Source organism: Paraburkholderia ferrariae NBRC 106233 (assembly GCF_000685035.1).
In the GTDB taxonomy this organism is placed as follows: Bacteria; Pseudomonadota; Gammaproteobacteria; order Burkholderiales; family Burkholderiaceae; genus Paraburkholderia; species Paraburkholderia ferrariae.
Genome location: NZ_BAYB01000003.1, coordinates 1 through 55,904, shown reverse-complemented (window position 1 = coordinate 55,904; position 55,904 = coordinate 1). Strand labels below are relative to the sequence as shown.

The 55,904-nt window shown below is 66.3% G+C and carries 49 protein-coding genes, 4 pseudogenes and 1 riboswitch; of the genes and pseudogenes, 27 read left to right on the top strand and 26 right to left on the bottom strand.

The genetic code is table 11. The annotated features are described in order from the left end of the window. Positions 1 to 75: 75 nt before the first annotated feature. From BFE01S_RS42495 to BFE01S_RS45545, 3 pseudogenes are all read right to left on the bottom strand, one after another. Positions 76 to 404: pseudogene (locus BFE01S_RS42495) on the bottom strand (FAD-dependent monooxygenase); the annotation flags it as partial. A 2-nt stretch (positions 405 to 406) separates the two neighbouring features. Further along, positions 407 to 647 (bottom strand): annotated as a pseudogene (locus BFE01S_RS42490) (alcohol dehydrogenase catalytic domain-containing protein); the annotation flags it as partial. Positions 648 to 773: 126 nt separating this feature from the next. Further along, positions 774 to 1,067: pseudogene (locus tag BFE01S_RS45545) on the bottom strand (porin); the annotation flags it as partial. 567 nt (positions 1,068 to 1,634) lie between these two features. Here BFE01S_RS45545 and xth point away from each other — a divergent pair. Continuing rightward, positions 1,635 to 2,429: an exodeoxyribonuclease III gene (xth, locus tag BFE01S_RS03320; protein ID WP_028224380.1), complete on the top strand. Its 795-nt coding sequence runs from the start codon at positions 1,635 to 1,637 to the stop codon at positions 2,427 to 2,429. Positions 2,430 to 2,454: 25 nt separating this feature from the next. On the opposite strand, the gene BFE01S_RS03315 is transcribed toward xth, so the two are convergent. The 4 genes from BFE01S_RS03315 to glnA form a co-directional block, all read right to left on the bottom strand. Beyond that, complete coding sequence (locus BFE01S_RS03315) at positions 2,455 to 4,545, bottom strand: prolyl oligopeptidase family serine peptidase (RefSeq protein ID WP_042337149.1); 2,091 nt, start codon at positions 4,543 to 4,545, stop codon at positions 2,455 to 2,457. A gap of 137 nt (positions 4,546 to 4,682) precedes the next feature. Then, complete coding sequence (gene ntrC / locus BFE01S_RS03310) at positions 4,683 to 6,218, bottom strand: nitrogen regulation protein NR(I) (protein WP_028224378.1); 1,536 nt, start codon at positions 6,216 to 6,218, stop codon at positions 4,683 to 4,685. Positions 6,219 to 6,251: 33 nt separating this feature from the next. Beyond that, the gene (gene glnL, locus BFE01S_RS03305; protein WP_028224377.1) at positions 6,252 to 7,394 is read right to left on the bottom strand and encodes a nitrogen regulation protein NR(II); all 1,143 of its coding nucleotides are present in this window, start codon (positions 7,392 to 7,394) and stop codon (positions 6,252 to 6,254) included. Between the two features lie 216 nt (positions 7,395 to 7,610). Then, the gene (glnA, locus tag BFE01S_RS03300) at positions 7,611 to 9,026 is read right to left on the bottom strand and encodes a type I glutamate--ammonia ligase (RefSeq protein WP_028224376.1); all 1,416 of its coding nucleotides are present in this window, start codon (positions 9,024 to 9,026) and stop codon (positions 7,611 to 7,613) included. 482 nt (positions 9,027 to 9,508) lie between these two features. On the opposite strand from glnA, the gene BFE01S_RS03295 reads away from it, so the two are divergent. Then, positions 9,509 to 9,973 carry a rhodanese-like domain-containing protein gene (locus tag BFE01S_RS03295; protein WP_028224375.1) on the top strand — a complete coding sequence of 155 codons (465 nt, stop codon included), beginning with the start codon at positions 9,509 to 9,511 and terminating at the stop codon, positions 9,971 to 9,973. Positions 9,974 to 10,157: 184 nt separating this feature from the next. Here the strand turns inward: BFE01S_RS03295 and BFE01S_RS37190 are convergent, their stop codons facing one another. The 4 genes from BFE01S_RS37190 to hrpA all read right to left on the bottom strand — a co-directional run bounded on the left by BFE01S_RS37190 (position 10,158) and on the right by hrpA (position 17,985). Further along, entirely contained in the window at positions 10,158 to 11,015 is an 858-nt protein-coding gene (locus BFE01S_RS37190) for a competence/damage-inducible protein A (protein WP_042337147.1), read from the bottom strand. Positions 11,016 to 11,061: 46 nt separating this feature from the next. Beyond that, on the bottom strand, positions 11,062 to 11,886 hold the full coding sequence (locus BFE01S_RS03285; RefSeq protein ID WP_028224374.1) for an EI24 domain-containing protein: 825 nt from the start codon (positions 11,884 to 11,886) through the stop codon (positions 11,062 to 11,064). A gap of 230 nt (positions 11,887 to 12,116) precedes the next feature. After that, complete coding sequence (locus BFE01S_RS03280; protein WP_028224373.1) at positions 12,117 to 13,130, bottom strand: YVTN family beta-propeller repeat protein; 1,014 nt, start codon at positions 13,128 to 13,130, stop codon at positions 12,117 to 12,119. A 118-nt stretch (positions 13,131 to 13,248) separates the two neighbouring features. After that, the gene (gene hrpA, locus BFE01S_RS03275; protein WP_028224372.1) at positions 13,249 to 17,985 is read right to left on the bottom strand and encodes an ATP-dependent RNA helicase HrpA; all 4,737 of its coding nucleotides are present in this window, start codon (positions 17,983 to 17,985) and stop codon (positions 13,249 to 13,251) included. Between the two features lie 23 nt (positions 17,986 to 18,008). On the opposite strand from hrpA, the gene argA reads away from it, so the two are divergent. Both argA and BFE01S_RS03265 read left to right on the top strand, forming a co-directional pair. After that, a complete protein-coding gene (argA, locus tag BFE01S_RS03270; protein WP_028224371.1) occupies positions 18,009 to 19,400 on the top strand; it encodes an amino-acid N-acetyltransferase in 1,392 nt (463 codons plus the stop codon). A 131-nt stretch (positions 19,401 to 19,531) separates the two neighbouring features. After that, positions 19,532 to 19,807: an oxidative damage protection protein gene (locus BFE01S_RS03265; RefSeq protein ID WP_028224370.1), complete on the top strand. Its 276-nt coding sequence runs from the start codon at positions 19,532 to 19,534 to the stop codon at positions 19,805 to 19,807. Here BFE01S_RS03265 and BFE01S_RS43895 read toward each other — a convergent pair. Then, positions 19,783 to 20,046 carry a hypothetical protein gene (locus BFE01S_RS43895; protein ID WP_156966891.1) on the bottom strand — a complete coding sequence of 88 codons (264 nt, stop codon included), beginning with the start codon at positions 20,044 to 20,046 and terminating at the stop codon, positions 19,783 to 19,785. The genes BFE01S_RS03265 and BFE01S_RS43895 overlap by 25 nt on opposite strands. A 387-nt stretch (positions 20,047 to 20,433) precedes the next feature. Here BFE01S_RS43895 and proP point away from each other — a divergent pair, with 387 nt between their 5' ends. Next, on the top strand, positions 20,434 to 21,900 hold the full coding sequence (gene proP, locus BFE01S_RS03255) for a glycine betaine/L-proline transporter ProP (protein WP_156966890.1): 1,467 nt from the start codon (positions 20,434 to 20,436) through the stop codon (positions 21,898 to 21,900). Between the two features lie 91 nt (positions 21,901 to 21,991). Here the strand turns inward: proP and BFE01S_RS37185 are convergent, their stop codons facing one another. From BFE01S_RS37185 to BFE01S_RS03230, 5 genes are all read right to left on the bottom strand, one after another. After that, complete coding sequence (locus tag BFE01S_RS37185) at positions 21,992 to 22,468, bottom strand: metallophosphoesterase family protein (protein WP_156966889.1); 477 nt, start codon at positions 22,466 to 22,468, stop codon at positions 21,992 to 21,994. 48 nt (positions 22,469 to 22,516) lie between these two features. Continuing rightward, on the bottom strand, positions 22,517 to 22,945 hold the full coding sequence (locus BFE01S_RS37180; protein WP_042337142.1) for a cupin domain-containing protein: 429 nt from the start codon (positions 22,943 to 22,945) through the stop codon (positions 22,517 to 22,519). After that, positions 22,942 to 24,324, bottom strand: coding sequence for an FAD-containing oxidoreductase (locus BFE01S_RS03240; RefSeq protein WP_028224368.1), 1,383 nt, complete (start codon positions 24,322 to 24,324; stop codon positions 22,942 to 22,944). The genes BFE01S_RS37180 and BFE01S_RS03240 overlap by 4 nt, the downstream gene beginning before the upstream one ends. A 290-nt stretch (positions 24,325 to 24,614) precedes the next feature. Further along, positions 24,615 to 24,809, bottom strand: coding sequence for a hypothetical protein (locus BFE01S_RS03235; RefSeq protein WP_028224367.1), 195 nt, complete (start codon positions 24,807 to 24,809; stop codon positions 24,615 to 24,617). 221 nt (positions 24,810 to 25,030) lie between these two features. After that, positions 25,031 to 25,645: a glutathione S-transferase family protein gene (locus tag BFE01S_RS03230; protein WP_028224366.1), complete on the bottom strand. Its 615-nt coding sequence runs from the start codon at positions 25,643 to 25,645 to the stop codon at positions 25,031 to 25,033. On the opposite strand from BFE01S_RS03230, the gene BFE01S_RS43890 reads away from it, so the two are divergent. From BFE01S_RS43890 to BFE01S_RS03215, 4 genes are all read left to right on the top strand, one after another. Then, positions 25,629 to 25,952, top strand: a complete 324-nt coding sequence (locus BFE01S_RS43890; RefSeq protein WP_156966888.1) for a hypothetical protein — start codon at positions 25,629 to 25,631, stop codon at positions 25,950 to 25,952. The genes BFE01S_RS03230 and BFE01S_RS43890 overlap by 17 nt on opposite strands. Before the next feature lie 250 nt (positions 25,953 to 26,202). Continuing rightward, the gene (locus BFE01S_RS03225; RefSeq protein ID WP_028224365.1) at positions 26,203 to 26,451 is read left to right on the top strand and encodes a hypothetical protein; all 249 of its coding nucleotides are present in this window, start codon (positions 26,203 to 26,205) and stop codon (positions 26,449 to 26,451) included. Positions 26,452 to 26,656: 205 nt separating this feature from the next. Beyond that, positions 26,657 to 27,460 carry a class I SAM-dependent methyltransferase gene (locus tag BFE01S_RS03220; RefSeq protein ID WP_028224364.1) on the top strand — a complete coding sequence of 268 codons (804 nt, stop codon included), beginning with the start codon at positions 26,657 to 26,659 and terminating at the stop codon, positions 27,458 to 27,460. 123 nt (positions 27,461 to 27,583) lie between these two features. After that, the gene (locus BFE01S_RS03215; RefSeq protein ID WP_028224363.1) at positions 27,584 to 27,856 is read left to right on the top strand and encodes a hypothetical protein; all 273 of its coding nucleotides are present in this window, start codon (positions 27,584 to 27,586) and stop codon (positions 27,854 to 27,856) included. A 369-nt stretch (positions 27,857 to 28,225) separates the two neighbouring features. On the opposite strand, the gene BFE01S_RS45540 is transcribed toward BFE01S_RS03215, so the two are convergent. The 4 genes from BFE01S_RS45540 to BFE01S_RS03195 form a co-directional block, all read right to left on the bottom strand. Further along, positions 28,226 to 28,846 carry a hypothetical protein gene (locus BFE01S_RS45540; protein ID WP_245621017.1) on the bottom strand — a complete coding sequence of 207 codons (621 nt, stop codon included), beginning with the start codon at positions 28,844 to 28,846 and terminating at the stop codon, positions 28,226 to 28,228. Between the two features lie 144 nt (positions 28,847 to 28,990). Then, on the bottom strand, positions 28,991 to 29,068 hold the full coding sequence (locus BFE01S_RS42485; RefSeq protein WP_084169512.1) for a DUF1289 domain-containing protein: 78 nt from the start codon (positions 29,066 to 29,068) through the stop codon (positions 28,991 to 28,993). Between the two features lie 3 nt (positions 29,069 to 29,071). Continuing rightward, positions 29,072 to 30,355, bottom strand: coding sequence for a CDF family Co(II)/Ni(II) efflux transporter DmeF (dmeF, locus tag BFE01S_RS03200; protein ID WP_028224361.1), 1,284 nt, complete (start codon positions 30,353 to 30,355; stop codon positions 29,072 to 29,074). 7 nt (positions 30,356 to 30,362) lie between these two features. Beyond that, positions 30,363 to 30,635, bottom strand: coding sequence for a metal/formaldehyde-sensitive transcriptional repressor (locus BFE01S_RS03195; protein ID WP_028224360.1), 273 nt, complete (start codon positions 30,633 to 30,635; stop codon positions 30,363 to 30,365). A gap of 929 nt (positions 30,636 to 31,564) precedes the next feature. Here BFE01S_RS03195 and BFE01S_RS37170 point away from each other — a divergent pair. The 7 genes from BFE01S_RS37170 (at position 31,565) to BFE01S_RS03160 (ending at position 38,998) form a co-directional block, all read left to right on the top strand. Beyond that, the gene (locus BFE01S_RS37170; protein WP_042337140.1) at positions 31,565 to 32,638 is read left to right on the top strand and encodes a substrate-binding domain-containing protein; all 1,074 of its coding nucleotides are present in this window, start codon (positions 31,565 to 31,567) and stop codon (positions 32,636 to 32,638) included. A gap of 162 nt (positions 32,639 to 32,800) precedes the next feature. Next, on the top strand, positions 32,801 to 33,829 hold the full coding sequence (locus BFE01S_RS03185) for an ABC transporter substrate-binding protein (protein ID WP_042337167.1): 1,029 nt from the start codon (positions 32,801 to 32,803) through the stop codon (positions 33,827 to 33,829). A 58-nt stretch (positions 33,830 to 33,887) separates the two neighbouring features. Beyond that, positions 33,888 to 34,712, top strand: a complete 825-nt coding sequence (locus BFE01S_RS03180) for an ABC transporter permease (protein WP_028224358.1) — start codon at positions 33,888 to 33,890, stop codon at positions 34,710 to 34,712. A 46-nt stretch (positions 34,713 to 34,758) separates the two neighbouring features. Further along, the gene (locus tag BFE01S_RS37165) at positions 34,759 to 35,691 is read left to right on the top strand and encodes an ABC transporter permease (RefSeq protein ID WP_042337138.1); all 933 of its coding nucleotides are present in this window, start codon (positions 34,759 to 34,761) and stop codon (positions 35,689 to 35,691) included. Continuing rightward, positions 35,688 to 36,737 carry an ABC transporter ATP-binding protein gene (locus BFE01S_RS03170; protein ID WP_028224357.1) on the top strand — a complete coding sequence of 350 codons (1,050 nt, stop codon included), beginning with the start codon at positions 35,688 to 35,690 and terminating at the stop codon, positions 36,735 to 36,737. Before BFE01S_RS37165 ends, BFE01S_RS03170 begins: the two co-directional genes overlap by 4 nt. 43 nt (positions 36,738 to 36,780) lie before the next feature. Then, positions 36,781 to 37,608, top strand: a complete 828-nt coding sequence (locus BFE01S_RS03165; protein WP_028224356.1) for a phosphodiesterase — start codon at positions 36,781 to 36,783, stop codon at positions 37,606 to 37,608. A 178-nt stretch (positions 37,609 to 37,786) separates the two neighbouring features. Continuing rightward, a complete protein-coding gene (locus tag BFE01S_RS03160; protein WP_028224355.1) occupies positions 37,787 to 38,998 on the top strand; it encodes an MFS transporter in 1,212 nt (403 codons plus the stop codon). 25 nt (positions 38,999 to 39,023) lie between these two features. On the opposite strand, the gene BFE01S_RS42480 is transcribed toward BFE01S_RS03160, so the two are convergent. Next, entirely contained in the window at positions 39,024 to 39,185 is a 162-nt protein-coding gene (locus BFE01S_RS42480) for a DUF1328 family protein (RefSeq protein ID WP_028224354.1), read from the bottom strand. Between the two features lie 238 nt (positions 39,186 to 39,423). Here BFE01S_RS42480 and BFE01S_RS03150 point away from each other — a divergent pair, with 238 nt between their 5' ends. Further along, complete coding sequence (locus BFE01S_RS03150; RefSeq protein ID WP_028224353.1) at positions 39,424 to 39,561, top strand: entericidin A/B family lipoprotein; 138 nt, start codon at positions 39,424 to 39,426, stop codon at positions 39,559 to 39,561. A gap of 66 nt (positions 39,562 to 39,627) precedes the next feature. Here BFE01S_RS03150 and BFE01S_RS37160 read toward each other — a convergent pair whose 3' ends face one another. Further along, positions 39,628 to 40,605 (bottom strand): EamA family transporter, encoded by a 978-nt coding sequence (locus BFE01S_RS37160; protein WP_084169508.1) that lies wholly within the window; start codon positions 40,603 to 40,605, stop codon positions 39,628 to 39,630. A gap of 690 nt (positions 40,606 to 41,295) precedes the next feature. Between BFE01S_RS37160 and BFE01S_RS03140 the strand changes: the two genes are divergently transcribed. The 6 genes from BFE01S_RS03140 to BFE01S_RS03120 all read left to right on the top strand — a co-directional run bounded on the left by BFE01S_RS03140 (position 41,296) and on the right by BFE01S_RS03120 (position 47,026). Further along, the gene (locus tag BFE01S_RS03140) at positions 41,296 to 41,703 is read left to right on the top strand and encodes a GreA/GreB family elongation factor (protein ID WP_028224352.1); all 408 of its coding nucleotides are present in this window, start codon (positions 41,296 to 41,298) and stop codon (positions 41,701 to 41,703) included. A 95-nt stretch (positions 41,704 to 41,798) separates the two neighbouring features. Continuing rightward, positions 41,799 to 41,928, top strand: a riboswitch (TPP riboswitch). A gap of 138 nt (positions 41,929 to 42,066) precedes the next feature. After that, positions 42,067 to 44,013 (top strand): phosphomethylpyrimidine synthase ThiC, encoded by a 1,947-nt coding sequence (gene thiC, locus BFE01S_RS03135; protein WP_028224351.1) that lies wholly within the window; start codon positions 42,067 to 42,069, stop codon positions 44,011 to 44,013. A gap of 254 nt (positions 44,014 to 44,267) precedes the next feature. After that, positions 44,268 to 44,489: a glycine zipper 2TM domain-containing protein gene (locus BFE01S_RS03130; protein WP_042337136.1), complete on the top strand. Its 222-nt coding sequence runs from the start codon at positions 44,268 to 44,270 to the stop codon at positions 44,487 to 44,489. Between the two features lie 274 nt (positions 44,490 to 44,763). After that, positions 44,764 to 44,898, top strand: coding sequence for a hypothetical protein (locus BFE01S_RS46190; RefSeq protein ID WP_281177388.1), 135 nt, complete (start codon positions 44,764 to 44,766; stop codon positions 44,896 to 44,898). Between the two features lie 111 nt (positions 44,899 to 45,009). Next, entirely contained in the window at positions 45,010 to 45,171 is a 162-nt protein-coding gene (locus BFE01S_RS43885) for a hypothetical protein (RefSeq protein WP_156966887.1), read from the top strand. Between the two features lie 256 nt (positions 45,172 to 45,427). After that, positions 45,428 to 47,026: an L-lactate permease gene (locus BFE01S_RS03120; RefSeq protein ID WP_028224349.1), complete on the top strand. Its 1,599-nt coding sequence runs from the start codon at positions 45,428 to 45,430 to the stop codon at positions 47,024 to 47,026. Positions 47,027 to 47,128: 102 nt separating this feature from the next. On the opposite strand, the gene bamC is transcribed toward BFE01S_RS03120, so the two are convergent. Beyond that, positions 47,129 to 48,370 (bottom strand): outer membrane protein assembly factor BamC, encoded by a 1,242-nt coding sequence (gene bamC, locus BFE01S_RS03115; RefSeq protein ID WP_028224348.1) that lies wholly within the window; start codon positions 48,368 to 48,370, stop codon positions 47,129 to 47,131. Positions 48,371 to 48,747: 377 nt separating this feature from the next. Between bamC and BFE01S_RS03110 the strand changes: the two genes are divergently transcribed. Then, complete coding sequence (locus BFE01S_RS03110; RefSeq protein WP_028224347.1) at positions 48,748 to 49,221, top strand: DUF2844 domain-containing protein; 474 nt, start codon at positions 48,748 to 48,750, stop codon at positions 49,219 to 49,221. Continuing rightward, positions 49,218 to 50,507 (top strand): DUF3443 domain-containing protein, encoded by a 1,290-nt coding sequence (locus tag BFE01S_RS03105; RefSeq protein WP_042337134.1) that lies wholly within the window; start codon positions 49,218 to 49,220, stop codon positions 50,505 to 50,507. Before BFE01S_RS03110 ends, BFE01S_RS03105 begins: the two co-directional genes overlap by 4 nt. Before the next feature lie 123 nt (positions 50,508 to 50,630). Here the strand turns inward: BFE01S_RS03105 and BFE01S_RS03095 are convergent, their stop codons facing one another. Beyond that, entirely contained in the window at positions 50,631 to 51,242 is a 612-nt protein-coding gene (locus tag BFE01S_RS03095) for a hypothetical protein (protein ID WP_028224345.1), read from the bottom strand. A gap of 123 nt (positions 51,243 to 51,365) precedes the next feature. On the opposite strand from BFE01S_RS03095, the gene BFE01S_RS03090 reads away from it, so the two are divergent. Next, a complete protein-coding gene (locus BFE01S_RS03090) occupies positions 51,366 to 53,069 on the top strand; it encodes a VRR-NUC domain-containing protein (RefSeq protein ID WP_028224344.1) in 1,704 nt (567 codons plus the stop codon). Next, positions 53,066 to 55,348 (top strand): ATP-dependent DNA helicase, encoded by a 2,283-nt coding sequence (locus BFE01S_RS03085; protein WP_028224343.1) that lies wholly within the window; start codon positions 53,066 to 53,068, stop codon positions 55,346 to 55,348. The genes BFE01S_RS03090 and BFE01S_RS03085 overlap by 4 nt, the downstream gene beginning before the upstream one ends. A gap of 21 nt (positions 55,349 to 55,369) precedes the next feature. Here the strand turns inward: BFE01S_RS03085 and BFE01S_RS37155 are convergent. Then, positions 55,370 to 55,904 (bottom strand): annotated as a pseudogene (locus BFE01S_RS37155) (Clp protease ClpC); the annotation flags it as partial.

The following is a 55,904-nucleotide window of genomic DNA, read 5'->3' as shown; positions in this document are numbered from 1 at the left end:
AACTGGCCGACCGGATGAGACTCAGGAGGCGCAGGCATCACCGTACGACGGCGCTGGTTCCTCCGCCGCGCAAGCTTACTCGACAGGATCGTACGGCAGGCCAACGTCGTTCTCTGCTATGGTCTTAAGCCCTGCCCCTGAACTCGTGAAATAGTCGTAATCCGTGCGTTGCATGCGCCTGTCGAATGCGTCACGGTCTGGAAATTCGTGCAAAAGACTGGTCATGAACCAGGAGAATCGCTCCGCCTTCCAGACGCGCCTCAATGGACCTGCGAATATTTCTCCAGCAGATCAATCCGTCCATCCTGATAGACGCTCCGCAGGATCCGATAAAGCGTGCTCACATCACTGGCCGCCAGGTTCAGCCCCTTCGCGCCTGTTGGCGGCACGATATGCGCTGCATCCCTTCGCTTCCCACTTTAATCACTTCACCGGTAATTTCATGGCCAAGGACGAGCCCGACAGGTGCGGTGGCGCGACCTCGAACCATATGCGGGTCGGAAACCGCAAATGTTCGTTGCGACAACACACAAGATGACACCGTGATTTTCCTTCCTTCCGCTCGACTCGACCAATTGCGGGTCCGCAATCGTTCGAACTTCCACCTTACCAGGGCCCACATAAACGACGCCGCGATTGCCAGACATGAGTGGCTCTCCTATATGGGGTAAACGAGCTTTGCCACGATCCGATCTGTGGCGAAGGACATCACCAGCCGACGAAACGCACCGAAATGCGGGATGTGACCAAGCGTAGTTAGCCGGTGATGCGCATCAGAAAAGGTGTCTCATTCCAGCCATGACACCTGTCTGATCCGAGCCAGCCGCAGGTGTAGCTCCGGCGCCACCCGAGCTCACGCTATAGCGTGCATGCGCGCTGCTTGCGAGATATCCGACCTGTGCATATATAGCCGTAGACTTCGACAGCAGGTACGTCGTTCGAGCCGTACCGAGCGTAGCGCGAGTATCGTGTTGGGCGTTGATCACGCGGAAGACCGCTCCGTCGACGACAAAAGCGGGACTAATAAAATACTGTGCGCCAAGGTAATAGACGTCGGAACGTACGCTAGCCGAACTGCCTGCCTATCTCCGCGACGTTGCGCCGCCTGGTGATCGAACCTATGGAGCGGGCGTCGATCTCCAATTGATGTAAGGCGAGAGCTTTCGGTTTTCGAGCGAACCTGAGCCCGGTCCGAAATTGGTTGATATCGTCACCAATGCTTTGCGGCGCGGGCTGGTCGGGAGCTTGGGTGAGGCAGGATGCACCCGCTGCAGGGCCTCATGATCCACAGCAGCGACGTTTATGTAAGCCCGGTCGGGCTCATCTACAGTGACGATCGGAAGCTAGCGCGGTCTCTGCCCTCCGTGATGAACAAGTTCTGCACGGGCGGACGGATCATGGCCACCCGAGGGTTGCAATGGCCAGATGAGGAAGGCGCGGACGGAACTCGAACCCGCGCCCCCGGCGTGACGGGCCGGTATCATACACGCATTAGATACGGCAACCCCGCAGAACCAGACCGGCGTCGCATATGGGTACTGATTGGTTGCTCTGCGCAAAAGTGTATATCGATACGTATAACAACATCCTGTCAAAGAAAAGTTACCACTTAAAATCAATTTCTTAATAATTCTATGAAAATCGCCACCTGGAATGTGAATTCCCTCAAAGTCCGCCTGCAGCACGTCATGGACTGGCTCACCGCCAGCCAGACCGACGTGCTGTGCCTCCAGGAGCTGAAGCTCACCGACGACAAGTTCCCGCGTGCCGAACTCGAAGCGCACGGCTATCGCAGCTGGTTCGCCGGTCAGAAGACCTATAACGGCGTGGGCATTCTCGTGCGCGACGGTCTGTTCGTGGACGAAGCTACGGTCGTGCGCAACATCCCGGCATTCGAGGACCCGCAGCAGCGCGTGATCGCCACGACGATAGGCGATACGCGCGTGGTGAGCGCGTACTTCCCCAACGGCCAGGAACCCGGCACCGAGAAGTTTGCGTACAAGCTGCAATGGCTCAATGCGCTGCACGACTGGCTGGCCGACGAGATGACGCGCTACCCGAAGCTCGCGCTGCTCGGCGACTACAACATCGCTCCCGAAGACCGCGACGTGCACGACCCGAAGGCCTGGGAAGGGCAAAATCTCGTCTCGCCCGAAGAGCGCGCCCAGTTCACGCGGCTCGTCGAACTGGGTTTCGTCGATGCCTTCCGGCAGTACGAGCAGCCCGAGAAGACCTTCACGTGGTGGGACTATCGCATGTTCGCGTTCCGCCGCAACGCGGGGCTGCGCATCGACCATATCCTGCTCTCGCCCGCGCTCGCGCCGCTCCTCAAGTCGTGCGAAGTGGACAAGACGCCGCGCAAGTGGGAACAGCCCTCGGACCACACGCCCGTTGTGGCCGAACTCGATATCGGCGCCTGGCCAGCATAAAGCAGTGCGGCCACGCGGGCCCGCGTCACCATGTTCCCGCCAGCGTGGTCCACAGGAAGCGAAACACGAGCGCGTCGTAGTCGGCGCGCTCCAGCGCATCGCTGCCTGGGCCATGTCCGCCTTCGGTGTTCTCCAGATACCAGACGTTCGCGTGACCCTGCTCTTGCATGCGCGCCACCATCTTGCGCGCGTGGCCCGGATGCACGCGGTCGTCGCTCGTCGAAGTCGTGAAGAGCGACGGCGGATACGGCACGCCGGCACGCACGCGGTGGTAAGGCGAATAGGCCGCCAGCGCACGCGCCTCGGCAGGGTCTTCGGGGTCGCCGTATTCGTCGAGCCATGAAGCGCCCGCGTGCAGCAGCGGATAGCGCTGCATGTCCAGCAGCGGCACTTCGCTCAGCACCGCGCCGAACAGTTCGGGGCGCTGCACCATGCATGCGGCGACCAGCAGGCCACCGTTGCTGCCGCCCTTGATGCCGAGTTGCGCGGCGCGCGTATAGCCATCGGCGGCAAGCTGTTCTGCGACGGCGATGAAGTCGTCGAACGAGCGTTGCCGGTGCTCGGTCTGCGCCTGAACGTGCCAGGCTGTGCCGTACTCGCCGCCGCCGCGGATGTGTGCGACCGCAACGATCCCGCCCTGCTCCAGCCAGCCGATTCCATCGCCTGCGAGATACTGCGGCATCAGCGGAATCGCAAACCCGCCATAAGCGGTCAGCAGGCACGGCGCCGGCTTGCGCGCGCTCCCTTCGAGCGCCGCGCGCGGCCCGATCATCGTGAAGGGCACGCGCGTGCCGTCGGCGGAAAGTGCGTGCGAACGTACCACCGTGAGCGGCGCCGCGTCGAACTGCGTGGGCCAGCGGTCGAGCAGTTCCCAGTCCTGAAGATCGTCTTTCGCGAGGTCGGTGAGCCAGTATTCGGGCGGCTGCAGATAGTCGTCCACGTCCACGAAGACTTCGTCGTTCAGCGTATCTTCAATCGGCGACACTTCCACCTGCGAATCCGCGCGCGCCGGAAACGTGCGTGCGTGCCAGGTCCACGCACCGTCTTCGCATTGCGCCTGCCACAGCATCGTGCGGCTTTGCACGTCGTCGAGCCACGACATCACGAGATACTGCTTCGTGTTGGTCCAGTCGCAGGCCGAGGTTACGGGGGTCGGCGTGAAAAGCGCCGTCATGGTGCGCTCGCCGGCGAGGAAAGCGTCCTCGCGGATCGCCAGCAACGCACCGCCCGGATGCGTGACGCCTCCGCATGCCCAGTCGAGGCGCGGTTCCAGCAACAGCCAGCCCTGCCATGCACCGATCGCGACATGCTCGGGCACGTCGTACTGCTGCCATGCGCCCTGCTCGTCGAGCCGGTAGTTGTACGCGTCGAAGAAGTCGATGCTGCGCACGACGTCATGGCGCTTCTCGATGGGATCGTAGTCGGCTTCGATGCTGATATCGTCGAACTCGCCGCGAAACACCACCGGGGCGTCGGCGAGACGCGTACCGCGCATCCAGCGCCGTACCTCGCGCGGGTAGCCCGAACGCGTGAGCGACCTGCGGCCGTTGTCCCAGCCCACATAGGCCGTGTCGCGGTCGATCCACGAAATGGTGTGCTTGCCTTCCTTCGGTATGACGAAGCCGCCCTCCGCGCTGTCCACGAATACGCGCCGCTCGAGGTCGAACTCGCGCACCGTCACCGCGTCGGCACCGCCGTCCGAGAGCTGGATCAGCGCGCGGTCGCCATCGGGATAGAGGATGTCGAGGCCGGCGCAGACCCACGCCACGCCTTCGGCCTGGCCGAGCGCATCGAAGTCGATCAGCGTCTGCCACTGCGGCTTGCCGGCGCGCCAGTCGGCCCAGAGGGCGCGGCGCCACAGGCCCTTGGGGTTGCTTTCGTCCTCCCAGAGATCGTAGGCCCACGCTTGCCAGCGGCTTGGGATCACAGGCCGCTCGCGCGGCAGATAGGCCTCGGCGAGACGCTTCCTGAGCGCCTCGAAGCGCGCCCCGCCCTGCCATGCGGTACGCGTGCGCGCGTTCTGCGCCTCGACCCACGCAGCGGCAGCGGGATCGTCCAGCGATTCGAGAGAAAGAAAGGGATCGGCCTCGGTGGGCCAGGGGGAAGTCACGGGCATGATCGATGGTATGCGGAAAGCCAGCGTCGATTATGCCTTGCGCGCGTGCGCTCGCCTTGCACGGCGCGCACGCAGTTCACTGTCGCGAACATCGGGCACGCCCCAAGTGCCCGATGTTCGCGGTTAATCCAGTGCAATTACTCCAGATTGAGTTCCTGGATCTTGCGCGTGATGGTGTTGCGGCCGATGCCCAGGCGTTCCGCCGCCTCCACCTTGCGGCCGCGCGTGAAGTCCAGTGCCTCGCGGATCACGGCGGCCTCGAAACGGCGCGAGAGTTCGTCCATGACGTCCGCGCTGTTCTCGCGCAACAGGCGGGCAACCTCGGTACGCAAGCCGGTTTCCCACACGGCTACCGCCGCGGCAATGCTTGCGGCTGCGCCGAAGCCGGCCGTGGCCGGCAGCGCGCCCGGTATGCCGCCATTGGCACCGGCTATGCCCAGCGCGGCAGCACCTTGCGCCACCGCACCGGCGCCGTCGATGCCTGCCGCAGCGGCGCCGGCTTCAACCGGCGTACCCTGCGTCGGTACGAGATCCGGCGGCAGATCCTTGATCTCGATGGTTTGCGCCGGCGCCATCACGGTCAGCCAGTTCGCGAGATTTTCGAGCTGGCGCACGTTGCCGGGAAACGGCAGCGACGAGAGCCAGGCGAGCGCCTCGTCGGAAACCCGCTTGGGCTCCACGCCCAGCTCGCGCGCGCTCTTCTGCAGGAAGTGGCGCGTGAGGAGCGGAATGTCCTCGCTGCGCTCGCGCAGCGCCGGCAAGCGCAAGCGGATCACATTGAGGCGGTGATACAAGTCCTCGCGAAAGAGGCCCTGGCGCACGCGCGTTTCCAGGTTCTGGTGAGTCGCCGCAATCACGCGCACGTTCGCGCGCAGCGGATTGTGGCCGCCCACGCGGTAGAACTGCCCATCCGAAAGCACGCGCAAGAGCCGCGTCTGCAGATCGAACGGCATGTCGCCGATTTCGTCGAGAAAGAGCGTACCGTTCTCGGCCTGCTCGAAGCGCCCCTGGCGCATGGCCTGCGCGCCGGTAAAGGCGCCGCGCTCGTGGCCAAACAATTCGGATTCCAGAAGATCCTTCGGGATGGCCGCGGTATTGAGCGCGATGAACGGCCCGTTGGCGCGTGGGCTATGACGGTGCAGCGCGCGCGCGACGAGCTCCTTTCCGGTGCCCGACTCGCCCGTGATGAGTACCGTCGCGGCCGAATGCGAGAGCCGCCCGATGGCGCGGAACATGTCCTGCATCGCAGGCGCCTGGCCAAGCATTTCGGGCGCTTCGGCCGGGCGGTCGTCCCACGGATGCTCGCCGCGCACGCTTTCGTCCACGGCGCGGCGGATCAGTTCCACCGCCTTGTCCACGTCGAAGGGCTTGGCGAGGTATTCGAAGGCGCCGCCCTGGAACGCGGCCACCGCGCTGTCCAGGTCCGAGAACGCAGTCATGATGATGACGGGCAGTCCCGGCACGCGCTCGCGCACGGTCTGCAACAGCTCCAGCCCCGAGCCGCCCGGCATCCGGATATCGGATACCAGCACCTGCGGGCTGTCGTGGTCGAGCGCACTCGCGGCCTCGCGCACGTTCGAGAAGCTGCGGGTCATGAAATTCTCGCGCGCGAGGGCTTTTTCGAGCACCCAGCGTATCGATTGGTCGTCGTCTACTATCCAGATCGGCTTCATAAGGTCGGTCAGAAGTCTTGTTGGCGTGCGCAATCAGGAATCGAGCGGCAGGAGAATCTGAAACTCGGTATGTCCTGGCCGGCTTTCCACTTCGATCAGGCCGTCGTGCTGCTGCACGAAGGTCTGCGCGAGCGTGAGTCCGAGACCGCTGCCGTCCTCGCGCCCCGAGACGAGCGGATAGAAGATGCGGTCACGGATGTCCTCGGGAATGCCGGGCCCGTTGTCGGTGATATGCAAGTCCAGTGCCAGCTTGCACAAGCGTTTTGAAATCGTGATCTTGCGGGCCACGCGCGTGCGCAGTTCGATGCGCGCGTCGCCCTGCGAAATGCGTTCGCGCAGCGCCTGCGCGGCATTGCGCACGATGTTGAGCAGTGCCTGGATCAGTTGCTCCTTGTCGCCGCGCAGGTCGGGCACGCTCACGTCGTAGTCGCGCTCGATCGTGAGGCCGCGCGGGAACTCCGCGAGGATCACGGCGCGCACGCGCTCGCACACCTCGTGAATGTTCACGTCGCCGACGATATGCGGATGCCGGTGCGGTTCGAGCAGGCGGTCGACGAGCGTCTGCAGCCGGTCCGACTCCTTGATGACGACCTGCGTGTACTCGCGCAACTCGTCGCGCTGCAGCGCGCCGAGCTCGAATTCGAGCAGTTGCGCCGCGCCGCGAATGCCGCCCAGCGGATTCTTGATCTCGTGCGCGAGGTTGCGGATCAAGTGCTTGTTGACGGCCGTGAGGTCGTGAATGCGCTCCTCGCGGTCGCTGCGAATGTGCCGCTCGTTTTCGAACAGTTCGAGCAGCACGTAATCGGGCGCGCTCTCGAGAAAGCCCACGATCGCGTGCACGTGCAGCGGCTCGCGGCCCGGCCGTTCGAGCGAGGCGTCGAGCCGCGTGGCATGAAAGCGGTGTTCGGCAATCGAGGCAATGGTCGCGACGAGTTCGTCGGCGTTGGAAAAGAGGTCCGACCACGCCATCTGCGCGAGCTGCCGGCGCGAGAGGTCGAGCATGGCCTCCGCGGACGGATTGGCGAACGCCACCCGCAGCGTGCGCTTGTCGAGCACGAGCACGACGGTCGGCAGCGCCTCGAAACCGGTCAGCAAACCGGAGCCGACGAGCGGTGCGTCGTCCGAAAGCGGTTCCGCGTGGCCCTTCCTGGCCTTGATCAGGTTCTTGAGCACCATGTAACCGTCCGGCGCTGCGCACGGCGCACCGGCACTATCCCTATCGATGTCGAAGTCCTGGCGCTGCGGCGACCGCGAAAGCACCGCTGCCCTGGACGGGGGCCTGCGGCCTAATGAAAAAGGGACGGCGCCGCCGTCCCTTCCTGAACTCTCGCGATCGTCGCGCAGCGAACGAGCGCTTCGTCGCGTAGCAGCGAGCGAAGCGCCATCGTCGATTTACAGCGAGTAGTACAGCTCGAACTCAACCGGGTGCGTGGTCATGCGCACGCGCTGCAGTTCGGATTCCTTCAGTTCGAGGTACGCGTCGAGCATGCCGTCGGTGAACACGCCGCCGCGCGTCAGGAACTCGCGATCCTTGTCGAGCGCTTCGAGCGCCTGGTCGAGGCCCGCGCAGACGGTCGGGATCTTTGCATCCTCTTCCGGCGGCAGGTCGTACAGATTCTTGTCGGCGGCTTCGCCCGGGTGAATCTTGTTCTGCACGCCGTCCAGACCCGCCATCATCAGGGCCGAGAAGCACAGGTACGGGTTCGCCAGCGGATCCGGGAAGCGCGTTTCGATGCGGCGGCCCTTCGGGTTCGCGACGTGCGGAATGCGGATCGATGCCGAACGGTTGCGCGCCGAGTAAGCGAGCTTGACCGGGGCTTCGAAGTGCGGCACGAGACGCTTGTACGAGTTCGTACCCGGGTTCGTGATGGCATTCAGCGCGCGGGCGTGCTTGATGATGCCGCCGATGTAGAACAGCGCGAATTCCGAGAGACCGGCGTAGCCGTTGCCCGCGAACAGGTTCTGGCCGTCCTTCCAGATCGACTGGTGAACGTGCATGCCCGAACCGTTGTCGCCCACGACCGGCTTCGGCATGAACGTTGCCGTCTTGCCGTACGTGTGCGCGACGTTGTGGACGATGTACTTCAGTTGCTGCGTCCAGTCGGCGCGCTGCACGAGCGTCGAAAACTTGGTGCCGATTTCGTTCTGGCCTTGACCCGCCACTTCGTGGTGATGCACTTCGACCGGAATGCCGATCTGCTCGAGCAGCAGACACATTTCCGAGCGGATGTCCTGGAACGAATCAACCGGCGCGACCGGGAAGTAGCCGCCCTTCGTGCCCGGACGGTGACCCGTGTTGCCGCCTTCGAATTCCTTGCCCGACGACCACGGCGCTTCTTCCGAGCCGATCTTGACGAAGCAGCCCGACTGGTCCGTGTTCCACTGGATCGAATCGAAAATGAAGAATTCCGGCTCCGGACCGAAGAAGGCCGTGTCGCCGAGGCCCGTGCTCTTCAGGTACGCTTCGGCGCGCTTCGCGAGCGAGCGCGGGTCGCGCTCATAGCCCTTGCCGTCTGCCGGCTCGACCACGTCGCAGGTCAGCACGAGCGTCGATTCTTCGTAGAACGGGTCGATGAAGGCCGTGTTGGCGTCCGGCACGAGCAGCATGTCCGACGCTTCGATGCCCTTCCAGCCGGCAATCGACGAACCGTCAAACGCATGGCCGCTCTCGAACTTGTCCTCTTCGAATGCCGAAACCGGCACCGAGACGTGCTGCTCCTTGCCGCGCGTATCGGTGAAGCGGAAGTCGACAAACTTGACGTCTTCGTCCTTGACGAGTTGCATGACGTCGGCCACGGATTTACTCATAACCTTTTCTCCTGATTAACGATTTCGGCGAACACCGTCGCCGTCCGAATTCTGTTGATCCTTGCCGGCAGCCCTTGCCGGTCACCTTCGCCGGCTGTCGCCTCTGCCGCGTCGGCAAGCCGGCTGCGTATCGATCGCGACGTATAAAGCAGCTTCCGTGCCACGTATGCGCCAAGCTGGCGCAATTCCTTTTGGCGACGCGCAGTTACGGTGAAAACCCCCGCTGCCCTCACCGCCTGGCGGCTGCCCAATTGCCTGCGCCATCCCCCGCGAAGCACCGTTTTTGTGCAATCCCGAAATTGGCGCGCCTTATTTTATCCATTATGGTGCAAAACGCCCAATTTGCACCACGGCGATGCAAAGCGCCATGCATGCAGTCGCTCCGCCCTCTCCCATTGTCTCCGCGGAACGGCCCGGACCGCCGGAGAAGCTGCGCGCTAGAATGGTCTTTTGGTCCAACGCGAAACAGGAGAACCGCAGTCATGAGCACGCTCGAACAGTTGTACGCCCAGGCCGAAAAGCGCCGTGCCGAGAACCAGCTGTCCTACGCGGGCGCGGTGGCACCGGCCGAGGCGTTCGAGCTTCTGCAGCTCGACCCACGCGCCCGCCTCGTGGACGTGCGCACGCGCGCGGAACTCGACTGGGTGGGCCGCCCCGTGATCGGCGACGGCCAGTACGTCCACGTCGAATGGACGCGCTACCCGGGCGGCGTGCCGAACGCCGAATTCCTCGCCCAGTTGCGCGCCGCCGTCGATCCCGACGCACCCGTGCTGTTCCTCTGCCGCAGCGCCGCGCGCTCGAAGCTCGCCGCCGTCGAAGCGGCCAGGGCCGGCTTCACGCAGGCCTACGACCTGCTCGAAGGCTTCGAAGGCGACAAGGACGGCCAGGGCCATCGCAAGACCGTCTCGGGCTGGTGCTTCCGCGGCCTGCCGTGGATCGGCGCGTGAACCGCACGCATCGGCTTGCGTCCCCGCGCTCCCTGCTGGTTTCCGTCCGGCCGATTGGCCACTCTGAGCGCCGCATGTGACAGGCCGATGATGCGATAAAGCCATGGCGCATCGAATGCGCCATGGTCTTGCCCGCGCGCCGCATCTCAGCGCAGCAAGCCTGCCTGCTCGCCAGGAACCGCGCCTAGAACCCCGCACGCGACCCGCTGCGGCGTTCGCGATCGATGGTGCCGTCCGCGGGTTCCGGCGGCTCGACAATGTCGCCGCCCAGCAGGTGCACGCCCTCGCGCAGCTTCACGAACGCGGCCGCCACCGCCTCCGGCTCGCCCTTCACGCCGAGGTCGATATGCCGGCGCGCGTAGATGCCGCCGCGCTCGGTGTCGCCCACGCTCGGCAGGCTGAACACGCGCACGCCCGGAAAGTCGTGCTCGATACGTTCCATGAGCGGCGTGAGCGTCGATTCGGGCAGCTCGAACACCAGCAGCGACTTCTCCGCGTGCGGCGTCTGGTGGTGCAGATGCGCGTACTTCGTGTCGAGCACCCATTCGATCATCGGCCACGCCATCACCGGAAAACCCGGCACGAAATGATGGTCGCGAATCGAAAAGCCGGGGATCTTGTTATAGCCGTTCGGGATGATCTCCGAGCCCACCGGGAAGGTGCCCATCTGGAAGCGATGCTGGTTTTCCGGCGAGCCGTAGTCCACCGGATCGCTGCCCGTATGCATGTCGCGAATGCGTTCGCGGATTGCGGCTTGCGCGTCCGGATGCAGCGCGAGCGGCACGGAAAGCGCGGCCGCCGCGCATTGGCGCGTGTGGTCGTCGGGCGTCGCGCCGATGCCGCCCGTGGAGAACACGATGTCGCCGGAAGCGAAGCTGCGGCGCAGCGTGTCGGTGATCCGCCGCGGATCGTCGCCGACGTAGTCGGCCCACTCGAGCGAGAGGCCGCGTGCGCCGAGCAGTTCGATGACCTTCGGCAGATGCTTGTCCTGCCGGCGCCCCGAGAGAATCTCGTCGCCGATGATGATGACGCCAAATGCCATATGTCGCCTCGCTGTAGGGAATGAATGATGGTCTGGACGGACCGCCTCAGTGCGTGAGCGTCACGCTGTGGCCGGCCTGCGCGCGCATGCGCTGGAGCGCGCGCAGGCAGTAGTTGCCGAACCACAGCGCCGTGAACACCAGAATGAACGCATAGATCCAGATGGTCACGGCGGCCACCACCGGAAAGAGCACCACGAGCCACGCCGACGACACCCAGATCACCGTGGGCAGCGAGCCGAGCAGCCCGCTCACCACGCCGATCGTGAGCAGCGGCAGGCGGTAGCGGCGCACGAGCGCGCGGCGCTCCTCGGCGCTCGCGTGAAGGGCGAGCGCGTCGTAGGTCATCACGCGATACGTGAGCCAGCCCCACAGGAGCGGCGGCACCAGCGCGAAGAACGGCGGGATGAAGAGCCAGAGCGGCAGCGTCACGGCCATCAGGACGAGGCAGACGAGCGTGGTCCAGAGCGAATGCACGAGGCTGCCGTACCAGCTGCCGCCGCGACGCATTTCCAGCGCGGCGTACGGCCCGCGCGAGAGATGGCGGATCACGCGCGGCATGGCGAGCGCGACGATCAGCAGCAGCACGGTCACGACGATCAGCGGAATGGCGACGGCCACCACGACGAGCGGCGCGATAACGGCCCGCATGCCGCCGAGACCCAGCATGTCGAACAGGTGATAGACCGAGGCGGTGAACGACCAGCTTTCGAGCCAGATGCGCGCCATATCGATCAACGGCTGCCAGAAGGCATAGAGCAGCGCGCCCCACACGATCGCCGCCAGGAGGAACGGGATGAAGGTGAGGAACAGCATGACGGGATGGAACACGCTGGCGAGCGCGCGTCCGAACGAGCGCAGCAGATCATTCATGCGGGATGGGGGCGTGGGCGAGTGAGTGGCAAATGCGCAAGCCGCTAACGGCGCGGCGACGCAAGCCGCTAACGGCGCGGCGATAGCCGCAAGCATAAACCACCGCGCACGGTCGCGCGCGGCCAGAGATGCCGCCGCGAGCTGGCGCCCCGCTACCCCGCGTGGCGCCGTCAAGTGCGCTTAAGGGACCTCGAGCGCATTCTGACGCCCGCAGGTGCCCTCAAGCACCCTCAAGCGCCATTAGGCGCCGTGACCGGCGCGCGGTCGTAGAAGTAGATACCGTGCGGCGAGCGCCCCACGGCAATCGTCTTCACGAGCTTCTTCGTCTGCATGTCGATAATGCCCACGTGCTTCGCGAAGCGGAACGTCACCCACAGGTAGCGCTTGTCGGCGGTAAGCTCCATGTCGTCCGGGCCCGGCATCAGGCCACCGATCTCGCCCGTTTTCTCCAGCGTCTCTTCGTCGATGATGCTGATGGTGTTCGACACGCGGCTCGACACCAGCACATGCCGCCCGTCCACGAGCGAGCGGAAGTTGTGCGCCGCCTTGCCCACCTGGATCTGCTTGACGATCTTCTGGTTGCGCCAGTCCACCACGGCCACGTAGTCCGCGCCCGTCATGCCGACGAGCAGATACTTGTCGCCGGGCGTGAGCCACAGACCCGCCGGCGCCGGGCCGACCTTCATCTTCCACAGCACCTTCTGGCCGGGAAGATCCACGGCCGCGATCTCGCCCGACACCTGCAGCGAGACGAACACGATGCGGCTGTCGTTCGTGAACGCCATGTGGCTGGGCATGGCGGAAAGCGGCAGGCGCTTCGCGAGCGTGACGTCGCTGCCGCCGCCGTAGTGATAGATGTCGAGGCGATCCAGACGCAGGCCCGTGGTGACGAACCACTTTTTATCGGGCGAGAAACCGAGCTGATACGGATCTTCGATGTTCTCGACCCAGCGCTGCGGCTTGCCGGTTTTCGGATCGACGAAGAGCAGATTGTTCGACACCGAATTCGCGACGATCAGCGACTGGTTGTCCGGCGTGGGCAAGAGGTGATGCGGCTCCTTGCCGGTGGGCACGGTGCCCACGACCTGCTGGGTTTGCGGGTCGATCAGGCTCAACGTGGCTTCGCCGGAATTGAGCACGATGATGTTGTCCGCGCGCGCGGCCAACGGGAGCAGCGCGGCGCACGCCAGCGCGCCGGCTGCGGCAAGGCGGCCGGCGGCGCGGCGGAATTCGGATTTACGCATGGAAACTCACTTCCGGAAGTAAGCCGATATTGTAGATCGGCCAGCCTTCCGCAAGGTTGACGTAGGGCCGTTGAAAAATGCCCTGCGTCAGAACATCGCGCGCCCAGGGCGCCTCGCGCTAGCGCTGCATCGACTCCCAGACCTTGTGCAGGCGCTTGACCGAGACCGGCATGGGCGTGCGCAGCTCCTGCGCGAAGAGCGAAATGCGCAGCTCCTCCAGCAGCCAGCGGAACTCCCCAAGCCGCGGATCGAACACGCCGCCGCGCTGGGACAGCGCCCGCTGGTACTGCTGCAGGAGCGGCTGGAATTCGGCGAACTGGCGCGCGTCGCGGGCAACGTCGGCGCGCAGCTTGTCGATGCGCAGCGCAATGCCCTTCAGATAGCGCGGGAAATGCACGAGCTGCGCATACGGCGTATCGACGATAAAGCGCTTGCCGATCAGCGCGTCGAGCTGCGCCTGCATGTCGGCCGCGGGCTGCCCGAAGGCCTTCGCCTGCACGAGCTTCTTCGTCACCGTGGCGTATTCCGCGAGGATCTGGCCCGCGAGCCGCGCGATTTCCTGCGCCAGCAGCGAGAGGCGTCCGCGGCCCTCGTCGCGGCGCGCGTGGAAGCTCGCGTCGTCGTCGGGCAGCGGGTCCTGCAGGCACGCGCGGTCGAGCGCGAGTTCGATCAACTGGTCGCGCAGTTCCTCTTGCGTCGCGCGCGCCATGAAATGCATCGCCATCTCGCGCAGGCCGGGCAGGTTCTTCTCCAGGTAGCGGATCGGCTCGCGCAGCTGCAGCCAGAAAAGCCGCCGCAATCCGGCGCGATGAATACGCGCGGCTTCCTCGGGCGAATCGAATACCTCGACGTCGCAATGCGAGCCGCGGTCCACAAGCGCCGGGTAGCCGAAGAGCGTCTGGCCACCCCGGCGGATTTCGAGCAGCTCGGGCAGCTTGCCGAAGTTCCAGGTCGTGAGGTTTTCGTAGAGCGCCGTGGCGGGCGCGGCACCCGCCGCTCCCGCCGGGGCAGGCGTCTGAGGGGTATGGGGCGCGGTGCCTCTGGCGGCGGTGGCCGGCGTCGGCGTTTGCGGCGCCTCGCCGTCCGCGTCCTCCTGGCCTCGCGTTTCCAGCGCCGCCAGAGCCGTTGCGCTCGCAAGCTTCTGGAACTGCTGCTGCGCCTGCGCGCCGAGTTCCGCCCGCAGTTGCGCGAGGTTGCGGCCCATGGCGAGCTGGCGCCCGTGCTCGTCGATCACCTTGAAGTTCATGAAGAGGTGCGCGGGCAACGTTTCGAGCTTGAAGTCCGCGGTCTTCAGCGCGATCTGCTTCTGCTCGCGCACGTCGGCGATCAATGCTTCCACGAGGCCGCCTGCGCCGAAACGCTGCGCACCCGCGCGCTCGGCGAAGCCGGCCGCATACTCCGGCAGCGGCACGCAGTGGCGCCGCAGTTTCTGCGGCAGCGACTTGAGCAGCAGTTGCGCCTTCTCCTTGAGCATGCCCGGCACGAGCCATTCGCAACGCCGCGCATCGACCTGATTGAGTGCATAGAGCGGCACCGCGAGCGTCACGCCGTCGCGCGGCGAGCCCGGCTCGAAGTGATAGGTGAGCGCCATCGCGGCGCCCGACATCGTCATGCGCTTCGGGAACAGGTCCGTGGTGACGCCTGCCGCTTCGTGGCGCATCAGGTCGTCGCGGGAGAGATAGAGGAGGCGCAGCTTGTCCTCGGGCTGGCCGCTCTTCTTCACCTCATCGCGATACCAGCGTTCGAACGACGCCCCCGAATAGATACCTTCGGGAATCGCCTGATCGTAGAACCCGTAGATCAGTTCGTCGTCCACCAGCACGTCCTGGCGGCGCGATTTGTGCTCCAGTTGCTCGATATCGGCCAGCAGCTTGCGGTTGTGCGCGAAGAACGCGAGCTTCGTATCGAACTCGCCTTCCACGAGCGCGCCCCGGATGAAGAGTTCGCGTGCCCGCGCCGGGTCCTGGCGGCCGAACGCCACGCGGCGGCGCTGATAAACCGGCAAGCCGTACAGCACGCCGCGCTCGAACGCGCTCACCTGCGCCGCACGCTTTTCCCAGTGCGGCTCGGACAGCGACTTCTTGAGCAGATGCGCCCCGACCTTCTCGAGCCATTCGGGCTCGATCTTCGCGATCGTGCGCGCGTAGAGCCGGCTCGTCTCGACGAGTTCGGCGGCCACGACCCAGCGCCCCGCCTTCTTCACGAGCGCGGAACCCGGCCACAAATGGAACTTGATGCCGCGCGCGCCGAGGTAATGCGGCTCGTCGTCGGCCTTCAGTCCGATATTGCCGAGCAGGCCCGTGAGCAGCGCGTGATGAATCTGCTCATAGGTGGCCTCCGATTCGTTCAGCCGCCAGCCATGCTCGCGCACCACCGTGAGCAACTGCGAGTGGACGTCGCGCCATTCGCGCAGGCGCAAGTGCGAAAGGAAATTCGCGCGGCAAGCGTCCTGCAACTGCCGGTTCGACTTCTTGTGCGCGACGGCTTCCTCGAACCATGCCCAGATCTTCAGCCACTGGAGGAATTCGGAGCGCTCGTCGGCAAAGCGCCGGTGCGCCTGGTCGGCCTGCTCCTGCGCCTCGATCGGCCGGTCGCGCGGGTCCTGCACCGAAAGCGCGCTCGCGATGATCAGCACCTCGCGCAGCGACTGCTCGTCGCGAGCGCCGAGAATCATGCGGCCCACGCGCGGATCGAGCGGCAGGCGCGCGAGTTCGCGGCCCAGCGGCGTGAGCGCGTTGTCGTCGTCCACGGCGCCCAGTTCGTTCAGAAGCTGGTAGCCGTCCGCAATCGCGCGGCCCGGCGGCGGCTCGATGAACGGGAACGTTTCGATGGCCGTGAGGTGCAGCGACTTCATGCGCAAAATCACGGCCGCGAGCGACGAACGCAAAATTTCCGGATCGGAAAATTTTGGGCGCGACAGGAAATCCTGCTCTTCGTAGAGACGAATGCAGACGCCGTCCGCCACCCGGCCGCAGCGGCCCGCGCGCTGGTTGGCGGCAGCCTGCGAGATCGACTCGATCTGCAACTGCTCGACCTTGTTGCGATACGAATAGCGCTTCACGCGCGCGAGCCCCGTATCGACCACATAGCGGATGCCCGGCACCGTGAGCGAGGTTTCCGCGACATTGGTGGCCAGCACGATGCGGCGCGCGTTCGAAGGCTTGAACACGCGCTCCTGCTCCTGCGCGGAAAGCCGCGCGAAAAGCGGCAGGATTTCCGTGTGCGGCGGATGGTGCTTGCGCAGCGCCTCGGCGGCGTCGCGGATCTCGCGCTCGCCGGGCAGGAACACGAGCACGTCGCCCGAACCTTCGCGGCAGAGTTCGTCCACGGCGTCGACAATGGCGTCCATCAGGTCGCGGTCGGCGTCGCGTTGCGACTTGCCTTTTTCCCGCCCCGTCGTGCCCTGTGCGGCCTTCACCGCGGGGCTGTCTTCCTGCACCGGGCGATAGCGCACCTCCACCGGATAGAGCCGCCCGCTCACCTCGATCACCGGCGCGGGTTTCTCCTCGCTGCCGAAGTGGCGCGCGAAACGCTCCGCGTCGATGGTCGCGGACGTCACGATCAGCTTGAGGTCCGGCCGGCGCGGCAGGATCTCTTTCAGATAGCCGAGCAGAAAGTCGATGTTGAGGCTGCGCTCGTGCGCCTCGTCGATGATGATCGTGTCGTAGGCCTTCAGGAGCGGATCGGTTTGCGTCTCGGCAAGCAGGATACCGTCGGTCATGAGCTTGACCGTGGCGCCCGGCGAGAGGTTGTCCGTGAACCGCACCTTGTAGCCCACCACCTCGCCGAACGGCGTGCCGAGTTCCTCGGCAATGCGGCGCCCTGTGGCCGACGCCGCGATCCGGCGCGGCTGCGTGTGGCCGATGAGGCCCGTGCCGCCGGCGCCCAGGCCACGCCCGAGCGCGAGCGCGATTTTTGGCAACTGGGTGGTCTTGCCCGAGCCCGTCTCGCCGCTCACGATCACGACCTGATGTCCGGCGATCGCGCGTGCGATTTCCTCGCGGCGGCCGGAAACGGGCAGCGCTTCGGGGAACGTGACGGGGGGAATGGGGTTCGGCTCGATCACGCGGCGCGCGGGGCGTTGGCTGCCTTCCTTGCGTTCGCTGCTTTCCTTGCGTTGAATCTCGCCCTGCTGGCCGGCGCGTGCACTCCGTTCTGCCTGCACCGGGCGTTGCTCCGCGCGCGCGGGCTGCTGTGCGCGTGCGCGTTCGGCTCGCGCCTGAGGGGTGGATTTTTGCGGCCGTTGTTCGTGCGGCTGTTGTTCGTGCGGCCGTTGTTCGCGCGGCTGTTCCGTGTGCGGCAGTGGCTCGCTGCGCGGCGTCTCGCCCGCGCGCCGTTCGCGCGGCGCGCCTTGTCCGCTGCGCGGTTCGCGCTGCGCAGCGCGCTCGCGCAACGCCGGCTTCGCGCCTGTCCTGGCGAGGCGCGGTTCATGTGGCTCACGCGGTTCATGTGGCTCACGCGGCTCGCGTGGGCTCGGCTCGGACTGAGCCGCGGGCTGCGCTGCGCGCGTTGCTTCGGGGGTCGTTTCGCCGCTTCCTGCGCGCGCCGGTTCGGCGCGCGGCCCGACCGTCGGCGCAAGCGGCGAAGACTGCTCCCCGGCCCGCGCCGCCATCTGCACAGCCTTCTCCTCGCGCCCTTCCTGCGGCGCCTGCTGCCCGCGCCGGTCCTGCACGCGCGCGCCGCCCAGCACACCGCCTTTCATGAGCGCCGAAAGCCGGTCCGCCGACGCCAGGTTCTGCCCGTCGCCATACTTCTGCGAGGCGCGCTTTTCCTGCGCGCCGCCGTGCGCCGCGCCGGACTCGTCGCGGGTGTTGCTGCCCTGCGCCGACGCAGGTCTTTTGGGTACATTCGACATGGGGGCGCATTATAATCCCGGGCATGAATTCCCAAACCGACCTCGTCCCCGCGCCCGCAGATTCGGCAGCCCCTGCCGCCGCAGCGGAATCCGCCGCTCAGATCGGCGCGCAGCACGCGCAGTTCGTCGACTGGATGCGATCGGTCGCGCCCTACATTCACGCCTTCCAGGGCAAGACGTTCGTCGTCGGTTTCGGCGGCGAAGTCGTGCACCAGAATCTGCTCAATGCGCTCGTCGCCGACATCGCGCTCCTGCAGGCCATGGGCATCCAGATCGTGCTCGTGCACGGCTCGCGCCCCCAGGTCGAAGAGCAGATGAGCCTGCACGGCGTGGAATCCGAGTTCTCGCACGGCATGCGCATCACCAACGCCCGCGCGCTCGAATCGGCGAAGGAAGCGGCCGGCGAAGTGCGTCTGGATATCGAGGCCGCGATCAGCCAGGGTCTGCCGAACACGCCGATGGCGCACGCGCACATCAGCGTGGTGTCGGGCAACTTCGTGACGGCGCGTCCCGTGGGTATCCTGGATGGCGTGGACTTCCAGCACACGGGCGTCGTGCGCAAGATCGACGCCGATTCGATCCGCCACTCGCTCGCAAGCCGCAAGCTCGTGCTGCTCTCGCCGCTCGGCTTTTCGCCCACCGGCGAGGCGTTCAATCTGTCGATGGAAGACGTCGCTTCGGCGGCGGCCATCGCACTGCGCGCCGATAAAATTATTTTCCTTACGGAAACCTCGGGCCTGATGGGCGAGGAAGGCGAGCTGATTCGCGAAATGTCGCTCGACGACGCCTACAAGCTGCACGAAAGCGGTACCGTGCTCGGCGACGCCGCGTTCTACCTCAAGCACTCGATCCGCGCCTGCCGCGGCGGCGTGGGCCGCGCCCACATCCTGCCGTACGCGCTCGACGGCAGCATGCTGCTCGAACTCTTCCTGCACGACGGCGTCGGCACGATGATTTCCTATGAGAACCTCGAGAGCCTGCGCGAAGCCACGCCCGACGACGTCGGCGGTATTCTCACGCTGATCGAGCCGCTCGAGATGGACGGCACGCTCGTGCGGCGCGGACGCCACCAGATCGAGCGCGACATCGACCACTTCTCGGTGATCGAGCACGATGGCGTGCTGTTCGGCTGCGCGGCGCTGTACGCGTACCCGCAGGAGCGCATCGGCGAAATGGCATGCCTGACCGTGTCGCCCGAAGCGCAGGGCTCGGGCGACGGCGAACGCCTCTTGCGCCGCATCGAGCAGCGCGCGCGGGCGCGCGGCCTCACGCGCATCTTCGTGCTGACGACGCGCACCGAACACTGGTTCCTCAAGCGTGGCTTCGTGAAGGCCACGGTTGACGATCTGCCCGAAGACCGCCGCCGCCTCTATAACTGGCAGCGCAAGTCGCTCGTGCTCATGAAGCAGCTTTGATGACCGGGCCCGCGCGCCGATAGCGCAGCCATCGCGCGAGACGCCCACCCCCGCACGACTACAGCAATCCCTTGCATGGGACCGGAACCGGGGCGAAAGCACCCACTTCGGATCGACAGGAGAAGCACAGCATGGCCCGAATGATTCAATGCGCGAAGCTCGGCAAGGAAGCCGAGGGTCTCGACTTTCCGCCGCTGCCGGGCGAACTCGGCAAGCGCATTTACGAAAGCGTCTCCAAGGAAGCCTGGCAGCTCTGGCTCAAGCAGCAGACCATGCTCATCAACGAGAACCGCCTGAACATGGCCGATCCGCGCGCGCGCCAGTATCTGATGAAGCAGACCGAGAAGTTCTTCTTCGGCGAAGGCGCCGACCAGGCAGCCGGCTACGTGCCGCCGACCGAGGGCTGATTTACCCCGCTGTTTTGCTCGCTCTCTTGCTCACTGTTCCGGCTCGGCGTTCGGGCCGGAAGCGAGGCAAAAAGCCTGACAAAATCCGCGCCCCCGTGCGCGGATTTTTTTATGCGTTTATGGTATTTCCGGGCCCCCGCCACGGCCCAGCGAAATCGGCGCAATCCCCCGCCAGGCAGGGCCTGCAGCGTGTTGCAGCGCGGCAGGAAATAGCGGCAGTTTGCACGATCTTCGGTCATCGTGCTATCATGCCGCTTCGTTCAACAGGCTTTGGCCATCAATTGCGTTCAATCCAAAGCGCGACATGCGCAGCAAATTGAACGTTTTCATACAAAGAGACTGAACCGCCACGCGGCTGTCTTTTTCGTTTCAGCGGCGCTTCACAGGCACGCCCGTGCCCGTCCAGCGTCCTCATGCATCTGCCCCCCAACAAGGCCACGCAGGTGCAACGACTACGCACAATTCGACCGAGTGTCGTTTCGCGACGCATCGGCACGCCTGTCCCGTACCTCGCCCGCGCTCGATCCGTTCGAGCACGCGCCGCCGGGCCGGCCCGCCCTTTCGCGAAACCGCACTCTCCCGGCAAACCGTGGCGACCGCGCATGCGGCCCCCGCAGTCATTGGAGATGCAAACCTTGACCGCTTCCACCTCCGGATCATCGGCCCCGACCGATCTCAGCCTCGACGACATCACGATCGTCGATAAAAACCTCCTCAAGCGTGCCGTGGGCGCCATGGCGCTCGGCAACGCGATGGAATGGTTCGACTTCGGCGTGTACAGCTATATCGCCGTGACGCTCGGCCAGGTGTTCTTCCCCTCGAGCAGCCCTTCGGCGCAGCTCATCGCAACCTTCGGCACCTTCGCGGCGGCGTTTCTCGTGCGGCCGATCGGCGGCATGGTGTTCGGGCCGCTCGGCGACCGGATCGGCCGCCAGCGCGTGCTCGCGATGACGATGATCATGATGGCCTGCGGCACCTTCGCGATCGGCCTGATCCCCTCCTACGCCTCGATCGGCGTTGCCGCACCCGCGCTGCTGCTCGTCGCGCGGCTCGTGCAGGGCTTTTCGACGGGCGGCGAGTACGGCGGCGCAGCCACTTTCATTGCGGAATTCGCCACCGACAAGCGCCGCGGCTTCATGGGCAGCTTCCTCGAATTCGGCACGCTGATCGGCTACGTGCTGGGCGCGGGCACCGTGGCGCTGCTCACCGCAACGCTCTCGCATGCGGCGCTGCTCGACTGGGGCTGGCGCATCCCGTTCCTGATCGCGGGGCCGCTCGGGCTCGTGGGTCTCTATATCCGCATGAAACTCGAAGAAACGCCGGCGTTCAAGCGCGAGGCCGAAGCCCGCGAAGCGGACGAAAACGCGCGCCCGAAGATGACGCTCGGCTCGCTCGTCACGCAGCACCTGCGCCCCTTCCTGCTGTGCGTGGGCCTCGTGCTGATCTTCAACGTGACCGACTATATGGCGCTCTCGTATCTGCCGAGCTACCTCTCGGCGACGCTGCATTTCAACGAGACCTGGGGCCTCTTCCTCGTGCTCGTCGTGATGGTGCTGATGATGCCGATGACGCTCGCCGCCGGCCGGCTTTCCGATGCGATCGGCCGCAAGCCGGTGATGCTCGCGGGCTGCGTGGGTCTCCTCGCGCTCTCGATCCCGTCGCTCATGCTGATCCAGTCGGCCGAGGTGCTGCCGGTGTTCTGCGGGCTGCTGATTCTGGGCGCGCTGCTGTCGTGCTTCACGGGGGTGATGCCTTCGGCACTGCCGGCGCTGTTCCCGACCTCGATCCGCTACGGCGCGCTTGCGATCGGCTTCAACGTCTCGGTGTCGCTGTTCGGGGGCACCACGCCGCTCGTGGCCGCCTGGCTCGTGGACAGCACGCACAATCTCATGATGCCTGCCTACTATCTGATGGGCGCCGCGGTGATCGGCATTGTCGCGGTGCTCGCGCTGCACGAAACCGCGCGCCGCCCGCTGCCGGGTTCGGCACCGAGCGTGGGGACCCGGGCCGAAGCGCATGCCGTGCTGCGCGGGGAGCGCCTCGCGCGCGAATTCGACGACGAATACGCCACGGCCAACGCGGTGCGCGCATAACGGGCCTCGCGTCGCAGCACTCGAAAAGCCAGCTTCGCGCTGGCTTTTTTGCTTTCTGCGGCAGGGCGTTCCGATCCATCCTTCCAGTCGTTCAGATCAGATGGGTATGTTCGACGCTCGGAGCGCCCGGGTTTCCGATCGTCAACATCGCGGCCGTAACGGGTAGCTTGAAGCGCCGCGGCCCGGCGCTGCCGGGATTCACGTAAAGCACGCCATCGCGCGTTGTGCAAGACGGCTTGTGCGAGTGTCCGCTCACGACGACCGCTATGCCCGCCTGTGCCGGATCGCCTTGAAGATCGGGCAGTTCGTGCACCACCGCGATCTTCAGTCCACCGATCTCGAGCACCGTTTGCACCGGCAATGCGTCGGCCCACGCGCCGCGATCGTTGTTGCCGCGCACAGCGGTAAACGGGGCGATTGCGGCGAGCGTATCCAGCACATCGGGATGGCAGATGTCGCCGGCATGAACAATCGCGTCGCAGCCTTCAAGGAAGCGCTGGAGTTCGGGGCGCACCAGATTGTGCGTATCGGAAACGAGGGCGACGCGAAGCGGCGTTTGAGGTGGCATACGGGGGCTTCCGGGCAACATCGACGCAACAGCCGGCACAAGGTGGACTTATGCGCGATTATCGCCGGAAGTGTGCGGCAGCGCGCGCCGGTCATCGCCGCCGAAGTACACGGCGAGCCAGACCGTGGGCGCCGCCTCGTCGGTCCACGCCACGCGATGCCGGCAGTGCGCCGGGATCTGCACGTAATCGCCGGGCTGCAACGGCCGAAGCGCGTCGCCTTCGGCTTCGAACTGCAGCGCGGCGGCACCCGCGAGCAGCACGACCCATTCGTCGCGCGGATCGTCGTACCAGAAGCCCTCGGGGCTCGCCTGCCCCGTCGAGACAATGCGCTCGATCACCACGCCGTCCCGGCCGGCCAGTTGCTCGAAGTGCTCGGCACCTGCATCACGGTCGATGCCGGCAAAGAGGTTGCCAATGCGGTTGCCACTGCGGTTGCCGAAGCGGTTGCCGATTGCGTGCCCGTGCGCCGCACTCATTGCAGCGGTGTAAGGCCATCGAGCAGCGTGGGCACCAGTTCGCTCACCGTGGGGTGCACGTGCATCGCGAACTGCAGCGTCGTATAGGGTGCGCCGGCGGTCATCGTATCGATGAAGGTATGGATCGCCTCATCGCCCTCTATGCCGAAGATCGACGCGCCCAGAATGCGCTTTGTCTGCGCATCCACGAGCGCCTTCATGAAGCCATCCGTTTCGCCGCGCTCGCGCGCCCGGCCCACGCGCGTCATCGGCATGGTCGCGATCAGCGCGGGCCGCCCGCTTGCGCGCACCTCGCGCTCGCTCATGCCTACGCGCGCGAGCGGCGGATCGACGAACACCGCCCACGCGGGAATGCGCGTGTCGGCACTGCGGCTCGCTCCGTCCAGCAGGTTGGCCGCGACGATCTGGAAATCGTCGTAAGAGGTGTGCGTGAATGCGCCGCGCCCGTTGACGTCGCCAAGCGCCCACACGCCCTCCACGTTCGTGCGCAACTGGCCATCGACGGGAATATGGCCGTGCTTGTCGCGCGTAATGCCGGCCGCGTCGAGGCCAAGATCGTCGGTATTCGGAATGCGTCCGGTGGCGCAGAGCAGATGCGAAACATCGAGCGATTCGCCATCGAGTGCGATACGCACGCCACCGCCGGCAAGCGGTTCGACACTGCGCGGTTCGGTGCCGAAACGAAACTCGATGCCCTCGTTCGCCAGCACGTCCTGCACCGCGCGGGCCACGTCGTCGTCCTCGCGCGAGAGCAAGCGCTCGCCGCGCACCAGCACCGTGACGCGGCTGCCGAAGCGGCGGAATATCTGCGCGAATTCGAGCGCGATATAGCTGCCGCCGATAATCGCGAGATGCGGCGGCAAGCTCTGAAGTTCGAGTATCGTGGAATTCGTTTCGTACTGAATGCGATCGATACCGGCAATGGCCGGCACGAGTGCCCGCGTGCCGGTATTGATGAAGATTTCCGGTGCTTCCAGTTCGAGCGGCGCGCCGGCGCCGGCAATCTGCACGACGTGAGGCCCACTAAAACGTGCATGTCCCTGAAACACGCTCACGTTGGGCGCCGTGCGCAGCCAGCGTTCGACGCCTTCGCGCGAGGCACCGATGATGCGGTCCTTGCGTGCCTTCACGAAAGCCAGATCGACACTGACTGCCCCGCCGGCGTGCACGCCATAGTCCGCCGCATGACGCGCGACGTGGGCCGCGCGCGCACACGCCACATAAGCCTTGGTGGGGGTGCACCCGACATTGACACAGGTGCCGCCAAACGCCGCGCGCTCGATGATCGCCGTTTTGCGCCCGCTCTTGCCGAGCCGCACGGCCAGCGGCGGCCCGCTCTGCCCGCTGCCGATCACGATTGCATCGAATCGCTCTGCCATGCCGGCTCTCCTTCGTGACAGTCCTGTTGCGGCGTCACGGTGTCACTGCGTTGCGGCGCACGCGCACCGCCCGCACCTCGCGCCATCTTACGCCGCGATCGCGGCAGACCCGCGCGAGCGTGGCCGCCGCACGGCGCTTATCGGAAATCGGGAAAAAAAGAGCCGTCTCGCGCTGCGAGACGGCTCACAGGGTGACGCCACAACAGCAAACGGGCGAAGCTGCCGCGCGTCAGGGGGATCGGAATTTCGCTGCGTTTCGTATCGGCAACAGGCTGGGCAGCAGGGTCAGGTCAGTGCACGCAATCGCCGTGTGCGGCGACGAGCAGTTCGCGCGAACGCTGCAGTGCGGCCCGCGCGCCCCGTGTGGCGACCATGAGCCCGACCTGGCCCAGATTGAAGTCGAGCGAAACCATCATCTGCATGAGGTCCACCATCGGCAAAACCAGTGCAGGTTGATATAGCTGTCGTTCGATAAAGGATTTCATGATGGCTCCCGCGCTTGGCCATTGCTTCCAGCGGGGATGCCATGGCATTTCAATGAATGCCATTCTAGGAATGAATCGTGCGCCGATAAATGCCTCAAAAGTGAAGTCACTTGTCGCCACAGATGAACAATCGACGCAAAGGCGCCCGGACAAGGGGCTATCGGCGCGATAGCGGCGCCCGGACGCCGCCGCCGGCATCCCGGGCGTGCGCCCCGGACGGCCTATTCGAGCGGCGTGGCGACGAATTCGGGCAACTGCTCGGCACGCGCGGAGAGGGCCGCCAATGCCGGATAGCGGGCCGCCTCGGCCGCGCCCGGGAGAATGTGTTGCGTAAAACGCCATGCCACGGCCGCCGTGATGTCCGCCTGCGTGATCCGGCCCGCACAGAGCCACCCTTGCCGGCCCGCCACGAGTGCGTCCAGGATCGTGTACGCCGCGTGCATCTGCGCGCTCACGCGCTCGAACCACGGCTCGTGCTGGCGCTCGGCTGGCCGCAACTGGCGCTCGTACACCTGCTGGACGGTCTTTTCCATCGCCGCGAGCGCAAAGCCGTTCACGCGCAGCGCGAAAACGCGCTCCTGGTTTTCTTCGGGCATGAGACGCCGCTCTGCCGGCACCTTGCGGTCGAGGTAATCCAGAATCAGTGTCGAATCGACAAGCAAGGTGCCGTCGTCGTCGACCAGCGTGGGCGCCTTCACGACCGGATTGATCTGGGCAAACACCTCGTAGCCGCTGAAGACGGACACGCTGCGATGCTCGAACGGCAGTCCGAGCACGTGCAACGAAATGGCAACGCGGCGCACGTAGGGGGAGTCCATCATGCCGATCAACTGCATGGCTTTGCCTCATCGAAAAAGGGAACGGGCGTCGATAGTGCGGGATCGCGAGATGCTTTACAAGTCCGCATGGCATTACCGCACTCCCGGCTACGCGGCCCTGGCTACTGTCATAGTCTGGACTCCGAGACATCTCGCGCCGGGCATCGCATTTCGGCAGCCCTCCGAACCCCGTCCGTCAGTCTTGCCAAGGGCAGCAAAAAGCCGCGAAAAACTGTCCCAAAAAGGCGCGATGAGCAACCGTGTCGATCTGTCGCGCTTTTTCGGCTCCCGCTTTTATGGCCTCGAAGCTACATTGGTTTGTTGACGTCCCACGTGACGCGACGCGGCATTGCTGCGACGCAATGCCCTGCCTCGCGAAAAGCCCGTGCGACGCAGGCCCGCACCGGTAAAGGCGCAACGTAACGGAGGTCGCATGCTCAGGGCACCGAATCATTACGCAGTACGCATTTAACGAGGGTTTTTCATGCCGCATGTGCTGCACTGCATCGCCGGGAAACTCCTGGATTCGTGTCGCGCGTGTGTGAGCTAGTCTGATTGCACCAGGAGACGAAATCATGAGACAAGCATTCAATGTCGGCGTCGTCATCATCCTTGCACTCCTCGTCGCGAACCGGGTCGCCACCCGCTTCGAGGCGCATGGTGGCCACTCGCTCACCTGTGCCCAAGGTTCCTTACTCGTGAAGGCCGAGGCGCTGGCGCGCGGCTTCACCGAGATGGGTGCGCGCAGCCAGGGCGAGAACTTCTTCTCGTCCTGCCTCGTCTCCGGCCAGGGGCAGGTCGGCGACGCCACCGCGCACGACTGAGGCTCCAGCCGCCCGACTCCCGCAGCGCGCGTCTTCGCGCGCCGGGGCAGGCGTGTTTTCGACGGCGTTTCTGAGCGCTGTGGGCGCTTCCTGCCACGGCGCCTGCCTCTGCCTGTCCGCCACGCCGACAGGCCAGCCGCTCGGGACGCACCGGCCCCATAGCCGGTGATATGCTCGCGCTCTCGACCACCGGCCGGAGCGACCCATGACCGAACACGATCCCAACGGCAATGTCCACCGGGCAGCTGCCGTTGGCTACTCGCCCACCGCCGCCGACCATTACGTGCGCGGCCGCCCCGATTACCCGCCCGAAGTCGCGCACTGGTTGCGCGAAACGCTGGGCCTGCGCGCAGGCCAGACCGTGGTCGATCTGGGCGCGGGCACCGGCAAATTCACGCGCCGGCTGGTCGAAACCGGCGCCAGCGTCATCGCCATCGAACCCGTCGCGGCCATGCGCGCGAAGCTCGCCGCGGCGCTCCCGCAGGTGGACGTGCGCGACGGCGCCGCCCAGGCGATGCCGCTCGCCGACGCGTCCGTCGATGCGGTGGTCTGCGCCCAGGCCTTCCACTGGTTCGCAAACGCCTCCGCGCTGGCCGAAATTCATCGCGTATTGAAGCCGGGCGGCCGCTTCGGCCTGATCTGGAACCTGCGCGACGCCCGCGTGGACTGGGTGGCGCGCCTCGACGCCATCGTCAACCGGGCGGAGGGCGACACGCCCCGCTACTACACCGGCCAGTGGCGTGCGGCGTTCCCGTTCCCGGGATTCGGACCGTTACAAGAAGCGCATTTCTCCGTCGGACACACCGGCTCGCCTGAAGACGTCATCGTCGCCCGGGTGAAATCGACGAGTTTCATCGCAGCGCTGCCGGCAGACCAGCAGGCGCAGATCGAGGCGGACGTGCGCGCGCTGATCGACGCCGAGCCGACCTTGCGCGGACAGACGACGGTCACCGTGCCGTACGAAACGGCGGCCTTCGTCGCCATCAAGCAGGCAGAGGCGGCCTCCTGAGCGAGCGGTCCGGGGCGACCCCGCCTCGGGCCACCCCTTACCAGGAGTAGGCGAGCCGCCTTTCTTTCGGGTTGCCAATGGCGCCGAAGCGCAGCGACAATGCTCCGGTATCCGGGGAAATTCATGAGAAAACGCATCCTGTGGGCGGGAGTCAGCATGCTGGCGGCATGCACGTCGGTGACCGACGTGAATTCAAGACAGGATGGGCACCTGATGGTCACGAGCCGCGCGCGCTGGGACATCGTGTCCTGGAACCGCGTGCGCAACGCCGGCATCAAGGAAGCGCAAGCCTATTGCCACAAGCACAGGAAGGAAATGCACGCCGTCGAGGTGCACAGCGAGGGGCTGCGCGGCGTGACGGCCCAGACAGTAGAGGTAATATTCGACTGCGTCTGAGGCAGATGCCGAAAGCAGCTCGGCAGATAACGCTGCAAGGCCCACGGCACGGGCATCTGGCCGGACTGGGGGCTGTCGCGGCGCGCTCGAAGCTTGCTATTGCGCAACAGTTTGTTGTCGTTCTCCCCAGTATCCAATCGGCATGATCGGTTTAAACTGACGAAACATTTGGTTACGTTTTCACCGATACGAATCATGCTGATCGCATTCTTCATCGCCTGCCCGTTCGGCATCCTGGCGTTGTTCGGCTTCGCCAGAATGATCGATCCGCGCACGGGGCATATCGGCAGCCGTTGAGCGGCCCTCGCCCTCTGCTCCGCTGACGCAGACCTCACGCGCTCGCCAATGGCAAGTTCGAGAGTCGCGCCGTTATCGCACGTCGCCTTTGCGTATCACGAACGTTTCCGTGCGCGAGCCATACCACTTCGTGACTTCCGCGCCCGCCATCAGTCTGGACGATCTCAGGACAGGACGCACCGCCACGTACAGTCGATCTGGATCAGGGCCGTACATATACAAATAACCGTCATTGCCATCAAGGTGAAATTCCGTCTCACCGAGTTCGCCAACGCCCGCAAGCTTTATCGCGCTTTCCAGCCGATGTTCCAGAACGTGAATTCGCGACAGGTCCTTGGGGTAATAGTCGAAATGGACCATCATTACCGGTCCCGGTGGCCTTTGTGACTGCTCCGAAGCCGCTGCGCTGCCCCCAAGCAAAGCGATGCACAGAAAGGGGGTGAATGCTCTTCTTCTCAACATGGGCACGATATCGTCGGCGAAATGAAGATCCATTGTCGACGATGCAGGCAGTCCCGTCGAGCGTCCCAAACCAGCGGCGAACCCAGCCTTGTCATCAACGACTGGTTCGCCCCGAAACTGCCGCCCTTTGGCGCTGCGCAACGCTATCTCCCAGGCCTGGATCAATGGCTCGCCGACCGAACCACTGAAATACATCGCTCTTGAATCCGGATAGACGCCGGGCGCCAGCAACTTCTCCTTTCCGGCAAAACGATACCTGGTCCGATACCTGGTCGGCCCTGACCGGCGGAGAACGTTAAGGGTTATTGGACGTCTGCCCTCATTCACATGGCCGTGAGTTTGCCGCGGCGCGTGAGGGCAGACGTCCAATAACCCTTAACGAAAGCAGCCGATACAAAGCCCGGTCTTGCCATCAAACGCACAGACATCAAGGCAAGGCGATTTGACTGCCATCGGTCAGGCGGCGGCGGAAGCCGGATTCACTTCGACCGTCACATGTGACAGTCCGTTGAAACGCTTGAGTGCCGCACGATAGAAGCCCGGCTTGCGCTGCGCTTCGCTAGTAGCCACCGACACGATTGCGCTCATGTGCCCCGGACCGACGCGCCAGACGTGGAGGTCGAGCACGGTGTCGCCGTTGTCTTCGATGACGTGGCGGACGTTCTCGGCCATGCGCTTGTCCGGATTCATGTCGAGCAGGATGCCGCCCGTATCTCGCATCAAGCCCCACGACCAGTTTGCAATCACCAAGGCACCGATTACGCCCGCAAGCGGGTCCATCCAGACCCAGCCAAACGTACGCGCCAACAGCAGGCCGAGGATCGCCAGCACGGAGACTGCCGCGTCGGCAATGACGTGAATGTAGGCCGAGCGAATGTTGTGGTCACGGTTCGCGGCCGCATGTGCGTCGTCGTGATCGTGCTCGTGTTCCTCGAATTCAATTTGGTGTTCACCGTCGGGCAGGAGGACAACGGCCCTGAATGCGTGCGGCTCAGGAATGTCGTCCTTCGACTCCAGATAGCCGCCGCGATCGGCAAACGCGAAGGTCTGGTGCGTGCCGTCGGGGCGGATCGTCGTAAGCGAAACCTCATTGGCGATCAGTTTCGAGGAAGCCGTTTCGGGCGTCATGCGGAAAACGGCCGGTACGCCGTCTTCGAAGACCGATAGAGCAAATACGCCCGCGCTGCCGAAGATGCGATGCACCTCTTCCTCGTGCCCGTCTTCATGGCCGTGACCGTGACGATGACCGTGGTTGTATCCATGACTGTGGCCGTGGTGGTTGCCGCTCAGCAGCCAGACGCTCGCAAGATTGACTAGCAGACCGAGTATCGCGATGGGAATCGCCTGGCCGAAGCGAATGGGTACGGGCGAGAGAAAGCGCGAGACGGCTTCGTATCCGATCAGCAGTGCGATCATGGCGAGCACGATGGCGCTGGTGAAGCCTGCGAGATCGCCCAGCTTGCCGGTACCGAACACGAAGCGGTTGTCGCTCGCGTGCTTGCGTGCATAGGTATACGCAAGCGCGGCGATCAGCATCGCGCCCGCGTGCGTTGACATGTGGAGGCCATCGGCAACGAGCGCCAGTGAGCCAAAAAGGCTGCCGCCGACAATCTCGGCCACCATCATGGCGCTGCACAGCGCGATCACCATCCAGGTTCTGCGCTCGTTGTCCGCATGGGCAGCGCCGAGGAAGATATGGTCATGGCCCGCCCCGAAGGCGGCGTCCTCGAACATGGTCATGCTTCTCTCACTTGAAGTAGCTGTGAACTACTTCGATTAATTGCTCGGTCCCGCTGCCATGCTCGTCAGCCGGTTCTGCGTCGACAAGATGGGTGCGAATGTGGTCCTCAAGCACGACGGCGAGCAGGCCGTTCATGGCACCGCGGCAACTCGTCACCTGTTGCAGCACGTCCATGCAACCGCGCTCTTCCTCTAGCGCCCTTTCAATCGCTTCGACCTGCCCTTTAATCCGGCGAATGCGGTTAAGCAGCTTCTGCTTTTCGCGAATCGTATGGCTCATGCGCGCTCTCCTTTTTGCGGGCGCAGTGTAGCATCAATAGGATGGGGGGGTATACTAAAATACCTGATGGGATTGGGCAGCATGTTCTTATAAACGCCGCATTTTTCGGGGAGTAGCCGCTTCGGACGCGATGTTCAAGGGCGCACGCCAACATACTTGTCTGCCTCATGGCGACACGGCGTGTGCAGCGCCAGCCTGGCAGGACCGATGACGTGCATCCCTACCTGCCCGGATCGCAGGGGGGCGTGTCATCGCGTGTTGACTGCGTGGCCCGGTAACCAGAAACCCCATGGAATCCTGCCTCGTATCGACCAGCGTGGTCGCCCTTGTCGAAATTGGCGACAAGACCCAACTGCTTTCACACGCCCAAGAAACAAAAAACCCGCCAAGTCTTTGATCTTGGCGGGTTTTTGGACTTCTCTGGAACTACCTGGAATACTTCGTGGTGCCGGGGACCGGACTCGAACCGGCAAGCCGTGAGGCGGCGGATTTTCGTCACACCACGTCTTTCGACGCCGCGCGCATCGCTCGGGGCAACGCGCGCGTTCGTGCGCTGGACTATGCCTTCGCCGTAGCGGCACCGCGCATCACGCCGCGTGCCGCGCCAGGCGCCCCCCGTCTAGTCTCTACACCTTCCGCGCCGCCGCGCGAGGCGCAGCAGCAGGCTTGGCTCGGCATTGCCTCGGTGCCGCGCTTGCGCCGCCCAGGGGTTTCACCGAATTTGAGGGGTTCTGCACCGGCCGTTTCCGACCGGGCACTCAATCTTTCTTTAAGTCCGCTATGTTTACCAATTTCATCACCCCGGCAAGGGCGGTCCGGATTCTACCATTGCCCCGCCCCCTCCCCAAGCGCGCTTCGTCATCCCACCGTCACACGCGCTTTCCATAATCGGCCCATCGAAAACGTTTACAACGCTCGGGCCGCCACGCATGACGCCAACCATCAAGGATGTCGCCGCACACGCCGGTTTCTCGATCGCCACCGTTTCGCGAGCGATCAACGCACCGCACACCGTCAATCCGGTCACGCTCGCCAAGGTGCGCGAGGCCATCGACGCGCTCAAGTTCCGCCCGAGCCCCCTCGGCCGCCAGTTGCGCGGCGAGCGCACGCGCCTGATCGGCGTCGTGCTGCCGACGCTCGCCAACCCCGTTTTCGCCGAATGCCTGCAGGGCATCGACGATCTCGCTGCGGCGCAAGGTTTCCGGCTCATGCTGATGACCACGCAATACGACGCCGACCGCGAGCGCCACGCCATCGAAACGTTGCGCACGCAACGCGTTGAAGGTCTGATCCTCACGGTAGCGGACGCGGATACCCATCCGCTCCTCGACGAACTCGACGCCGACGGTCCGCTCTACGTGCTGATGCACAACGACACGAAGCGCCGTCCCTCGGTTTCCGTGGATAACCGCCAGGCTGCCTACGACGGCGTGCGCATGCTGATCGCGCACGGCCACCGCCGCATCCTGATGCTGGCCGGCACGCTCTCCGCGTCCGACCGGGCTCGGCAGCGTCACGCGGGCTACGCGCAGGCCATGCAACAGGCGGGGCTCACGCCGGCGCCCGCGCTCGAAATCGACTTCAACGCAAACGAACTCGCGCCCTCGGTGCTCGCGCACCTCACCACCGGTGCGCGACGTCCCACCGCCCTCTTCTGCAGCAACGACCTGCTCGCGATGGTGGTGATGCGCGGCCTGCGCCGCGCGCGCATGCGCGTGCCGCAGGACATGTCGATCCTCGGCTTCGACGGTCTCGCCATGGGCGAGCTGCTCGCACCGCCGCTCGTGAGCATCGGCACGCCGAACGGCGAGATCGGACGTTCGGCATGGCAACGGCTGATGGCACGCATCGGCGGCGAGTACGCGGGCGCCTCGCTCGGACTCGCACTGCCGCACACGCTGCGCGAGGGCGGCACGATCGCCGCCATTGCGAGCGCACCGCTCGCGGATACGCTGCCGTCCACGCCTAAGCCGCACGAAGACGGCGAATTCGATCGCTCATAAATCACTTCTCGCCGGCCCCTCGCGCTCATAACACGAGGGGCACGCATTACGACCTTTCACCCGTCCTGGAGACCTGCCGTGACTCGCCGATTCGCCCTCGCCGGTCCGCTATCGCGCCGCATTTTTAAATCGTTGCCGCTGTTCGCACGCCTCGCCGACCCCGTGACGCGCGCCGCGCGTGCGCTGCCGTTCGTGGCCACCGTGTCCCTCGCGCTCGCCGCGGGCCTGGTCGCGCCGTCCGCGGCCCAGGCCGACGAAACCGCCATCTGCTACAACTGCCCGCCCGAGTGGGCCGACTGGGCGAGCCAGATCCAGGCGATCCAGCAGAAGACCGGCATCCGCGTGCCGTTCGACAACAAGAACTCCGGCCAGGCCATCGCGCAACTGATGGCCGAGCAGAAGAGCCCGGTCGCCGACGTGGTCTACCTGGGCATTTCCTCGGCCTTCCAGGCGAAGGATAAAGGCGTGATCGCGCCGTACAAGCCCGCCCACTGGAACGACATTCCCGCGAACCTCAAGGACCCGCAAGGCTACTGGTTCGCGATCCACTCGGGCACGCTCGGCTTCTTCGTGAACAAGGACGCGCTCGACGGCAAGCCGGTGCCGCGTTCGTGGGCCGACCTGCTCAAGCCCGAATACAAAGGCATGATCGGCTATCTCGATCCGTCCAGCGCCTTTGTCGGCTATGCGGGCGCCGTGGCCGTGAACCTCGCGCTGGGCGGCACGCTCGACAACTTCCAGCCGGCCCTCGAGTGGTTCAGCAAGCTCAAGGCGAACGAGCCCATCGTGCCGAAGCAGACGGCCTACGCCCGCGTGCTCTCGGGCGAGATTCCGATCCTGCTCGACTACGACTTCGATGCCTATCGCGCGAAATACAAGGACCACGCCAACGTGGAATTCGTGATTCCCAAGGAAGGCACGATTTCGGTGCCCTACGTGATGAGCCTCGTGAAAAACGCGCCGCACGCCGAAAACGGCAAGAAGGTGCTGGATTTCGTGCTCTCCGACGAAGGCCAAAAGCTGTGGGCGAACGCCTACCTGCGTCCCGTGCGGGCGAACGCGCTCTCGCCGGAAGCAGCCGCGAAGTTCCTGCCCGCGAGCGACTATGCGCGCGCCAAGCCGGTGGACTTCGCAAAGATGGCCGCGCAGCAGCAGGCGTTCGGCGAACGCTACCTGCAGATCATGCACTGATCGTGCACTGAGCGCACCGCCCTCGAATCCGTCGAACCCGTCCCGAACGCCGACCGTCATGCACGATCTCACGTTTCCGCTGCGCTGGCGCGTGGCGCTCGTCGCGCCCGCCCTCGCGATCTTCCTCGCCTTCTGGCTGCTGCCGATGGTCGCGCTCGTGCAGGTGAGCGCGGACGGCCACCTCGTCGAGACTTATCGAGCACTCCTCACGAATGGCCGCTACATGAAGAGCCTCGCCGCCACGATCGCGCTTTCGGCGGCGGTCACGGCGGCCACGCTCGCGATCTCCACGGTTTGCGGCCTGCTGCTCGCACGGCGCCAGTTCCCCGGCCGCCGCGCGCTGCTCGCCTTGCTCACGTTTCCGCTCGCGTTTCCGGGTGTCGTCGTGGGCTTCATGGTGATCATGCTCGCGGGGCGGCAGGGGCTGATCGGCGCGCTCGCGCTGCGCCTCACCGGCGAGCGCTGGGTGTTCGCCTACTCGATGGCCGGGCTCTTTGCGGGCTATCTGTACTTTTCCATTCCGCGCGTGATCGTCACCGTCATGGCCTGCGCGACGCAACTCGACGCCTCGCTCGAAGAAGCCGCGCGTTCGCTCGGCGCATCGGCGTGGCGCATCTTCTGCGACGTGATCCTGCCCGCGCTCGCGCCGGGTCTCATCGCCGCGGGCGCCGTGTGCTTCGCCACGGCCATGGGCGCGTTCGGCACGGCCTTCACGCTCGCAACCGATATCGACGTCCTGCCGATGACCATCTACACCGAGTTCACGCTCAACGCGAACATGGTGACGGCAGCCGGCCTGTCGATCGTGCTCGGGCTCGTGACCTGGGGCGCACTCACGCTCGCGCGCAGCCTGACCGGCGCTTCGGTCGCCGCCACGGCCTGAACCCCGAGCCTTGAAACACGGCGCTCAAGACAACGCGACAACACGCATGAATTCCCTCGCCACCCCCGCAGCCCCGGAGCTGCCGGACGAGCCGCCTGCCACGCGGCGCCGGCGTCTGTCCCTGCCGTCCACCCGCACCTGGCTTGCCTGCGCGCAGTGGTTCGTCACCCTTGCGACCTGCGCGTTCCTGATCGTGCCGGTGGTCATGTCGATCCTCGCCGGGCTGACCGTCAACTACTTTCGCGGCGTCGCGAGCGGCCTCACGCTGCGCTGGCTCGACCAGGTGTGGACGGAGTATCACGCCTCCGTATTCCTTTCGCTCGAAGTCGCCGCCGCCACGCTCGCGATGACGCTGCTCGCGGGCGTGCCCGCCGGCTACGCGCTCGCGCGCAGCCGCACGCGCGCTTCGCGTCTCATCGAGGAGCTGCTCGTCATGCCCGTGGCGCTGCCCGGGCTCGCTTCGGCGCTCGCGTTGCTGGTGGTCTATGGCGGCTTCACCGCGTTTCGCATGAGCGCCTGGTTCATCGTGGTCGGCCATGTGGTCTTTACGCTGCCGTTCATGGTGCGGCCCGTGGCGGCGGTCTGCGCGTCGGCGGACCTGCGCACGCTCGAAGAGGGCGCCGCGAGCCTCGGCGCCAGCTTCCTGCAGCGCTTCTTCACCATCGTGCTGCCCAACGCGCGGCCCGGCATCGTGGCGGGCGCGCTCGCGGTGCTCACGCTCTCCATCGGCGAGTTCAATCTCACCTGGATGCTGCACACGCCGGACACGAAGACGCTGCCCGTCGGCCTCGCCGACACCTATGCCTCGATGCGCATCGAGGTGGGCAGCGCCTACACCATTCTGTTCTTCATCATGGCGATGCCGCTCCTCATCGCCATGCAGTGGCTGGGCGTGGACCCGGCCGGCGGACGCGAGGGCCGTAGTGATCGCAACGGCCGCGCCGGCAGCAAGCGTCGCCATCATAAGGATTCCCAATGAAACTCGACTCCATTCCCATCGCGCTCTCGCGCTGCGCGAAGACCTTTCGCGGCACGCGCGTGCTGGAGCCGCTCGACCTCTCGATCGGCGCGGGCGAAACGCTCGTGCTGCTCGGCCCTTCGGGGTGCGGCAAGACCACCACGCTGCGCCTGATCGCAGGACTCGAAACGCCCGATGCCGCCGGCCGCGTGCTGTTCGGCAACGACGACGTCACCGCGCTGCCCATCGAGCGCCGCAAGGTGGGCATGGTGTTCCAGAACTACGCGCTCTTTCCGAATCTCACGGTGCGCGGCAACATCGGCTATGGGCTGAAGATCCAGAAGGTGCCCGCCGATGCCGCGCGCGAGCGCGTGGCCGAACTGCTCGCGATGATGCGGCTCGAAGCGCACGCCGACAAACCCATCGACCAGCTTTCGGGCGGCCAGCGCCAGCGCGTGGCACTCGCGCGCGCGCTCGCGCCGCGGCCGCGCGTGCTGCTGCTCGACGAGCCGCTCACCGCGCTCGACGCCCGCCTGCGCGACGCCCTGCGCGGCGAGATGAACACGCTCCTGCGCGAGCTGGGCGTGACGACGGTCTACGTGACGCACGACCAGGCCGAAGCGATGGAGCTGGGCGACCGTGTCGTGGTGATGAGCGCGGGCCGCATCGAACAGATCGGCACGCCGCGCGAAATCTACTACCGGCCGGCGAGCCGCGCGGTCGCGCAGTTCGTGGGCACGCTGAACCGTCTCGCGGGACAATGGCGCGAGGGCATGCTGTGCACGACGGGCGGCACTGTTCCGGTCACTGCGGCCACCGCCGCCACCGCCGCCGGCGCGACCGAGCTCTTTTTCCGCCCCGAGGACGCAGCGCTCACCGACCCCGCCGCTTCGCACCTGCGCGGCGTGATCGAGCAGGCGACGTTCCTCGGCGAACGCACGCGCCTGACTATCGGCGGCGCGGCGCCCGATGCGCTGATCGTCGATGTCGCGGGCCGCGTGGAGCTCGCGCGCGGCACGGCCGTCGGGCTCTCGATCGCGCCCGAGGCGCTGATCGCGCTCGCGTAAGCGATGCTTCCCCACAATAAACGTACACACTGAGAGGCCACCCATGCTGCTCGCCCAGATCAGCGACCTGCACATCAAGCAACCCGGCGCACTCGCCTACCGCCGCGTCGATACGGCCGCGAGTCTCGCGCGCACCATCGCGCGCCTGAATGCGCTCGACCCGCGCCCGGACGCCGTGATCGTCACCGGCGACCTCGTGGACCGCGGCTCGGCCGAAGAGTACCGGCACCTCAAGACGCTGCTCGCCACGCTCGACATTCCCTGCTGGCTCCTGATCGGCAACCACGACGGCCGCGAAGGGCTGCGCGAAGTGTTCCCCGAACGCGCCGAGCTGAGCGCGGGCGGTGCTTTCGTGCACTACGCCGTCGATATCGGGCCGCTGCGTCTGATCGCGCTCGACTCCATGCAGCCGGGCCAAAGCGCCGGCACGCTTTGCGCCGCGCGGCTCGCGTGGCTCGAAACGCAACTGGACGCCGCGCGCGCGCAGCCCGTCATCGTCGCGCTCCATCACCCGCCATTCGACAGCGGCGTCGGCCACATGGATGCCATCCGGCTCGACCCGCAGGCCGCCGAGGCGCTCGAAGCGCTCATCGCCCGTCACCCCAACGTCGAACGCGTGATGTGCGGCCACGTGCACCGCTCCATGTTCGTGCGCTTCGGCGGCACGATCGCTTCGGCCGTGCCGGCCCCCGCGCACCAGGTGACCCTCGATCTCGCGCCCGGAGCGCCCTCGACCTTCACGCTCGAGCCGCCCGCCTTCGCCCTGCACCGCTACGATCCGCGCAGCGGGCTCGTGACGCATCACGCGTATGTCGATGAATCGGAGGGGCCCTATCCGTTTCACGAACCCTCGGGGGATCTGATCGCCTGAGGACAAAACGAGGCAAAGTCGGGCAACGCCGCCCGCCACACGCGCGGCGACGAGCGATGAACGACAAGCGATGGACGGCAAGCGATGCGCGAGCGTCAGCAGGATCGGACCTGCTCCGGTATCATCGGCACGCTCGAATGCTGCCTTTGCGCCCCTCCGGGGCCGCCCGCTCCCACCCATGTCCACACCCGATTCCGCAACCGCTGGCGAAAGCCCGTCGCTGTCCGGCCTGCTGCTTCTGCTCGCGACCATCGCGGGCGTTGCGGTCGCGAACATCTACTACAACCAGCCGCTCCTCGCCGACTTTCGCCAGTCGTTTCCATCGGGGGCCGCCTGGATCGGCGCCGTGCCGGCCGCCACCCAGCTCGGCTACGCCGCCGGCATGCTGCTGCTCGCCCCGCTCGGCGACCGCTTCGACCGCCGGCGGTTGATCCTGCTGCAAACGGCGGGCGTCTGCATCGCCCTCTTCTTCGCCGCGACGGCGCCTACGCTCGGCGTGCTGATCGGCGCGAGCCTCGCCATCGGCGTGCTCGCCACCATCGCGCAGCAGGCCGTACCGTTCGCCGCCGAACTCGCGCCGCCCGAATCGCGCGGCCGTGCGGTGGGCATCGTGATGAGCGGCCTGTTGATCGGCATCCTGCTCGCCCGCACGGCAGCCGGTTTCGTCGGCCAGTACTTCGGCTGGCGCGCGGTGTTCGGCGCGTCCATCGTCACGCTGCTCGGCCTCGCCCTCGTGATCGTGCTCAAGCTGCCGCGCAGCCAGCCCACCTCGAAGCTCAGCTATGGCCGGCTGCTCGTCTCCATGTGGCATCTCACGGTGGAGCTGCGCGGTCTGCGCGAGGCGGCCGCAACCGGCGCCTGCATCTTCGGGGCGTTCAGCCTCTTCTGGCCCGTGCTCACGCTGCTGCTTGCAGGCGAGCCGTTCCACCTCGGGCCGCAGGTGGCGGGGCTCTTCGGCATCGTCGGCGCGGCAGGCGCCATGGCCGCGCCCTGGGCCGGACGCTCCGCGGACAAGCGCGGCCCGCGTGCCGTCATCACGCTGTCGATCGGGCTCGTTGCGCTCGCTTTCGTGATCTTCGCGTTCTCGGGCAAGAGCCTCGTCGGGCTCGTGATCGGCGTGATCGTGCTCGATGTCGGCGTGCAGGCCGCGCAGATCTCGAACCAGTCGCGCATCTACGCCCTACGCCCGGAGGCGCGCAGCCGCGTCAACACGGTTTACATGGTGGCTTACTTCATCGGCGGTGCGGCGGGCTCCGCCGTCGGCGCGGCGACGTGGCATGCCTTCGGCTGGGTCGGCGTATGCGTGGCGGGCCTCGCGTTTTCGGCGCTGGCCGGCTGGATTCACGCGAGCACGCGCGAGCGCGCCGGGCGCGGCGCGCAGGCTTCCTGAAGCACCGGGAAGCACCCCGCGCGCCCTAGCCCCGCAGCACGCCCAGCAGCAGCGTGACCACGAAGACCACGAGAAAGAGATAGAAAAGGATCTTCGCGATTTCGGCGGCGCCGGCCGCGATGCCGGTGAAGCCGAACACGGCGGCAATGAGCGCGATCACGAGGAATACGATGGCGTAGTGAAGCATGGCGTAACCCTCCCGGGTCGGTGGTGTCGGGCGGTGGTCGCGCGCGGGAAGCCGTTGAATGCTCCGCGATGTTGGCCGCGCCGACCGATGGGGGTGCACTACGGGGATGCACTACGCAAGCGCCGGACCCGTTGCCACGCGCAAGCGGGGACGCACCCCGCCTCAATCCGGCAAAAATACCCGGGCACGCCACGTGCTGGAGAAGGGATCCCTTACTCCTTAAAAGATGGAGCCGCTCATGAAACGCCTGATTGCCTTGTTGCTCATTGCCGCTTCGGCCGGAACCCTCGCCGCCTGCAATACCGTGGCGGGCGCGGGCGAGGATATGTCCGCGGGCGGCCACGCCATCACGAATAGCGCCGAACAGGCGAAGTAGCGCGGCGCCGGCGCGCCCGCCGCCCGGGGCCGGCAGAGCGCACGGGGCGAGTTGGCCCCTTGCGTGTCAGGCCCCGCGGCGGCGGTCGTCGAAGACGAACGAGAGGCCCACGCTGCCGAGTATCAGGACGGTGGCGACAATCGTGCCGGTCGTCACCGGCTCGCCCAGCAGCAGCGCACCCAGCGCGACCGCCACCACGGGATTCACGTACATGCAACTGCTCGCCACGAGCGGGCTGGTATGGCGGATCAGGTAGCCGTAGGCGACATAAGCCGCCATGGTGCCGACCAGCATGAGATAGAGAAACGCGACAGCGGGCAGGAAATGCAGCGCCATCATGCGCTCGCCGGTGATCCAGGCGATCAGCGTGGACACCGCCCCGCCCAGCCCGATCTGCAGCGCCGTAGCCAGAAAGAGATCCGAAGGCAGCTTGAGCCGCCCGGCCAGATGCGCGCCGATGGCCCAGAAAAGCGCGCCGCTGAGAATCGCGAGGCAGCCGCCCGCCGTGCCCGACGCGCCGCCGCCATGGCTCAGAATCCCGATCCCGGCCAGGCCGAGCGCCACGGCCAGCCACTCCGCCTTCGCGATGCGCCGCCCGGTGGCTGCGGCAATCACGGTGGCGAAAAGCGGCACCGTGGCGACCATCACCGCGGCGGTGCCGGTGCCCACGGTTCGCATCCCGTAAGCGAGCATGCCGCTGGAAAGCCCGACGAGCGTCGTGCCGACGATGCCCGCATTGCGCACCTCCAGCAGCGTGGGCATGGCGGGGCGGCGGCGCATCGCGAACACGAAGAGGCCGATGCCCGCCAGCAGGTTGCGCAGCCCCGAAAGCAGCAGCGGCGGAAACGAGCCGAGCGCGACGTGCACGCCGAGGTAGGTCGAGCCCCACACGAAATAGACCGTGCCCAGCGAAAGCGCAACGCGCCCGCCCCGCGATTGCGGCAGCCGGATCGAGCGGCAGAGTTGCCAGAGGGCGTTGAGCGCACGCAGCACAGCGAATGCGACGACCTGCGCGCGGGAAGACAAACGAGGAGGCGTGGTCATGGCGTCGCGGACAAAAACGACGGCGCACATCCCCCGGAGCCTCGCAGACGCGCTGCGAGACGGATAAAACTCGACGGCATGATGGATTGGCGAAGAAGCGGTAAGGCACAGCCCGGCCTGCGGGAAGGCGGTCAAGGCTGCAGTTGCTGTCCGTGCGACCCGGCGCGAATAACGCCGGCTGCGGCGGCAACCGGTACGGCGAGGCCAGTCGGATAAACGTAAGCTGGCCGCCCCGAATTATGCAGCAAGCCCGCCCGCGTGCGTCGTTCAGGGCGCGCTTTATGCGCGGCCATTACGGCGTGTGAGGAAACACCAAACCGCGCCCAGGCTGGGCATCTCGCATCGCGCAAAAATGCAGGGCCATCGCCCGTGCAGTCCACATGCTAATATTGTAAATCTTTCTTTCTGCTTTCATTTTTACCTGTCGCCATGCATGCCCTGCCCTCGCGTCTTGCCCGTCCGCTGCCGCCGCGCCCCTGCCGCGGCCTGCGCGAACGCGTGCGCGCGCGAACCCCGGCCGGTGCACGCGCTGCGCGCAAAACCCTGCCGCGTCGCGCCACGACCCCGCCCCTCGCCGCCCGGCGTCCGGCCTGAACCGCTCTCCCCTCATCCGGAGCCGTTCGGTCGGGCTCCGGGCCGATCCCGCACGCCCGCCCATCAACGTATTTCAGGATCGCAAGGAGAACCGCCGTGACCCGCAAAATCCGCTACCTCACCGAGCTCGACGTCGCCCGACTCGAAAAAAGCGCGGCCGAACCCGGCGCCGCGCCGGCGCGCCAGATCATGCTCGACGAACTGCTCGAACGCGCCGAGATCGTCCCGCCGCAGGACGTCGCCGCGAACGTCGTGACCATGAACTCGCAGGTCACGCTCAAGAACGAAGAGACGGGCGAATCCTTCACGTGGACGGTCGTATATCCGCATAGCGCCGACTTCGCCGCCGGGCGGCTGAATGTGTTCTCGCCCGCGGGCCTCGCGCTGCTTGGCGTGAAGCGCGGCGACACCGTGCGCTTCACGCCGCCGAGCGGCACCCGGCAGACGCTGAAGATCGACCGCATCCTGTTTCAGCCCGAAGCGTCAGACGATTTCACGCTGTAAGCGCGTACGCGTGCCGGTGGCACTGCCCCGCGCCATACCGCAAATTGCAGCCGCAGGCACTTGCCAGATCGTCGCAGCACGGTGTATTGTTTGGCCTGCTTACGCGGGGGTCCTGCGTTATGCGCCGCTACGTACGAAAGTCGAGCGGCGTATCGCGCGGGTGAGAAATACCCTTTGAACCTGATCTGGATAATGCCAGCGCAGGGAAGCGTCCGGACTTCGCAGCGTCACTCCACACTCATCACAGCGAAGTCCGTCCACGTTCCGTCTCGTCTCCTGCGAAGCTGCCGTTCCCACTTTGCTTTGCATGGCACCTCGGTCACGCGCTCAAGCGCGGGTTCGGGCCCACACGGAGAGACATACATGAACGCGAACCCGAAGTTCGTTTCCGCCAACGCGCACGTCGACGAAGCCGCGGTCGCGCCGCTGCCCAATTCCCGCAAGATCTACGTGACCGGCTCGCAGCCGGACATCCGCGTGCCGATGCGCGAAATCACGCAGTCGGACACGCCTACGGGCTTCGGCGGCGAAAAGAATCCGCCGATCTACGTCTACGACACGTCGGGTCCCTACACCGACCCGGACGCGCAGATCGACATTCGCGCCGGCCTGCCCGCACTGCGCGAGGCATGGATCGAAAAGCGCGGCGACACCGAGCCGCTCGACGGTCTTTCGTCGCAATACGGCCGCGAGCGCGCCGCCGATCCGGCCACGGCCGAACTGCGCTTCCCGGGCCTGCACCGCACGCCGCGCCGCGCGAAGACCGGCAAGAACGTGTCGCAGATGCACTACGCGCGTCAGGGCATCGTCACGCCCGAGATGGAGTACATCGCGATCCGCGAAAACCAGCGCCGCGCCGAGTATCTGGAAAGCCTCGAGGCAAGCGGCCCGAACGGCGCCAGGCTCGCCGCGATGATGGGCCGCCAGCACGCGGGCCAGGCCTTCGGTGCCGCGGGCTTCGGCGTAGCGGCGCCCGGCGCCGACGCGCTCAAGCAAATCACGCCCGAATTCGTGCGCGAGGAAGTCGCGCGCGGCCGCGCGATCATTCCCGCCAACATCAACCACCCGGAAAGCGAGCCGATGATCATTGGCCGCAACTTCCTCGTGAAGATCAACGCGAATATCGGCAACTCGGCCGTGACCTCGTCGATCGGCGAGGAAGTGGACAAGATGACGTGGGCGATCCGCTGGGGCGGCGACACGGTCATGGATCTCTCGACGGGCAAGCACATCCACGAAACGCGCGAGTGGATCATCCGCAATTCGCCGGTGCCGATCGGCACGGTGCCGATTTACCAGGCGCTCGAAAAGGTCAACGGCAAGGCCGAAGACCTCACGTGGGAAATCTTCCGCGACACGCTCATCGAGCAGGCCGAGCAAGGCGTGGACTACTTCACGATCCACGCGGGCGTGCGTCTGCAATACGTGCCGCTCACGGCCAACCGCATGACCGGCATCGTCTCGCGCGGCGGTTCGATCATGGCCAAGTGGTGCCTCGCCCACCATCAGGAATCCTTCATTTACGAGCATTTCGAAGACATCTGCGAAATCATGAAGGAATACGACGTGAGCTTCTCGCTCGGCGACGGCCTGCGCCCCGGCTCGATCTACGACGCCAACGACGAAGCGCAGCTCGGCGAACTGAAGACGCTCGGCGAGCTCACGCAGATTGCGTGGAAGCACGACGTGCAGGTGATGATCGAAGGTCCGGGCCACGTGCCGATGCAGCTCATCAAGGAGAACATGGATCTCCAGCTCGACTGGTGCAAGGAAGCGCCCTTCTACACGCTCGGGCCGCTCACCACCGACATCGCACCGGGCTACGACCACATCACCTCGGGCATCGGCGCCGCGATGATCGGCTGGTTCGGCACGGCGATGCTGTGCTACGTGACGCCCAAGGAACACCTGGGCCTGCCGAACAAGGACGACGTGAAGGAAGGCATCATCACGTACAAGCTCGCGGCGCACGCAGCCGATCTCGCGAAGGGCCATCCGGGCGCGCAGGTGCGCGACAACGCGCTTTCGAAGGCGCGCTTCGAGTTCCGCTGGGAAGACCAGTTCAACCTCGGCCTCGACCCGGACAAGGCACGCGAATTCCACGACGAAACGCTGCCGAAGGACTCGGCCAAGGTCGCGCATTTCTGCTCGATGTGCGGCCCGCACTTCTGCTCGATGAAGATCACGCAGGACGTGCGCGATTTCGCAGCCAAACAGGGCGTGAGCGACGACGAGGCCCTGAAAAAAGGCATGGAAGTGAAGGCTGTCGAATTCATCAAGCAGGGCGCCGAGATCTACCAGCGCCAGTAAGCCCCCCCTGCAAGCTGCCCGCGCAGGGCATGCTCGACACGAAATCGACACGAAAGGGCGCGGTGCAAACCGCGCCCTTTGTTTTTGCGGTGCACGAAAAAAACGGCCGGGGAAACACTCTTTTACGAATCCAACGACTCGCTGACAAAGCCGAACAACCAGATACGGGATCGCCCGATACGATGGGAGTATCGGAGTTGCGGCCTGCGCCCGGCGCGCGGGCAACGCCGCTCGTCATTACCCTGGAGCCGGACATGAAAACCCTTGCACACGCGCGCATTCTCATTACCCTCGCGACCGCCGTCACGGCGGCGGCCAGCCTTGGCGCCTGCGACAACATGTCGACGCGCGATCGCGATACCGCGATCGGCGCGGGGGTGGGCGGCGTGGCCGGCGCGGCGCTCGGCGGCAGCGCGCTCTCGACGGTGGGCGGCGCAGCCGTGGGCGGCATTATCGGCAATCAGGTCGGCAAGTAACGTCACGCCGGCCCGCAAGACCTGAAAACGCAGCGCAAGACATAAGGCACGAACACCACCATCAGAACGACAGGCAAGGCAGCAATCAGAGAGGCGGCGCGGCGCATCCCCATCACCGGGGATGCGCCGCGTTTCGTTTTGCATTGCAATTGCGCGAAATACGCGGTTATCCCTGCGCAACACCAAGTCGCGCACGGCAGCGTAAGCTCGAAAGCTACCGGTGTTTGCGTGCCCCCTCGGGCGCGCGGCCGGCCGTCCGCTCACGGAGTCTGCCATGCCACGCCCGTTTGTGTCCCTCGCGCCCGCCCGTTCCGCACGCACCATACGCACCACGTGCGCCTTGCGCGGCATGGCGGCCGCCAGCGCCTTCGCCTCCACGCTCGCGCTTTCGGGCTGCTACTACTATTAACCGTATGGCTACGGCTATGGCTACGGCGCCACCCCTGCTTACGCCACGCAGCAGGAAACCGCGGTCGGCACCGTAGCTGCCGCGCCGGGCAACACGCCCGCCCCCAACGCCGTGCCCGACGCCCAATATCCAGGACCGCTCTACTCCACCCAGCCGGTAGCCATCGCCGTGCCTGCGTATGCCGCCTGGCCCGCGTACTACCCCGCGTGGGGCTGGGGCTGGGGCGGGCCCGCCGTGTCGTTCGGTTTCGGCTGGGGCGGACACTGGCATTGACGACTGCCGCCCCCCATGGCGCGCGTAATGCACTTTCCCTCGCGCGGCCCTCAATCTGGCGAGGCCGCCAGTTTCCCCTCCCTATTCGGTGCCGGACCGTACTTACCCTGCTTGACGCTCATGCCGCATTTTCTATGCTGCTATTGGGCATCGGGGACTGAAGCACGGCCTTAAATAACCGCCCATCTGAAACAGTGCACCGGCGCGCCGGGCGGCATCGACTGCGCCGATTCCAGAACCGCACAAAGGAGACGTCATGTTTCACCAGTTGTTGACTCCCATCGGCAATTCGCTCCTCCCTTCGTTTATCGTCGCCGCGCTTCCCATCCTCACCGTGCTCGCGCTGCTGGGCTGGGCCCGGCGCCCCGCGTGGCAGGCTTCGCTCGCGGGCCTCGTGGTCGGGCTGATCGTCGCGATCTTCGGCTGGCAGTTTCCGGCTGGCCTCGCCATCGACTCCGTGGTGGCGGGCGCCGTGTTCGCGCTCTGGCCGGTCATGTGGATCGTCGTCACGGCCATCCTGCTCTACAACATCGCACAGCGCTCCGGGCGCTTCGCGGCCTTTCGCATGTGGCTGCTCGACAATCTGCCGAACGACCGCCGCATCGTGCTCGTGGTCGTCGGCTTTTCGTTCGGCGCCCTCTTCGAAGGCATCTCCGGCTTCGGCACGCCCGTCGCGATCACGAGTTCGCTGCTCATCATGCTGGGCTTCCCCACGCTCGAAGCGCTCACCTTCACGCTGATCTTCAACACGGCGCCCGTGGCCTTCGGTGCGCTCGGCGTGCCGATCACGGTGCTCGGCGCCGTCACGCACCTGCCCGCCGACACGCTCGCGCAAATGGTCGGCCGCCAGTTGCCGTTCTTCGCGCTGCTGCTGCCGTTCTATGTGATCGCCATCTACGCGGGCGTGACCGGCATGCTGCGCATCTGGCCGGTGCTGCTCGTGGCGGGCGGCAGCTTCGCCATCACGCAGTTCGTGACGTCGAACTTCGTCAACTACAGCCTCACCGACGTGCTCGCTTCGCTGATCTCGCTGATCCTCACGATCGCGTTCCTGCGCGTCTGGAAGCCCGCGCCCGACCCGCAGTTCGAAATCCGGATCGACCGGGCGAAGGAAGTGCGCGGCACGGTATCGGGTGCGCAAGGCTGGTATCCGTGGCTGATCGTGGCCGTGGTCGTGATCCTGTGGACCATTGCGAAGGTCTTCGCGATCGGCGACACCAGGGTCCCCTGGCCCGGTCTCGACAAGGCGGTGTACATCACGCTCTACAAGGTGCCCTACGGCGCGATCTGGGACTTCCAGCCGCTCGCCACCGGCACGGCGATTCTCGTGGCCGCGATCATCACGGCGCTCGTCGTGCGCCTGAAGCCCGCCGATTTCGGCGGCGCGATCGTCGATACGTGGGTGCAGACGCGCATCGCCATCCTGACCGTCGCCACGATCGTCGGGCTCGCGTATCTGATGAACTACTCGGGGCTCACCTATACGCTCGGGCTCGGCGTTGCCTCGGTGGGCGCGCTCTTTCCGCTCGTCTCGGCCTTCCTCGGCTGGGTGGCGGTGTTCCTCTCCGGCAGCGACACCTCGGGCAATGCGCTCTTCGGCAACCTGCAGGTCGTGGCCGCGCGCCAGCTCAACCTGAACCCCGTGCTGATGGCGGCGACCAATTCGTCGGGCGGCGTGATGGGCAAGATGATCTCGCCGCAGAACATCTCCACCGGCGTCGCCACCACCGAGCTCAAGGGCAAGGAGGGCCACGTCTTCGCCCGCACGTTCAAGCATTCGATCCTGCTCACCGTGCTGCTGGGCATCCTGGTGTGGCTGCAGCAAAACGTGTTCACGTGGATGATTCCGCACTGAAGGCGCACGCCCCTCGCGGGCCTGGACGATAAAAAAAGCCCGCCTGCGCGTCGTGCGCAGGCGGGCTTTCTGTTTCCCGGACCCTGAGGTCTGCGAAGAAACTTAACGCAGTTCCGAAACGACGAGACCCATGATCTCCTGCGCCGGACGCGAGTTATCGACCTGGCCGCTGTCGTCCACGATCGCCACGCGCGTCTGGTTCTCGGTCACGGCGCGCACGTTCAGCTTGTACTGCTTCGCGACCTTTTCCTTGCGGCCATGGAACACCTGGTTCCAGAAGCCCTGCTCGTCGGACGTCATGTCCTTCGGATCGACGTAGCGCAGGTAGTAGATGCCCTTTGCGCGGTCGCTGTCGTCCACCGTGAAGTTCGCACGGTTGAGGGCGATGCCCACGCGCTGCCAGGCGCGGTCGTACGATTCGCCGAGCGTGAGTTCCGAAGACGTGTACTGGCCGCCCGTCTCGGCCTGAGCCTGCTTGCCGGCACCCGACTGCTGGCCCACTGCCGCGACGTTTTGCGCCGCCACGGCCGCCGCGGCCGCATCCGGACCCGCCGAGGTCGTGCTGGTGGCCTGGGTGGCGTTGGCCTTCGCGGCTTCCGCGTCGGCGAGCTTCACGTCGGGCACGCCCGGTTGCGCGCGCGCGAGCGTTGCCATCAGGCGCTTGAGGTACTCGGTTTCCAGCGCGGGGTCGTTAGGCTTGGGCACCCACTGGCTGTTGTCGTTGTTGATGCCGGTAAGCTGCTCGGACAGACCCTTCTGGCTGATGAAGATGTAGGTGCCGCCGGTCGGCGAGGTTTCGAGGCGCGTGCGGTACTTGTTGCGCTCCGCCGTGACGTAGGAATTACCCATGGCCCACGAAAGCGTGTTGCGGATGATGCCGTCCGAGAGCTTCGGATGCGTTTCGTTCCAGTCGGTTTCCATCACGCCCTTGTCGCGCTGGTCCGTCACCAGCAGGAAGCCCTGCTCCTGCCAGAAGCGGCGCACCTGGGCCCAGAGCTGGTCAGGCGTCTTGCTGTCCACGACCAGCCAGCTTTCCGTGCCGTCACGCTGGATATGCATGCCCGGCACCTGCGGCAGCACCTGGTTTTCGTCGGTGGGCGTCGCGGAGTTCTGCACCTGCTGCAGCGAGGACAGCGAGGTCTCGCCGCCTTGCGGCGCCAGCGAGCGCTGGTCGGCGGTTTCGTCGAGCATGTTCGGCGGAACGGCCAGCGACGACTCCTTGGCCTTCGAGTCGCTGCGGTAATCGATCTTGGTCGGCGACGGCGAGCTGCAGCCGGCGACCAGCCCGCCCGCCATCAGGAGCGCGGCGGCGCGGATGGCAAGACGTTGGTGAAAAGCAGTCATGTTCGGGTAATCCTTCGGCTACGCCACGGCCAGTTTCCGTGGATCAACCAGCCATTTTACCGGGCGAGAGGCGCCCTGTGCAAAAACCGCTGGACGGGATCGCGTTACGGGATCTGTCAGACCCCGGCAAACCACCGGCAACCTGCCGCGAATCCGACCCCTTAACGTTCGTCAACATTTATACGACGCGCAAATTTACACGAAAAATTGCCGTTTCAGCTTTTTATTCAACGCGATAGGGAATTCTCCCGCCCCTCTCCCGGTTTGCGCCAGGCGCTATGCCGAGGCCGCCTGGCTTGTGCAGCGGGCGCCGATGCTAACTTCGCGACATATCCCAAAAAAGAGCAATGCGCGAGGAAATCCGCAAAGGGGGCTCCATGACGACACGTCCATTCCTGCGCGCGGGGCGTCTCGCGGCCTGCGCGAGCCTGCTTGCCGCCAGCCTCGGGGCCGCCGCGCCCGCACAGGCCGCGCTGGGCGATACCGCAACGCCCGTAGCAGGTGCGACCACCCGCACTATCGCGGGAGGAACCGCCAGCGTGGTGAGCTACGTCGATGCCGGCGGCACGACGATCGACACCTATGTCGCCCGGGCCAACGGCGAAATCTTCGCGTACGCGTGGCACGGTCCGACGATGCCGAACCTCGCCGCCTTGCTCGGCCGTTACGCGGCCTCCTGGCGCAGCGGCGCGAGCGCCGCCCTCGACGCAGCGCGCGGCGACCTGCACAGCGCCCGCGTGGATCAACCCGATGTCGTGGTCGAAACGGGCGGCCAGATGCGCAGCTACGTGGGCCGCGCCTGGCTGCCGGCGGCGCTCCCCGCGGGCGTGAGCGAAGGAGACCTGCGATGATCCGCCGACTGCGCCTTGCCCCGTGCACGCTCATTTGCCCGCTCGCGCTCTGCGCCCTGCTCGCCGCCTGTGGCGGCGGAGGCAGCGGCGGAACCGCGGGCAGCAGCGCTCCCGCCTCGTCGGCCGCGCCGGCGAGCGGCGCCAGCACGACGAACACAACGAAATCGACTACCACGCCCTCCGTGCCGCAATCGACCACGGCGAACATCGTGCCGGTGAACGTCTCCACCTCGGCCACCTCCACGCGCAACATGCTGATGGCGAGCGTGACCGTCTGCGTGCCGGGCACGAACCAATGCGCGACCGTGGATAACGTCCAGGTGGATACGGGCTCGCAGGGCCTGCGCCTGCTCGCTTCCGCGCTGCCGGCGGGCTTCGCACTGCCGGGCGTGCCCGCGGGATCGGGCGGGCCGGCCAGCGCGCCGGCTGGCGAATGCGCGGTCTTCGGCACGGGCTACACGTGGGGCGCCGTGCGTTTCGCGGACGTGCAGCTTGCGGGCGAAACCGCGGCCTCGCTGCCTGTGCAGGTGATCGCGGACCCGTCGGTGCCCCCCGCGCCCAGCGGCTGCAGCGGCAGCGGCCTCGCGATGGACAGCGCGACGGCGCTGCGCGCGAACGGCATTCTGGGCGTGGGCGTCTTCAACGCCGACTGCGGCGCGGGTTGCACGAGCAATGCGCTTTCGCCGTGGTACTACGCCTGCGCCTCGGGCAACTGCACGGCCACCGCGCAGCCGCTGGCCCAGCAGGTCAGCAACCCCGTGGCGGCGTTTTCGGGCGATCACAACGGCGTCGTCATCGACCTGCCCGCCGTCACCGCAGACGGCGCCGCTTCGGTGAGCGGCTCGCTCATTTTCGGCATCGGCACGCAGGCCGACAACGGGCTCGGATCGGCGAGCGTGCTGCGCGCGAATACGGCCAGCGGCTTCGTGACGACCACTACCCCGGACGGCACGGTCTATTCGCAAAGCTATCTGGATAGCGGTTCGAACGCCTATCTCTTCTCGAACTCGACGCTCGCGCGCTGCGGCGCATGGTTCTGCCCGGCTTCGCCGCAAAACGAATCCGCGACGATAACGGGCACGGACGGCACGGCGGTGGCCGCGTCGTTCTCCGTCACCAGCGAGCAGACGCTGGTCGCCACGGGCAACTGGGCCTTCGACGATCTCGCCGGCTACAACGGCAGCGTGTTCGGCTGGGGCCTGCCGTTCTTTTATGGGCGCCGCGTGTATACGGCCATCGAGGCGCAGCAGACGCCCGCGGGTGTCGGGCCGTTCTTCGCGTTCTGAGATTCGTGGGGGGATGCGTTGGCGGGCTAGCGGCCCGCGAACTGCTGACCGAGGCCGCAGTCCGTCTGCCCGCTGCCCATCGCGTCGCGCCGCTTGACCACGGTCACGCGGCGGCGAGCGGCGTCACTCGTCGTCGGACGCGTTCGGGTCGGGGGTCGTTTTGGCGAACGCGGGCGGTGCAAGCCAGCGGAACGAAACGAGGCCCGACTCGTTGAACATGCATTCGGCGGCGGTTTGCGTGAAGGTGGGCTTCTTGATGCCGAGCTTTTGTGCAAGCGCCGCGACCGGCGTGGCGGGCTTCGGCTCGGCCTTGTCCGCCGAGGCGCCCGATGCCGCAGCAGCCACTGCGGCACCGCTCGTCGCGAGAGGTGCAGAAGCGCCTTGCGGTGCGAGCGCACCCGAGGCGGACGAAGCCGACGAAGCGGCTGAAGCCACTGCCGCAGCAGAAGCGGCGGACACCGCCATGGCACCCGACGCCACCGACGCCTCCACGGCCGCCGCAGCCGCAGAAGCCGCAACCGGCGGCTTCGCGAGCTGCCCTTCCACCACCACGCGCTGACCGCGGTACGACACGGCACTGTGCGTGATCGACAGCGTGTTGCCCGGCGACACCTCGGCAAGACGGCTCTGCATCGCGTCTTCGCATGCGCTGGGGTTGCGGTACATCGAGACACATCCCGCAAGCAGGGACGCAGCGGCCGCAAGGCCGAGGAAGCACGCTTTCCGTTTGTTCATCGCTCATCCGTATTCAGGCTGCCGCAATTGTAGCGTAAGGGCCCGCACGCCTCGTGGCGCCCCCCCTCCTCGCGGCGCGCCAGCCTGCTATCATCGCAACTGTATATCCGTACAGTGCCGCGCGTGCTCCCCGACTCCCCCGATCCGTTCTATTACCTCGCCAATTTCGAGCGCGCGCTCGGCTGGCTGGCTGCGCGCTGCGCCGATCTGTTCGACGAGAGCGAAGCCCGCTTCGCGCAGCGCTTCGGCGCGTTGCCGCGCGCCTCGCGCGCCCTGTTCGTGCGCATGCTGATGCGCAAGGGGCCGCACTTTCGCGCAAGCCGGCTCGACTATGCGGAGATCGGCTGCCCGCGCGCCGCGGCCGCGGCGCTCGTGGCCGAGGGCTGGCTCGACGCAGCCCCTACGCTCGCGCTCGATGCACTCGCGCCGCTCGTCACGAAGGCGGAACTGCAGGCGCTCGCCGTCACGCTCGACATCGCCACGGATGCGCGCGCAGCATGCACGTCGACCCGCACAGCCGCCCTCGCCGCACTGGAGCAAGCCGTACCCCCGCCGCGCGACTGGCACGCGTGGTTCCCGGATTCGGCCGATACGGTCTTCCATCTTGCCGCGGCGCCGCTGTGCGAGCGGCTGCGGCTGATGTTCTTCGGCAACCTGCGGCAGGACTGGTCGGAGTTCGTGCTGGCCGATCTCGGCATCTATCGCTACGAGAGCGTGCCCTTCGACGAAGCCTCGCGCGCTTTCCACCATCGCCGCGACATCGACACCTGGCTCGCGCTGCGCGACTGCCGCGAGCGGATCGAGACGGACCCGGAGACGATTGCCGTGGCGCTCGATACGCTCGACGCTCTGGCGCCCCGCACCGCGGACAACGCGTGGCTGCGCGCGCGTCACGACCGCGCGCGCCACGCGGCAGGCCAGGCGGCCGAGCGCGCCCGCGAACCGGAACTGGCCTGGCGCGCGTATCTGGAGTGCGGACATCCCGAGGCTCGCTACCGCCGCGTGCGCGTGCTGGAGCAACTCGGGCGCCGCGACGAAGCGGTGGCGCTTGCCGAGGCCATCGCCGCGGCGCCCGTCAACGAAGAAGAAGCGCAGCGCGCGGCGCGCACGCTTGGCCGTCTGCAACGGCAACGCGGCTCGCGCGCCACCCAGGACGCCGCCGCCGCACAGGTCGGCGCCGTGGCGGAGCTCACGCTGCCGGGGGCAAAAGCGGATCTGCGCGTGGAGGAAGCCACGCGCCTGGCGCTCGCCACCGACGAGGCGCCGGTGTTCTATGTCGAGAACACGCTCATCAACAGTCTCTTCGGCCTGCTGTGCTGGCCCGCGCTCTTCGCCCCGTTGCCCGGCGCGTTCTTCCATCCGTTCCAGCGCGGCCCCGCCGATCTGCACGCCGCCGATTTCGTCGCCCGCCGCGCCGACCGGTTCGCCACCTGCCTCGCCGAACTCGAAACCCGCGCGTACCGCGCAACGATCGAGCGGCGCTACGTCGAAAAGCACGGCATTCAATCGCCGTTCGTCGCATGGCCCGCGTTGAGCGCCGGGTTGCTGAGCGTCGCGCTCGACTGCTTTCCCGCCGCGCATCTGCGGCTGTGGTTCGAGCGGCTCTTGCGCGACCCCACGGCGAACCGTTCGGGCCTGCCGGACCTCGTGCGCTTCTGGCCCGCCGAGCGGCGCTACGAGTTGATCGAAGTGAAGGGCCCCGGCGACCGCCTGCAGGATAACCAGCGCCGCTGGCTTGCGTACTGCGCCGCGCACGCCATGCCCGTAACGGTGCTGCAGGTGCGCTGGGCGCCAGCGCCGCTTGCGCTCGACGCCACCGCGCCATGAGCTACACCGTCGCGGTGCGCACGCTCTGCGAGTTCACCGCGAAACGCGGCGACCTCGATCTGCGCTTCACGCCCGCGCCCGACGCGAGCGAGGGCCGGGCCGGACATGCCGCGATTGCGGCGCGGCGCCCCGAGGGCTTCGAAACCGAGGTCGCCCTCGCCGGCAGCTACGGCCCGCTGACCGTGCGCGGCCGCGCCGACGGCTACGACCCCGCGCGGCAGCGGCTCGAAGAGTTCAAGACCTATCGCGGCGATCTCGACGCCATGCGCGAGAACCAGCGCGCGCTGCACTGGGCGCAGTTGCGCGTCTACGGCGCGCTGATGTGCGAGAAGCTCGGCATCGAGACGATCGAACTGGCGCTCGTCTATTACGACATCGCATCCGGCCGCGAAACGGCGCTCGTCGAACAGGCGGGTGCGCGGCAACTGCGCGAGGCATTCGAAGCGCAGTGCGAGCGCTTCGTCGCGTGGGCGAACCAGGAAAGCGCGCACCGCGCGGCGCGCGACGCCGCGCTCGAAACCCTGCGCCTGCCGCACGCGTCGTTTCGCGCCGGTCAGCGCGAACTCGCCGAAGGCATCTGGCGTGCGGCTACGCAAGGCCGGTGCCTGCTTGCGCAAGCGCCCACCGGCATCGGCAAGACCCTCGGCACGCTGTTTCCGCAGTTGAAGGCCTGCTCGCGCGCCGCCATCGACAAGGTGTTTTTCCTCAGCGCGAAGAGTTCGGGCCGCCAGCTTGCTCTCGATGCCCTCGAAACGCTCGCCGCCGCGCAAGACCCGGCCGACGCGCCCGCATCGACGCCCCTGCCGTTGCGCGTGCTCGAACTCGTTGCGCGCGAGAAGGCCTGCGAGCATCCCGATCTCGCCTGCCACGGCGAATCGTGTTCGCTCGCCCGCGGCTTCTACGATCGCCTGCCCGCCGCGCGCAGCGCCGCGCTTGCGCGCGTGCGTCTCGACAGGGCCGCGCTGCGCGACGTCGCGCGCGAGCATGCGGTCTGCCCGTATTACCTCAGCCAGGAACTCGCGCGCTGGTGCGACGTGATCGTCGGCGACTACAACTACTATTTCGATGTGAGCGCCATGCTGTTCATGCTCGCCGCGCACAACCAGTGGCGCGCGAGCGTGCTCGTGGACGAAGCGCACAATCTGCCCGAACGCGCCCGCACGATGTACTCGGCCGAGCTTACGCAAACGCGCGTGGACGCTGTGCGCCGTGCTGCAAGCGCGCCGGTGAAGCGCGCGCTCGCGCGGCTGCAGCGCCACTGGAATGCGCAGAACGCGGTGCGACCCGACGCCTGGCGCGCGAGCGACACGCTGCCTGCGGAGTTGCTCGCCGCGCTCGGCGACGTTATCGGCGCGATTGCCGATCAGTTGGCCGAGCCGGGACTCGTGCGCGACCCCGAGATGGAGCGCTTCTACTTCGACGCGCTCCACTTCGCCCGCATGGCCGAGCGCTTCGACGAACACGCGATGTTCGACATCACGCCGCTGCCCGCAGCGGGCGCGCGCCGCACGCGCTCGGTGCTGTGCATCCGCAACGTGGTGCCGGCCGGCGCGCTCCGGCCGCGCGTTGCAGCGGCGCACAGCCTCGCGCTCTTTTCGGCCACGCTCGCGCCCACGCATTACTACACCGACATGCTCGGCCTGCCCGCCAATACCGTGAACCTCGATATCGGCACGCCGTTCAGCGCCGCCCAGCTCGACGTGCAGATCGCGCGCCACATCTCCACGCGCTACAAGGACCGCGCGCGCTCGCTCGATGCGATCATTGCGTGCATTGCCGCGCAGTATCGGGCGCGGCCCGGCAACTACCTGTGCTTCTTCAGCAGCTACGAGTATCTGCAACTGGCCGCGGATGCCATCGTCGCGCAGCACCCGCACATCGACGTCTGGCTCCAGTCGCGCACCATGGACGAAGCGCAGCAGCAGGCCTTTGTCGCGCGCTTCGTGGAAGGCGGCCGCGGGCTCGGCTTCGCGGTGCTGGGCGGTGCGTTCGGCGAAGGCATCGACCTGCCCGGCACGCGGCTGATCGGCAGCTTCATTGCGACGCTGGGCATGCCGCAGGTGAATCCCGTGAACGAAGCCCTGCGCGAACGCATGGATACGCTCTACGGCGCGGGCTTCGACTATACCTACCTGATCCCGGGCCTGCGCAAGGTGGTGCAGGCCGCGGGCCGCGTGATCCGCAGCGAACAGGATCGCGGCGTCGTGCATCTGCTCGACGACCGCTTCGCGCGGCCCGACGTGCGGGCGTTGCTACCCGGGTGGTGGCAGCTCGGGTGAGCAAACGCGCCGCACCGGCGCTCAGCCTGACTTCGACTTGCCCGCGCCTGCGCCCTTGCCGTTCTTCTTCGACGGCGGGGGCGGTTCGGCCGTGACATCGTCGGCGGCAATGTCCGAGGCAATCGACTTGCCGTCGGGCACCGGATTCGCTGCAGCGCCCTTCGCCTTTTTCGACGGCTTGCCCGCCTTCACGTCTGGGGGGACGGCGAGCTTGTTGAATGTCGTCTCGTCGTTCGCCTTGTCGTAGCCAATCTCGACCGTGTCGCCCGTTTGCAGCGCGTCGCCGAGTATTTCCTTCGCGAGCCGCGTCTCCACTTGCTGGCGAATCTGCCGCTTCAGTTCGCGTGCACCGAACTCGGGTTGATAACCCACCTCCACCAGATGATCGACGAGCGCATCGCTCATCTTCAGCGTAATGTCCTGCGCCGCCGCCGTACGCACCACGCGGTCGAGCTGGATCTGCACGATCGAGCGGATGTTCTCCTTCGAGAGCGCATGGAACACGATCACTTCGTCGATGCGGTTCAGGAACTCGGGGCGGAAGTGGCCCTTGAGA

What these genes read in the sequence shown, in the direction of transcription:
- xth (WP_028224380.1), top strand. Translation starts at nt 1,635, where the DNA reads ATGAAAATCGCCACCTGGAATGTGAATTCCCTCAAAGTCCGCCTGCAG.
- BFE01S_RS03315 (WP_042337149.1), bottom strand. Translation starts at nt 4,545, where the DNA reads ATGCCCGTGACTTCCCCCTGGCCCACCGAGGCCGATCCCTTTCTTTCT.
- ntrC (WP_028224378.1), bottom strand. Translation starts at nt 6,218, where the DNA reads ATGAAGCCGATCTGGATAGTAGACGACGACCAATCGATACGCTGGGTG.
- glnL (WP_028224377.1), bottom strand. Translation starts at nt 7,394, where the DNA reads ATGGTGCTCAAGAACCTGATCAAGGCCAGGAAGGGCCACGCGGAACCG.
- glnA (WP_028224376.1), bottom strand. Translation starts at nt 9,026, where the DNA reads ATGAGTAAATCCGTGGCCGACGTCATGCAACTCGTCAAGGACGAAGAC.
- BFE01S_RS03295 (WP_028224375.1), top strand. Translation starts at nt 9,509, where the DNA reads ATGAGCACGCTCGAACAGTTGTACGCCCAGGCCGAAAAGCGCCGTGCC.
- BFE01S_RS37190 (WP_042337147.1), bottom strand. Translation starts at nt 11,015, where the DNA reads ATGGCATTTGGCGTCATCATCATCGGCGACGAGATTCTCTCGGGGCGC.
- BFE01S_RS03285 (WP_028224374.1), bottom strand. Translation starts at nt 11,886, where the DNA reads ATGAATGATCTGCTGCGCTCGTTCGGACGCGCGCTCGCCAGCGTGTTC.
- BFE01S_RS03280 (WP_028224373.1), bottom strand. Translation starts at nt 13,130, where the DNA reads ATGCGTAAATCCGAATTCCGCCGCGCCGCCGGCCGCCTTGCCGCAGCC.
- hrpA (WP_028224372.1), bottom strand. Translation starts at nt 17,985, where the DNA reads ATGTCGAATGTACCCAAAAGACCTGCGTCGGCGCAGGGCAGCAACACC.
- argA (WP_028224371.1), top strand. Translation starts at nt 18,009, where the DNA reads ATGAATTCCCAAACCGACCTCGTCCCCGCGCCCGCAGATTCGGCAGCC.
- BFE01S_RS03265 (WP_028224370.1), top strand. Translation starts at nt 19,532, where the DNA reads ATGGCCCGAATGATTCAATGCGCGAAGCTCGGCAAGGAAGCCGAGGGT.
- BFE01S_RS43895 (WP_156966891.1), bottom strand. Translation starts at nt 20,046, where the DNA reads ATGACCGAAGATCGTGCAAACTGCCGCTATTTCCTGCCGCGCTGCAAC.
- proP (WP_156966890.1), top strand. Translation starts at nt 20,434, where the DNA reads ATGCAAACCTTGACCGCTTCCACCTCCGGATCATCGGCCCCGACCGAT.
- BFE01S_RS37185 (WP_156966889.1), bottom strand. Translation starts at nt 22,468, where the DNA reads ATGCCACCTCAAACGCCGCTTCGCGTCGCCCTCGTTTCCGATACGCAC.
- BFE01S_RS37180 (WP_042337142.1), bottom strand. Translation starts at nt 22,945, where the DNA reads ATGAGTGCGGCGCACGGGCACGCAATCGGCAACCGCTTCGGCAACCGC.
- BFE01S_RS03240 (WP_028224368.1), bottom strand. Translation starts at nt 24,324, where the DNA reads ATGGCAGAGCGATTCGATGCAATCGTGATCGGCAGCGGGCAGAGCGGG.
- BFE01S_RS03235 (WP_028224367.1), bottom strand. Translation starts at nt 24,809, where the DNA reads ATGAAATCCTTTATCGAACGACAGCTATATCAACCTGCACTGGTTTTG.
- BFE01S_RS43890 (WP_156966888.1), top strand. Translation starts at nt 25,629, where the DNA reads ATGCCGATCAACTGCATGGCTTTGCCTCATCGAAAAAGGGAACGGGCG.
- BFE01S_RS03230 (WP_028224366.1), bottom strand. Translation starts at nt 25,645, where the DNA reads ATGCAGTTGATCGGCATGATGGACTCCCCCTACGTGCGCCGCGTTGCC.
- BFE01S_RS03225 (WP_028224365.1), top strand. Translation starts at nt 26,203, where the DNA reads ATGAGACAAGCATTCAATGTCGGCGTCGTCATCATCCTTGCACTCCTC.
- BFE01S_RS03220 (WP_028224364.1), top strand. Translation starts at nt 26,657, where the DNA reads ATGACCGAACACGATCCCAACGGCAATGTCCACCGGGCAGCTGCCGTT.
- BFE01S_RS03215 (WP_028224363.1), top strand. Translation starts at nt 27,584, where the DNA reads ATGAGAAAACGCATCCTGTGGGCGGGAGTCAGCATGCTGGCGGCATGC.
- BFE01S_RS42485 (WP_084169512.1), bottom strand. Translation starts at nt 29,068, where the DNA reads ATGGCAGTCAAATCGCCTTGCCTTGATGTCTGTGCGTTTGATGGCAAG.
- dmeF (WP_028224361.1), bottom strand. Translation starts at nt 30,355, where the DNA reads ATGACCATGTTCGAGGACGCCGCCTTCGGGGCGGGCCATGACCATATC.
- BFE01S_RS03195 (WP_028224360.1), bottom strand. Translation starts at nt 30,635, where the DNA reads ATGAGCCATACGATTCGCGAAAAGCAGAAGCTGCTTAACCGCATTCGC.
- BFE01S_RS37170 (WP_042337140.1), top strand. Translation starts at nt 31,565, where the DNA reads ATGACGCCAACCATCAAGGATGTCGCCGCACACGCCGGTTTCTCGATC.
- BFE01S_RS03180 (WP_028224358.1), top strand. Translation starts at nt 33,888, where the DNA reads ATGCACGATCTCACGTTTCCGCTGCGCTGGCGCGTGGCGCTCGTCGCG.
- BFE01S_RS37165 (WP_042337138.1), top strand. Translation starts at nt 34,759, where the DNA reads ATGAATTCCCTCGCCACCCCCGCAGCCCCGGAGCTGCCGGACGAGCCG.
- BFE01S_RS03170 (WP_028224357.1), top strand. Translation starts at nt 35,688, where the DNA reads ATGAAACTCGACTCCATTCCCATCGCGCTCTCGCGCTGCGCGAAGACC.
- BFE01S_RS03165 (WP_028224356.1), top strand. Translation starts at nt 36,781, where the DNA reads ATGCTGCTCGCCCAGATCAGCGACCTGCACATCAAGCAACCCGGCGCA.
- BFE01S_RS03160 (WP_028224355.1), top strand. Translation starts at nt 37,787, where the DNA reads ATGTCCACACCCGATTCCGCAACCGCTGGCGAAAGCCCGTCGCTGTCC.
- BFE01S_RS42480 (WP_028224354.1), bottom strand. Translation starts at nt 39,185, where the DNA reads ATGCTTCACTACGCCATCGTATTCCTCGTGATCGCGCTCATTGCCGCC.
- BFE01S_RS03150 (WP_028224353.1), top strand. Translation starts at nt 39,424, where the DNA reads ATGAAACGCCTGATTGCCTTGTTGCTCATTGCCGCTTCGGCCGGAACC.
- BFE01S_RS37160 (WP_084169508.1), bottom strand. Translation starts at nt 40,605, where the DNA reads ATGACCACGCCTCCTCGTTTGTCTTCCCGCGCGCAGGTCGTCGCATTC.
- thiC (WP_028224351.1), top strand. Translation starts at nt 42,067, where the DNA reads ATGAACGCGAACCCGAAGTTCGTTTCCGCCAACGCGCACGTCGACGAA.
- BFE01S_RS03130 (WP_042337136.1), top strand. Translation starts at nt 44,268, where the DNA reads ATGAAAACCCTTGCACACGCGCGCATTCTCATTACCCTCGCGACCGCC.
- BFE01S_RS46190 (WP_281177388.1), top strand. Translation starts at nt 44,764, where the DNA reads ATGCCACGCCCGTTTGTGTCCCTCGCGCCCGCCCGTTCCGCACGCACC.
- BFE01S_RS03120 (WP_028224349.1), top strand. Translation starts at nt 45,428, where the DNA reads ATGTTTCACCAGTTGTTGACTCCCATCGGCAATTCGCTCCTCCCTTCG.
- bamC (WP_028224348.1), bottom strand. Translation starts at nt 48,370, where the DNA reads ATGACTGCTTTTCACCAACGTCTTGCCATCCGCGCCGCCGCGCTCCTG.
- BFE01S_RS03110 (WP_028224347.1), top strand. Translation starts at nt 48,748, where the DNA reads ATGACGACACGTCCATTCCTGCGCGCGGGGCGTCTCGCGGCCTGCGCG.
- BFE01S_RS03105 (WP_042337134.1), top strand. Translation starts at nt 49,218, where the DNA reads ATGATCCGCCGACTGCGCCTTGCCCCGTGCACGCTCATTTGCCCGCTC.
- BFE01S_RS03095 (WP_028224345.1), bottom strand. Translation starts at nt 51,242, where the DNA reads ATGAACAAACGGAAAGCGTGCTTCCTCGGCCTTGCGGCCGCTGCGTCC.
- BFE01S_RS03085 (WP_028224343.1), top strand. Translation starts at nt 53,066, where the DNA reads ATGAGCTACACCGTCGCGGTGCGCACGCTCTGCGAGTTCACCGCGAAA.